Here is a 46152-nt window from a genome sequence, read left to right as displayed (position 1 = left end):
GGGACGATTGTGACGTAGTCGTCCTTGTGCACCGCACCGGTCCACGAGACGGCGAACCTCGACCCGGCGAGCGCGGTGTCGGGGCCGTCGATGGTGACCTCCGGCGCGGTGATCTCGATCGTCGCGGTGGCGAGCGTCCTGTCGCCCTCGTCGAGGACGTAGCGCAGCTCGTAGAGGCCGGTATCGGCGGGGGCCTGCAGCTTGACCTCCGAGCGGTCGCGGACGCGGGCGTAGTTGCCGCTCTCGCCCTCGGGCGTGCCGGCGGGGACGATTGTGACGTAGTCGTCCTTGTGCACCGCACCGGTCCACGAGACGGCGAACCTCGACCCGGCGAGCGCGGTGTCGGGGCCGTCGATGGTGACCCGTGGTTCGGTCACTTGCAGGGGTTGGCTTGCGACCGTGCTGTCGTTCACCTCCAGAACGTAGCGCAGTTCGTATTCGCCCGGCTCGGATGGCGCGGTCAGCGTGCCTTGGGTGTCGTCACGGACGGTCACGTAGGAGCCGTAACTGCCTTGCTCCGCACCGGCGGGCACGATCGTAACGTAGTCGTTCGCATTGATCGCCGGCTGCCATGTCACGTCTAGATCCGCACCGGTCAGGACGGTACCGGGCCCCGACAGGGTAACCTGTGGCGCGCCGATCTCCAGCCCGGCCGTGCCGAGCGTGGTGTCATCCGCGTTGTGGACGTAGCGAAACTCGTAAACCCCTGGATCGCCGGGTATCGTCAGCGTCACGGACTCCGAGTCACGCACCGTTTCATAGGGCCCGTATTCGCCCTCTTCGGCGCCGGCGGGGACGACCGTGATGTAATCGGCGGGCGCGACCGTGGGCTCCCACGTCACCGTCACCGCCGAGCCGCCCACCGCTTTTGCCGGGCCGTTCACGCTGACCTGAGGCAATTGCGGTTCCGGGTCGGGGGTGGGCTCCGGCGTGTTGGCGACGGCCGTGCTGACATTGCTGAGCGCCTGTTCCAGTTCCGCCGCGTTACCGGCCTGGATATAGGTGCCGCCGGTTTCCTCCGCGATGCAGGACAGCGAACTCACGTCCTGATCCGCCCCGAGGCCGAACCCGACCACATGCGCCGTGAACCCGACGCCCGAACGTTCCAGCGTGCGCGCCAGCGCGCAGGGGTCGCGGTCGCAGCTTTCCAGCCCGTCCGAGATCAGAACCACCGTCGCCGGACGGTCGGTATGGGCGAGCTCCTGCGCCGCCCGTTCCACCGCGTCGGTCAGGGGTGTCTTGCCGGTGGGGGTGATGCCCTCTATGCGCTGCAGAATACTGGCGCGCGTGTCCGTGCCGGGCTGAACGAGCGTTTCGATATCGCCGCAGTCGCCCCTCCGCCGGTGGCCATAGGCCATCAGGCCGACCTGCCGGTCCTGCGTCCACTCGCCGAGAAGGTTGTCCATCACGCCGCGGGCGATCTCGATCTTGGCGGTGCCGTCGATCTGGCCCCACATCGAGTTCGACCCGTCGAAGACCACCATCACGCTCTCTTCGGCCGCGGCGGACGTGCCGCCGAGCGCGAGCGTCGCGGAAATCAAGGCCGCATTTTTGAAGGACGACATCGTTAGCTCCCGTTACCGTACCGAATTGCTTCGGGCCGACACTAAACACAGATCGCGGCTCATTTCTATCGCGCTTGGCATCGGCGTGCATTTGGTGTCCCATGCCCGAAAAGGGCAGGGGGCGCGAATGGAGTGGCGCGATCAGGGCATCTTGTTGGCGGCGCGCCGTCATGGTGAGACGTCATCCATCATCGAAGTGTTCACCGCCGCGCACGGACGTCATGCAGGTGTTGTCAGGGGCGGCGCGTCACGCAGGATGGCGCCGGTGCTGCAACCCGGCGCGCAGCTTGATGTCGCCTGGCGCGCGAGGCTGGAGGATCACATCGGGACCTATACGGTCGAGCCGCTCCGGTCGCGGGCCGTGGAATCGATGAGCAGCCGCCTTTCGCTGGCGGGTCTCAACGCGGTGGTGGCGCTGCTTTTGTTCTGCCTGCCAGAGCGCGAGGCGCATGCGCGGCTTTACCGCAGGACGGAAACCCTGCTCGATCTGCTGGGGCAGCGGGAGGTCTGGCCTTTGGCCTACCTGCACTGGGAAATGGCGTTGCTGGAGGAAATGGGCTTTGGTCTCGACCTGTCCGCCTGCGCGGTAATGGGAACGGCGGCCAACGACCTGTCCTATGTCTCTCCGCGCACGGGGCGGGCCGTGTCGCGCGGCGGCGCGGGCGCGTGGGCCGACCGGCTGCTGCCGTTGCCCGCATGCCTGCTGGGGCAAGGGCCTGCGCCGGATTCGGAGATTGCGCAAGGCCTGCATGTAACGGGTCATTTCCTGAATGCACATCTGGCGCCGGAGCTTGGGAACAAGCCGCTGCCGGAGGCACGGGCGCGATTCGTCGCGCGGTTCGAGGGACGGTCCGGCACTGGCTGATCACGCAGGCGATGCCGGGGCCGCGGTGCACCGGCGGCCGCGCCCCGTTTCTATCTGAGCGCCAGAACCAGATCGACCAGCGACCCGATTGCCGCACGCCTGTCTGTTTCTGCGCCGGCGCCCTGCATGGCCATGCCGATTGCCGCGCCGTGCAGGATGCTTGCCATCTCGGGGTTGCCGATGCCGGTCTCGGAAAGCAGGGCCCGCAATTGTGCCAGCCGTGCCGCATCGACCCGTTCAACGGCCGCGCGCGCCGTGTCGTTGACCGTGCTCCAGGCGCGAATCGAGGCTTCTACCGAGGCCGCGCCGGGCTGCCACCGCGGCTCCGCGATCGCCTGCGCCAATTCCCGCAGCCGCGCGACCGGCGTATGCGTGGCCTCCAGCAGCCGCGCCATTTCGTCCGTCGCCGTTTCTTCCCACCGCGTCAGCAGTACCTCGTGAAAGGCGGGCACATCCGTGAAATGCCAGTAGAACGAGCCCTTGGTCGTCTGCAGGTGCCGGGCCAGCGGCTCGGCCTTCAGCGCGTCGGCGCCCCGGTCCGCCAGCACCTTGATGCCGGCGGCCAGCCAGTCGTCGCGGCTAAGTCTGGTCGAGCGGCGGGGCGTCATTGCGCCGGGATACGTTGCGGTATGCGCCCGCGCAAGTGCAATGGTTGGCGGGGCGCCACCGGGGCAAAGTGCCGCCGATCGGGCGTGGCGCCCCTGAAGCCGTCACAGAAGTTTTAACGAACCGTCGCAAATGGTTTGAACTCCGCCTCTACCCCGGCGGCCGACATGTCGGGGGAATGGACTTTGCTTGAAATCACGTCGCTGACCAAGTCTTTCGGCCGCAACACGGCGGTCGATGCGGTATCTTTCACGGTTGATCGTCCGGCCATGATCGGGATCATCGGCCGGTCCGGCGCGGGCAAGTCCACGCTGCTGCGCATGCTGAACCGGCTGACCGACGCCACCGACGGCACGATCACCTTCGAGGGTCGTGACGTGACCGCGCTCACCGGCACGCAGAAGCGCGCGTGGCAATCCGACTGCGCGATGATCTTCCAGCAGTTCAACCTCGTCCCGCGCATGGACGTGGTTTCGAACGTGCTGCACGGCACGCTGAACCGCCGCTCGACGCTGTCGACAATGTTCAACCTCTATCCGGAAGCGGACATCCACCGGGCCATCGACATACTGGACCGGCTTGGGATCGCCGAGCATGCACCCAAGCGCGCCGAGGCGCTGTCCGGCGGGCAGCAGCAGCGCGTCGCCATCGCCCGGGCGCTGATGCAGGAGCCCAGGATGGTGCTTGCCGACGAACCCATCGCGTCGCTCGACCCCATGAACGCCCAGCTGGTGATGGAGGACCTGCGCCGCATCCACGAAGAGGACGGCCGTACCGTCATCGCCAACCTGCACACGCTGGATACGGCGCGGCGCTACTGCGACCGCGTGATCGGGATGCTGCACGGCCGGATCGTGTTCGACGGCACGCCGGCCCAGCTGACAACTGGCGTGGCGCGCGACATCTACGGCGCCGATGCCTCGTTCACCGAAGAGAGCACCTCCACCAGCCTAGACACGCTCGACCGCGCAGCCCGCGCGGCCCTCTACGAGGCCGAGGCGACGGTCTGAGCCTTCCAGATCCCGTCGCGGCGGCGGCGGGTGCACCACCGCAACCGGAGAGAGACAGACATGAAGAAAATGATTGCTGCCATCGTGGCGACGACCGCCCTGACCGTGCCCGCCGCGGCCCAGGAGATCGAGGAATTCCGCATCGGGCTGCTCGGCGGCGAGAACGCCCAGGACCGCCTGAACTCCAACGAGTGCCTGCGGGCCAAGGCCGAGGACCTGCTCGGTGTCGAGACCAAGCTCTTCGCCCCGGCCGACTACAACGGCGTCATCCAGGGCCTGCTGGGCGGCACCATCGACATGGCCTGGCTGGGCGCATCGGGCTATGCCAAGACCTACCTCGAAGATCCCGACGCCGTCGAGCCGGTGCTGGTCAAGGTAAACGTTGACGGCAGCTATGGCTATCACTCGATCGGCTTTGCCCGTGCTGACAGCGGGATCACCTCGCTGGAAGACATGGAAGGCAAGGTGTTCGGCTTCGGCGATCCGAATTCGACCTCGGGCTATCTGATCCCCTCGATCGAGATCCCGCAGCAAGGCGAAGAGATCACCATGGAGGCGGGCGACTACTTCTCCGACGTGGTGTTCACCGGCGGTCACGAGCAGACCATCGTGGCGGTCAACAACGGCGACATCGACGCCGGCGTGACCTGGGCCGACGGCCTGGGCAACTGGGAAGACGGCTATAACTCGGGCGCTCTGCGCAAGGCCGTTGATGCGGGCCTGATCGACATGAACAACCTCGTTCAGATCTGGAAATCGAACCCGATCCCCGAAGGTCCGATCGTCCTGCGCAAGGATCTGCCCGAGCGCGTCAAGCTGGAGGTGACCGCGCTGATGGCCACCCTGCCGTCGCTGGACGAGGAATGCGCCTACGGCGTTCTGGCCGGCGAAGCGCTCGGCTTCCAGCCGATCGGCCACGACGCCTACACCTCGATCATCGAGGCACGCAAATCGAAGATGCAGTAACCGGCCGCACGGCCATGCGGGCCCTGCCATGCGCAGGGCCCGTTTCATTGGAATAACGACAGGGCAGGCCGATGTCAGAGTTGAGCGCCGAGGGCACACCGACGACCCGGGAGGTGCGCACCGCCTACATGGCGCTGACGCGCCGCAAGCGGGTCTATTCCGGGATCATGCTGGCGGTGTTCGCGGCGCTCATGGTCTCGGGCTTCCGGATCGCCGATGACCGCAATGCCGGCGGTTTCTGGGATGGATGGCACAACATGCTGGATTTCCCGGCGCAGGTCTGGGGCGAGGCGTCTGAAAAGGCGGTGCAGCTTCCCGGCCACTTGCTGACCTTCCTGCCCGCCATGATCGAGACGATCAACATCGCCGCCGCCTCGACGCTCGTCGGTGCGCTCGGCGCGGTGATCGTTTCATTGCTGGCCACGCGGGGCATGGCAAAATGGCCCCGCCTGATACCGGTTTTCCGCCGGATCATGGACATCATGCGGGCCGTCCCGGAGATCGTGATCGCATTGGTGTTGATATTCGTCCTCGGCGGCGGGCCGGTGCCGGCCATGATCGCCATCGCCTTTCACACCGTTGGAGCGCTGGGCAAGCTTTTCTCGGAAGTGAACGAGAACGCGTCCCTCAAACCGGTCGAGGGGCTTCACTCCGTAGGGGCTACCTGGTCGCAGCGGATGCTCTTGGGGGTGATGCCGCAAGTCGCGCCGAATTATCTCAGCTACGCGCTGCTGCGGTTTGAAGTCAACGTGCGCGCTTCGGCGATCCTGGGATTCGTGGGGGCCGGCGGCATCGGCTACGAGTTGCGTAACGCGATGTCCTGGGGCCAGGGAAAATTCGACGAGGCGGCCGCGATCTTCATCCTGCTGTTCCTGACGATCGTGCTCTTCGACCAGATATCGTCGCATTACCGTGACCGCCTGACCCGGGGGAGGCCAGCATGACCGTGACCGCAGACCTGCCGCAGGACCTCAAGCAGGGTGCCTCGCAGCTGTTCCGCCGCAAGCGGCTGTTCAATTTCGGCCTGCCGGCCGTGATCCTTGCCTATTTCGTCTACATCTTCTTCGCCTTCGACATCCCGGGCCTGAGCGAGCGCGCCAGCCTGGACAACGCGCGCACCCTGGTGGCCGACAGCTACAGCTACAAGACGCATGTCCTGTTCGACGACAGGTCGGACACGCTGGAAATCGCGATAGAGGGCGAGCGGAAGGGCGCGTACGAGCCCGGAACGGCGCCCGGCTGGGTCACGCTGACCGATACCGGCGCGGTCGCGGATCTGGGGCAGGGTCACGAAGTGACCTTCGACAAAGGCCGGGTCTTCTACGACATCCCCGGTTTCGGCACCATCGAGGCCGAGCCATCGCGGCGTGGCGTCGACATGGTCTTTCCGAGCGGCACGATGGAGGACCAACCCGACTGGATCAGCGCCTCGAAGAACCGGCTTGCCGTCACGACGGAACGGGGCCGCCTGACGGTGACCCGCACGCGGGCGGAACTCTTCAAGTACGAGTTCGGCTGGGAATTGTTCTGGTTTACTCTCGACAGCCCGTTTCACGGCAAGTCCTTTGGCGAGCTGGCCGCGCTGGCGTTGTCGCCCGATCGTGTGGTCGAGGGGCGCTCGAACGTCTCGGCCATGCTGCATGACTTCTGGAACAACAAGATGTGGCGGCACGGCGAAGTCGCCTGGGCGATCTTCGAGACCGTCTTGATGGCCTTCCTTGGCACGTTCGGCGCCGCGATCGTTGCGCTTCCGGTCGCCTTCGTGGCGGCGCGCAACTTCTCTCCTGTGCGGACCGTGCGTTTCGGAATCCGACGGATATTCGACTTCCTGCGCGGGGTGGACGCGCTCATCTGGACGATCGTGCTGGCCCGGGCCTTCGGGCCGGGACCGCTCACCGGCGCGCTCGCCATCCTGCTGACGGACACCGGCAGCTTTGGCAAGCTGTTCTCCGAGGCGCTGGAAAACGTCGACGACAAGCAGATCGAGGGGGTCCAGTCCACCGGCGCCAAGCCGCTGCAGCGTTACCGCTTCGGCGTAATCCCGCAGGTCACGCCCGTCCTCCTCAGCCAGCTTCTGTATTACCTTGAATCCAATACCCGCAGCGCGACGATCATCGGCGCCATCACCGGCGGGGGGATCGGCCTGTTGCTGACGCAGGCGATCATCACACAGAAGGACTGGGAAGAGGTGAGCTATTACATCGTGCTGATCGTGCTCATGGTCATGCTGATGGACTGGGTTTCCGGCTGGCTGCGCGCGCGGCTCATCACATCCGACGACAGCGGTCACTGACACGGGGCCACAGTTCCGGCGCGCCCGACCGGACCGGTCGGGATTGCCCGGGTCGATCCGCCCGGGCGATGACGCGCCGCAGGACCCAAGCCACAATGGAGAAGCCATGCCGAGATTGAAGCCCGAAGAGGCGGTGATACACCCCGATTGCGAAATTGCCGACACGAGCTTCGGCCGCTATTGCGAGATCGGGCGCGGCAGTCGCGTGGCGCATTCGGTGATCGGGGATTATTCCTATTGCGACCGTTACTGCGACATCGCCAACGCCGATGTGGGAAAGTTTTCCAACATCGCCAGTTTCGTGCGCATCGGGGCAACCGACCATCCCCTCGATCGCGCCAGCCTCCATCATTTCATGTACCGGTCCGCCAGTTACTGGGACGGTGCCGAGGACGATGCCGGGTGGTTCGAAAGACGCCGCTCGCGACGGGCCGCGATCGGTCACGACACGTGGCTGGGGCACAACGCGCAGATCAAGCCCGAGGTCACCGTGGGACATGGGGCCGTGGTGGCGTCGGGTGCGATCGTTACACGCGACGTGGCGCCCTACACCATCGTGGCCGGGGTGCCGGCGGCGCCGGTCCGCGCGCGCCTGCCGGAACGGCTGGCCGAACGGATGATGGCGCTTGCATGGTGGGATTGGAGCCATGACACGTTGCGCGCCGCGCTGGAGGATTTCCGGGCGCTGTCCGCCGAGGCATTCCTCGAAAGACATGGAGGATGACACGTTTTCATCATCGGTCGGGTCAATAGGCGGTGCGGCTCGCGGAACCGCCCCGCCCTGATGCTGAAATCGCGTGGATAAATGCAGTAGTTGTCTACATTCGTCCCGTAACGCCGGCATGACAGGATTGCGCAAATCACGCCGTTCCCGTCATTCCGCCGCCATGGCAAGCCCGGCCGGCGCCCCCAAAAAACGCCGGGCGGCCTCGCCGGTCAGGTGGCTAATGCGGCCCGCGACCAGCGTGGCCTCGATGTCGCGCGTGGATTCGTTCACGATGACAAGATCGGCGCGCTTGCCTTCGGCGATCACGCCGCGGTCGGTCATGCGCATGATTTCGGCCGGGCGCTGCGATATCATGTTCCATGCCCGCGGCAGGCCAAGAAGGCCGCGGTCGACAAGGGAAAACGCCGCCTTGGCCAGCGCCGGGTAGCAGTAATCTGACACGAGCACATCGCATTCGCCTGCCTCGATCAGCCTTTGTGCCGAGACGTGGCCGGAACAGGACCCGCCGCGCAGCACGTTGGGTGCGCCCATCACCACGGGATCGCCGACTGCGAGGGCCAGCTTTGCCGCGGCGCGCGTCTGTGGGAATTCACAGATCCGCGCCCCGATCATCGAATAGGTTTCACGCGTCTCGGCGTCGCGGTCGTCGTGCGAACCGTAGAGCACGCCCATCTCGTCGAATGCCGCGGCCAGCGTACAAAGGTGCCGGGGCACCGCCGCTGCCTGCTTGCGCGCCTCGCGAATGGCCGTGATGTGCTGGTCGGGCGTGCGTCCGGCAGATCTTGCGCAGGCGGCCAGTTCGTGATCCGGCCACAGCGACGGGCTCGGCGTGTCGTCCAGCCGGTTGCCGAAGATGACATACCGCACCTTGTGGCGCGCGATCGCTTCGAGCAGGCGATCCTGCGTATCGACGGTATGGGTCTCACACCGCAACTGCACGCGCAGGTCGGTTTGCACCCGGGGCCTGTACTCGTCGAGCACCGCCAGCACTTGCTCGGCAACGCCGGGGTCCCGGTGACCGCCCTCCCATGACCAGCCCTGAGAAAGCCACGCGGTGGTGACGCCATGCGCCGCGGCTTCGCGGTCGGTGGCGATGAGTCCCTGTTCCAGGGAAAACACGGCGCCGGGGCGCGGGCGGATGTGCCGCTCGAAGGCATCGCCGTGCAGGTCGATGATGCCCGGCAGCACGAGATAGCCGGTGAGATCCACCTCTGGCAGCGGGCCCTTGCTGATGCGGCCGCCTTCTATCACGACCGAGCGCGCCTGCATCTCGCCGCCACGCAGGACGGTTGCGCCCGTCAGGCGCATTGCCGGGGGTTTGGAGGTCATGCCGCTGCTCTCACGCACTGGTTTTCCACAGGTTAGGGCATGCAGGTATCGGTTTGGTGACAACCTATTTAAAACTCTTGTGAATCCGGTATCGTCAGCGTGACCCGGTCGCCGGAAAACCATGTCCGGCCATACTCGACGGGGTGGCCCTCGGGATCGATATTGAGTGAAACCGTCCGCAGCAGCGGCGCCCCCTCGGTCGTCCGCAGATGCAGTGCCTGGGTGGCAGTGGCCAGCTTGGCATTAAGGCGCGTCCATGCGCGGGTGTAGTCGGGCACACCCGCGTCGCGCAGTGCTTCCGTGACCGAGCGCACGCGGTCAAGTGCCGTCGGCAGGTCCGGAAATCGCGCGGCGGGAAAGACGCTGCGGAAAAGCGCAATGGGCTGGCCGTCCGCCAGCGACAACCCTTCGTAGACGTGCACCCGGTCCTGCGGCGCGAGTGCCAGCGCCTCGGCTTCGTCGGCGCCGGCGGCGCGGGTTTCCAGGGCAAGGATTTCCCGGCCGGGCAAGCGGCCGGCGGCGCGCAGGTTCTGGTGGAACCGTACCCTGCGGCCAAGGGGGTAGTCGGCCGTTTCCTGCGCCACGAACACGCCAGAGCCACGGCGCGCATGGACGAGGCCGGCCTGCGACAGTGCGGCAAGCGCCCTCCGGACGGTGTGGCGGTTGACGCCGAACCGGCGTGCCAGCTCCGCCTCGGTGGGCAGCTTGTCGCCGGGCCGGTAACGCTGCCCGGTGATATCCCGGTGCAGGCTGTCGTGAATGGATTTCCAGACCGGGGTGCGCTTGGTGTCTGTCATGTCACGAAACCTTCATTCGGCCGGGGCTTGCCGGGCGTCCCGGTTTCAACTATTGATTTGTCTAGTTGTATATATCTCTAGACAAATGCGCAAGGTGTCCAATGACCACAGACGATGAGCGCCGGACCCGCATGGGCCTGCTGGCCAAGGCGCCGCCGAAACAGCTTGCCCGCCTCTGGTCGGATTACGGATACGAACCGGCCTATGCGTGGTTGCGGGCCCCGGAATCGGGGGGCATCATGGTGCGCGGCCGGACCGGGGCCACCGGGGCGCCCTTCAACCTCGGCGAGATGACGGTGACGCGCTGTTCCCTCAGGCTCGATGGCGGCGAGGTCGGGCATGCCTACGTGCAGGGCCGGGACAAGGGGCACGCCACGCGCGCTGCGCTGATCGATGCGCTGATGCAGACCACCCGCGCCGAGACGCTGCGCGCCGCGATACTCGATCCGCTGGCAGAGGCGCTGGAGGCCGCGCGCGCGGCGCGCGCCGCCAAGGCGGCCGCGACACGGGTCGATTTCTTCACCATGGCGCGGGGAGAGGACTGATGCAGGCACATGCCCTCGAGGGCGGGTTCTCAGACGCGCCGGTGCAGGCCGCGCGCGCGTTTCGGTGTGCGATGCGGGCGATGGCGTGCCCGGGCACGATCGAAACGCTCGACACGGCCCGCCCGCCGGCGCCGCTGTCATCCGCTGCCGGTACCCTGTTGCTGACCCTGTGCGACCCGGAAACGGGCGTTCATCTTGCCGGTGGGCATGATCGTCCCGAGGTGCGCGATTGGGTGGCTTTCCATACCGGTGCGCCGGTCGTGTCCGCGGGGGCGGCGCGGTTCGCGATCGGCACATGGGGGCAGCTGCTGCCATTGTCGCAGTACGCCGCCGGCACGCCGGAATATCCCGACCGGTCCGCGACGTTGATCGTCGAGATGCAAGAGCTTTCGAAAGACGGCACGGTACTGACCGGCCCCGGTATCAACGGGCGGGCCACGCTATCACTGCCCGACGCGGGGGAGATGCGCGCCAATGCGCGGTGCTTTCCGCTCGGGCTCGACTTTTTCCTGACCTGCGGCGGGCGGGTTGCAGCGTTGCCGCGGTCGACCAAGCCGGGGGGTGCGCCATGTACGTAGCGGTCAAGGGCGGCGAAAAGGCCATAGACAATGCGCACGCATGGCTGGCGGAGGAGCGCCGGGGCGACCAGGACGTGGCCGAGCTTTCGGTCGACCAGATACGCGAGCAGATGGCGCTTGCGGTCAACCGCGTGATGGCCGAGGGATCGCTCTACGATCCCGACCTTGCCGCACTGGCGATCAAGCAGTCGCGTGGCGACCTGATCGAGGCGATATTCCTGGTGCGGGCCTATCGCACGACATTGCCGCGCCTTGGTGCATCGGCGCCTGTCGACACCGGTGCGATGGCGTGCGAAAGGCGTATCTCGGCCACGTTCAAGGATGCGCCGGGCGGGCAGGTTCTTGGCCCCACCTTCGACTACACGCACCGTTTGCTGGATTTCAAGCTGGCCGCCGATGGGGAGGTGCCCGAGGCGCCGGAGGCAGCCCCCGCGGAGGGGGATGTCCCGCACATCACGCAGTTTCTGGGAAAAGAGGGGCTGATACAGGGCGAGGACGCGCATGACGACCCGCCCCCCGACCTCACGCGGGAGCCCATGGAGTTGCCGGCTGAGCGCCCGTTGCGCCTGCAGGCGTTGACGCGGGGGGACGAGGGCTTCGTCCTGGGGCTGGCGTATTCCACCCAGCGTGGCTACGCGCGCAACCATGCGTTTGTCGGGGAGCTGCGCATCGGCACCGTAGCGGTGGAGATGGATGTTCCCGAGCTGGGCTTCGCCGTCGAGATCGGGGAAATCACGCTCACCGAGTGTGAAACGGTCAACCAGTTTACCGGGTCGAAAACGGAACCTGCACAGTTCACGCGGGGCTACGGCCTTGTTTTCGGGCAGACCGAAAGAAAGGCCATTTCAATGGCGCTGGTCGACCGGGCCCTGCGCTGGAAAGAACTGGGCGAGGACGACACGGGCGCGCCTGCGCAGGACGAGGAATTCGTCCTGATGCACGCCGACAATATCCAGGCGACGGGCTTCCTGGAGCATATCAAGCTGCCGCACTACGTCGATTTCCAGTCCGAACTGGAGCTGGTAAGGAAACTGCGGGCCGAGGCCGCGGCGCAAGGGGCTGCCGAATGACCCCGCCCGCAGCCTTATTCCGCCGGCGTACGGCTTTCCTCGGCGGTTTCCTGGTCGGTCCCGGTGCCGCTCTCGGGGAGCATCTCGGTCAGCATCTTGCCGATCAGCAGGGCACCGAAGAGCACCATCAGCGCGATAATCACCATCGTCGTTGTCATTGGTTCACGTCCCTTTTCCCGTGTGCATGGAAATCACGACGCTATCGCGGGAAGTCGGCGGAAAAATGTCGGAAAGGGCCGATTTGATGAAAGATACGAGCGAAAATGTGGCCGATTACAACTTTGCCTATCTGGATGAACAGACCAAGCGGATGATCCGCCGTGCCATCCTGAAGGGACTTGCGGTTCCCGGTTACCAGGTGCCGTTCGCCAGCCGCGAGATGCCGATGCCCTATGGCTGGGGTACGGGCGGCGTGCAGGTCAGTGCCGCCACACTCACCCCGCAGGACCGGCTCAAGGTGATCGACCAGGGCGCCGACGATACGACCAACGCCGTTTCGATCCGGAAGTTTTTCGAGCGCACGGCGGGTGTCGAGACCACGGAGAAAACGGCAGCGGCCACCGTGATCCAGACGCGCCACCGCATCCCCGAGGAGCCGCTGACGGGGGACCAGATCCTGGTCTATCAAGTGCCGATCCCGGAACCGCTGCGCTTTCTCGAACCGCGCGAGACCGAGACGCGCAAGATGCACAGCCTCGAGGAGTACGGGCTAATGCATGTCAAGCTCTACGAGGATATCGCCCGGCACGGCGCGATCGCGACATCCTACGCCTATCCCGTGAAGGTCGAGGACCGCTACGTCATGGACCCCTCGCCGATCCCGAAGTTCGACAACCCGAAACTGTCGGAGTGCCCGGCAATACAGCTTTTCGGGGCGGGGCGCGAACAGCGCATCTACGCCCTGCCGCCCTATACCCGCGTGGCCAGCCTCGACTTCGAGGATCATCCCTTCGACCCGTCGAAGGCCGATCACCCCTGCGGCCTGTGCGGAGCCGAGGACAGCTACCTCGACGAGGTCATCACCGATGACGCGGGCGGGCGCATGTTCGTGTGCTCGGACACCGATTACTGCCGGTCGCGCCGCGCGGCGGGCCATGTCGGGGCGCAGGGCGCCCCTTACGAGGAGGGCGCCGAATGACGACACCGCTTCTGCAGGTCAAGGACGTCTCGAAATTCTACGGCGCCCGGATCGGATGCGAGGATGTTTCCTTCGATCTTTATCCGGGCGAAGTGATGGGAATAGTCGGGGAGAGTGGCTCGGGCAAGTCCACCCTCCTCAACTGCCTCGCCGGCCAGCTAGCTCCTGATGCCGGCGAGGTCCTGTTCGACACGCGCGCCGAGGGGCCGCGCGACACGCTGAGGATGTCCGAGCCCGAGCGCCGGATGCTGGGGCGCACGGACTGGGCGTTCGTCCATCAGCACGCCCGTGACGGGCTGCGCATGGGGGTGAGCGCGGGCGGCAACGTGGGCGAGCGCCTGATGGCCGTGGGCGCCCGCAACTACGGCAGCATCCGAGCGCAGGCCTTGGACTGGCTCGACCGCGTGGAAATCCCCGATGACCGCGTTGACGACCGGCCCTCGGCGTTTTCAGGCGGCATGCAGCAGCGGTTGCAGATCGCCCGCAACCTCGTGACCGGCCCGCGGCTGGTGTTCATGGACGAACCGACAGGCGGGCTCGATGTCTCGGTGCAGGCCCGGCTGCTGGATCTGTTGCGCGGGCTCGTGCGGGAAATGGGCCTGTCGGCCATCATCGTGACCCATGACCTCGCGGTGGTGCGCCTGCTGGCGGACCGGCTGATGGTGATGAAAGATGGGCACGTGGTGGAAACCGGCCTCACGGACCAGGTGCTCGATGATCCCCAGCACGGGTATACTCAGCTCCTGGTTTCCAGCGTTTTGCAGGTCTAGGACATGATCGAGAGTTTCAAACCCGACGGTGCAGGCGGTCTTTCGCGCGGCGATGGCGTGCAGCCCGGCGCAGTCTGGATCGACCTCAGCGACCCCACCCCGCAGGAACTGGCAGAGGTGGGCGCGGCAGCGGGCACGGAGTTGCCCGCGCGCGAGGACATGGAGGAGATCGAGCTTTCCAGCCGCCTGTACCGCAAGGGCAGCGTGGATTTCATCACGCTGGTCCTGCCTGCCCTGTCTGATACCGAGGATCATCACGTCGCCCCCGTCACGCTGGCCGTCGGGGACCAGCAGATCGTCACGGTGCGCTATCACGCGCCGCGCCCGTTCAAGACCTATCCGGACCGCGCTGCGCAGAGCCCGTTCGACACCTCCGCGCCGCGCGAGGTTCTGTTCGGCCTGCTGGATGCCATCATCGACCGGCTCGCCGACATACTCGAGCTCACCGATACCCGCATCGAGCAGGTGTCGCGAGGGTTGTTCGAGGATCGCGCCGACAGCCATGTGCGCAACCGGCGCTCGGCGCTGGCGACGCTGGGGCAGGCCGGGGCGCTGGTGTCGGATGTGCGCAACAGCCTCGTGACCATCGAGCGCGCCCTCGCGTTCCTGAACCGGTCGGTGGAGTCCGGCGAGGACCGCAAGGCGGCGCGCGCTCTCAAGGTGCTGTCAAGTGACGTTTCCTCGTTGGCGGAACACGCCGGCTTTCTCACGCAGAAGCTCAGCCTTCTGCTCGACACGATCTTCGGGTTGACCACGATCGAGCAGAACGCCGTGACGAAGACCTTTTCGCTCGTTGCGGTGCTGTTCCTGCCGCCCACGCTGATCGGCACGGTGTTCGGCATGAATTTCTCGTGGATGCCGTGGCTGGACTCCCCGTGGGGCTTTGCCGTGGCCATCGCGGCGATGGTTGCATCGTCGCTGCTTTCCTATTTCATTTTCCGGTGGAAGGACCTGTTATGATGTCCAGCCCAGTGATCGCGCTGAGCGATGTTTCCAAATCCTTCACGCTGCACAACCAGGGCGGGGCGACCATACCCGTCATGCGCGGCGCGGGGCTGAGCGTGTCGCCGGGCGAATGCGTGGCACTCACGGGCGCATCCGGTGCCGGCAAATCGACGCTGATGCGGATGATATACGGCAACTACGTGGCGGCCGGCGGGCGGATCGAGGTGGCCGGCGTTGATGTCGCCGCCGCCGCCCCGCGCCAGATACTCGACCTGCGGCGCCACACGCTGGGCTATGTCAGCCAGTTTCTCAGGGTGGTGCCGCGCGTCCCCACGCGCGAGGTGGTGGCCGAGCCGCTGCTGATGACCGGTCATGAGCGGGCGGCTGCGCTGGCCCGGGCCGAGACGCTGCTCGGTCGGCTGAATATCCCGCCGCGCCTATGGGAACTGAGCCCGACGACCTTTTCCGGCGGGGAACAGCAGCGGGTCAACATCGCCCGGGGGTTTGCCCATGCATACCCCGCGCTCCTGCTCGACGAGCCGACCGCGAGCCTCGACGCCGAGAACCGTGACACGGTGCTGCGGCTGATCGAGGAAGCCAAGGCGCGCGGCGCCGCGATCCTCGGCATTTTCCATGACGGGGCCGCGCGTGACCGCGTGTGCGACCGCGAGGTGGATGTGTCGGAATTCACTCCCGAAGCGGCATGACCACGGGGCGGCTCATCGGCGTGGTCGGCCCCTCGGGGGTCGGCAAGGATAGCGTCATGGAAGAGCTGGTGCGCGCGCGCCCCGGTTTTCACCGGGTGCGGCGGGTCATCACCCGCCCGCAGGGAGAGGGGGGAGAGGACTTCGACCGTGTGAGCCCGGATGAATTCGCGCGCCGCCGTGAGGCCGGCGAGTTCGTGCTGTACTGGTCGGCACATGGTATGGACTACGGTGTGCCGGTGGGTGTCAGGGCGCGGCTGGATCGCGGCGAAACATGCCTGGTCAACCTCTCGCGTGGCGTGCTCATGCAGGCCGAGCGGCAATTCGCGGATTTCATCACGCTGCACCTGACCGCCCCACCCGATGCTCTGGCCCGCCGGCTGGCCGCACGGGGCCGGGAAAGCCGTGACAGCATCTCGGCGCGGCTGGCGCGGTCGAGCTTTGCTTTGCCCGGCGGTTTGGGGCGCGTCATCGAGGTGTCCAATGACGGGCCGCTGGAGGATACGGTGACAACGATATTGACCACGCTTCAGCAGGATGCCAACGCATGACGGTGAAGGAGGTGAAACCGCCCGTCTGTGGCCTCTCCGACAAGGCTGAGCGCATCGAGGACGAAAGGGGCGGGCAGCAGAGGGGCCAGGTCACGCTCCAGCACGGTGCGCACCTGCGCGCGGTGTGCCCGGGGCAGCCGGCCCGTCAATGTCATGTGGAAGCGGAATTCCTCCATCACGTAGGGATACCCCCACTGCGCCAGAAGTTCGTCCTGCCGGGGGGTGAGGCCGGCCGCGCGGCGGCGCGTGAGGTCCGCCTCGGTCGGCGCGGCGCGGAACCGGTCGAGCGTGCGCACCACATCGGCTGCAAGCCGGTCGAGCGGCGCCGTCTCGCCGCGCGGCCGCAACGCGAGGAAGGCCCCGAGCCGCGCGAGTTCCAGCCCGTCGAGCCTGACCGGCGCCAGCCCGTCGCAAAGAGCGCCGAACGCGGCGGCCAGTGCATCCCTCGTCTGTCCGTGCGCCAGCCGGAACGGTGGTTTGATCGTCGCGTGGAACCCGTACTTGGCCGGCGCCTGCGTGATTTCGTCGAGCGGCACCGGCAGCCCGCCCGGTTCGGACCGCAAAACAGCGCAACCTGCCGCGATGTCCCAGCCAAGCCAGTCGGCGCCGAACCGTGCGAGCGGGCCATCCGGCGCCGTGTAGTAGACAGCGTAGCGTTGGAAAGTCATCGGTCCCGCCCTTCCCATCCCGATAGCCAGACAAGAGTAGCGCCCACATGACACAGGAAACCGTTCTCGCCAATGCCACGCTGGTCCTGGCGGAGGAAACCGTAACGGGATCGGTCCGCATCCGCGACGGGCTGATCACGGATATGGAAACGGGTTCAGCCGTTCCACCGGGTGCTGCGGATTGCGGCGGGGATTTCCTGGCGCCTGGGCTGGTGGAGCTGCATACCGACAATCTCGAACGCCACATCCAGCCGCGCCCCAAGGTGGACTGGCCGCACAACGCCGCGATCCTCGCCCATGACGCCGAACTGGCCGGCACCGGCATCACGACCGTTTTCGATGCGCTGCGGGTGGGATCGATCCCGCGCGGCAAGGGCCGGTATCTGAAATACGCGCGCCAACTGGCCAGCGAGCTTCTGTCCCTGCGGTCCGAGGACGCGCTCAGGATCAGCCATTTCCTGCACCTTCGCGCCGAGGTGTGTTCCGAAACGCTGGTCGAGGAAATGGAGGAGTTCGGCGAGTCCGACCGTGTCGGGCTTGTCAGCCTGATGGACCACACCCCCGGCCAGCGCCAGTTCCGCGACATCGGCAAGCTCGAGGACTACATGAAAGGCAAGCAGGGCCTTTCGGATGCCGAATTCGCGGAACATGTCGCGGAATTGCAGGCGCTTCGGGCGCGCAACGGCGACCGGCACGAGGCCGAGGCCGTCCGCGCCGCCACACGGTACGGTGCCGTATTGGCCAGCCATGATGATACGACACCGCAGCAGGTCGCGGTGTCACACGGCTATGGAATCCGGCTTGCCGAGTTCCCCACCACGCGCGAGGCGGCGGCGGCGTGCCGCGAGCATCGCATCGCGGTGATGATGGGGGCGCCCAACCTCATCCGTGGAGGATCGCATTCCGGCAACGTGGCGGCAAGTGAGCTGGCCGAAGCAGGGCTGCTGGATATCCTGTCGTCCGACTATGTCCCGGCCGCCCTGCTGATGGGGGCGGTGGAGCTTGGGCGCATGTGGGATGACATGGCGCGCGGTATCGCCACGGTCAGCCGAAACCCCGCGCACGCCGTCGGTCTGCACGATCGGGGCGAGATCCTGCCCGGCAAACGCGCCGACATGGTCCGGTTCGCCATGCGCGGCGGCGTTCCCGCGGTTCGCGCCGTCTGGTCGCGCGGGCAGAGGGTGGCGTGAGCATGCTTTGACTCTTGCGCTCATCGCGGCCCATAAAGCGTGAACCACCGCGGTGAAGCCAATGCAGACAGATTTTCTTTTCGATCCGCCCGCGCCCCGGACAGTGCCCGTGACAGGCGACACGCGCGCCTTTCCCGTGCGCCGCATTTTTTGCGTCGGACGAAACTATGCCGCCCATGCTGTCGAGATGGGCAACGAGGTCGACCGCGAGAACCCGTTCTACTTCACCAAGTGCGCCACGGCGATCTGTCCGTCGGGGTCGACGATTGCCTATCCCGCGGGTACGACGGATTGCCATTTCGAAATGGAGTTCGTCGTGGCCCTGGGCCGTGGCGGGCAGGACGTCTCGCAGGCGCGGGCGAGCGAGCTCGTGCTTGGCTATGCGTGCGGAATCGACCTTACCCGCCGCGACTTGCAGTCGGCAGCCAAGGACAGGCGGCGCCCGTGGGATCTGGGCAAGGATTTCGACAACTCTGCCGTGATCGCGCCGATTTCACGCGTCTCGGCATTCGGCGTGATCGGCTCGCAGCGGCTGCATCTTTCCCATGACGGCACCATCGCGCAAGAGGCCTTTCTGTCCGACATGATCTGGACCGTGCCAGAGATCATTTCCGACCTGTCGCGCTTCTACAGTCTCGCGCCGGGGGATCTGATCTATACCGGCACGCCGGCGGGCGTCGGGCCGGTGCAAGCGGGCAGCGAGCTGAAAGGCGGGATCGAGGGGCTGGCGCCGGTGCATCTCAGGATTGCCGCGCCTGACTGAGCGGCGCCCCCGCCCGGGATGACAGTTGCAATGCGGCGCGTTTCAGTGCCAACATCAAGGTGGCCAAAGGCCCGTGACAAGGGCCGGTACGAACGAGATCTCAAGGGAGGAGACGCGATAATGATCTTTGGACGCATTGCCATGCGCGCGACGCTGGCCACGGTAATGGCGGCCGGCATGGCGACGGCCGTGCTCGCCCAGGAGGTGACGCTGAAGATGCACCAGTTCCTGCCGCCGCAGGCGAACGTGCCCAAGCTGATCCTCGAACCCTGGGCCGAGCGGGTGGAGGCGGCCTCGGACGGTCGCATCGAGATCGAGCATTACCCGGCCATGCAGCTTGGCGGCAAGCCGCCCGAGCTTGCCAGCCAGGTGATCGACGGTGTCGCCGACATCATCTGGGTGGTGGCCGGGTATACGCCGGGGCGCTTTCCCCAGGCCGAGGTTTTCGAGTTGCCCTTCATCATGACCAATGCCGAGGCCACGTCCCGCGCCTACTGGGAGTTCGCCGAGAAGAACATGATGGACAGCGACTTCGAGGATTTCAAGGTGCTGGCCGTCTGGGTGCATGGACCGGGAGTCATCCATTCGGATCGGCCGGTCACCGAGCCCTCTGACCTCAACGGCATGAAGGTGCGCGGCCCCACGCGGATCATCACCGGCATGCTGGGCGAACTGGGTGCGACACCGTTGGGCATGCCCGTGCCGGCGATTCCCGAGGCCCTGTCGAAAGGCGTGATCGACGGAACCGTGATCCCGTGGGAGGTGACGGCGGCGTTGAAGATCCCCGAACTGGTGGAGAACCATACAACCTTCGGGGACGAGGCGCTGTATACCACGGCTTTCATCTTTGCCATGAACAAGGAGAAGTACGAAAGCCTGCCTGATGACCTGAAAGCCGCGATCGACAGCCAGTCGGGCGCCGACATGTCGGCACTTGGCGGCAAGCTCATGGCAGAGGCTGACGGGCCCGCACGCGAGCAGGCGGCCGCGCGCGGCAACAACATCATCGACCTCACGCCCGAGCAGGTCGAGGAGTGGAAAGCTGCCGCCGCCCGGGTCGAGCGGAACTGGATCGAGGAAATGAACGAAAAGGGGTATGACGGCCAGGCATTGGTGGATGAGGCAAAGGCCCTGATCGCCAAGCACACCGATTGAGCATCGCCGCGCTGCGCCGGAGCGGCGCGGCGCGGTCCGCCGGGGCAGGAGTTTGCATGCAGAGACTGTTCTTGGCACTGGCCCGGTTGATGGCCGTGATCGGCGGGACGGTGTTGGCGCTGGTGATTGCGGTCACCTGCGTGTCCGTGGCGGGCCGGGTGTTGAACACCGCGCTGCACGGGGACCTGGCGCAATCCGTGATCCCGGATGCCGCTGGTTGGCTGCTCGAACTGGGCATCGGGCCGCTGACAGGTGATTTCGAGATCGTCGAGGCCGGCATCGCCTTTGCCATATTCGCCTTCCTGCCACTGTGCCAGATATCCGGGGGGCATGCCACGGTCGACGTGTTTTCCACCCGTCTGCCACGCGGGCTGAACCGTGGCATCCAGCTTGTCGTGGACTGGGTGTTTGCCGCTGTTCTGGTTCTGATCGCATGGCAACTCTACCAGGGGCTGCTGGACAAGCTGCGCTATAACGAGACGACGTTCATGCTGCAGTTTCCCGTCTGGTGGTCGTATGCCGCCAGCCTTTTCGCCGCCAGCGTCGCGGCGATCGTGGGTGCCTACGTGGCGGTCGCGCGCGCGGCGGAAATCGCGACCGGGCGCATCATCCTGCACGCGGCCGAAGGAGCGGACGGGTGAGCGATCTGGAGATCGGGCTTGCCTCCTTCCCGGTGTTGATGGGGCTGATCTTCCTGCGGGTGCCGATCGGCCTGGCCATGTTCGTGGTGGCGCTTGGCGGGCTTTACACCGTGACCGATGGCATGACGGTCGCGCTCTCGCGGCTCAAGCACGAGACGTACTCCACGTTTTCCAGCTATTCGCTGTCGATCGTGCCGATGTTCCTGCTGATGGGGCATTTCGCGACTCTCGGCGGCATGTCCACCGCTCTGTTCAAGGCGGCAGAGGCTTGGCTGGGCCACCGCAAGGGGGGTGTGGCCATGGCCTCGGTCGGGGCATGCGCGGGGTTCGGGGCGATCTGCGGGTCCTCGTTGGCCACCGCCGCCACGATGAGCCAGGTCGCCCTGCCGGAGTTGCGCAGGTACGGGTACTCGGGCGGCTTCTCGACGGCGACACTGGCGGCAGGCGGCACGCTCGGCATCCTGATCCCGCCCTCGGTGATCCTGGTGATCTACGCCATCCTGACCGAACAGAATATTGCCAAGCTGTTCCTGTCGGCGTTCATCCCCGGTGTCCTCGCGGCGGTCGGCTACATGGCGACCATCGCGGTTTTCGTCCGCGTGAGTCCCTCGGCGGCCGGTCTGCGGGATGCCATGCCGCTGCGCGAGCGGTTCCGCGCGCTTTTGGATGTCTGGCCGGTGCTGGTGGTTTTCCTGCTGGTCGTGGGCGGCATTTACCTGGGGTGGTTCACGCCGACCGAGGGCGCGGCGGTGGGGGCGGCCGGAACAGGTGTCATCGCCCTTCTGAACCGTGGCCTGACGCGTGCCACGCTCGTTCAAAGCTTCTACGCCACAGCGCGCAATACCGCGATGATCTTTTTCATCATACTCGGCGCCGCTTTCTACAACGGCTTTCTCGCGCTGACGCAGCTGCCGCAGGAGCTTTCGGAATGGGTCGTTGGGCAGGGGATGAGCCCCTGGGCCGTTCTGGCCTGCATCCTCGCCCTCTACCTCGTCTTCGGGTGCCTGATGGACAGCCTCTCGATGATCCTGCTGACGATCCCGATCTTCTTTCCCATCGTGTCGCAGCTCGACTTCGGGCTCACCCCCGAGGAGGTGGCGATCTGGTTCGGCATCCTCGTGCTGATCGTGGTGGAGGTCGGCCTGATTACCCCGCCGGTGGGGATGAACCTGTTCGTCATCAACTCCATGGATCCGCGCACGCCGATGCTGGACACCTACAAGGCGGTGCTGCCTTTCGTCGCCTCGGATATCCTGCGGGTGGTGATCCTCGTCGCATTTCCCGGCATCACGCTGTTCCTGCTGCGATGGCTGCACTGAACGGCATGGTCAGGGTTTGACCCATGTCATGTTTCCCGGCGCTGTACGTCCATACATATGCGTTTGCGGGAATATGACGGAGGGAGGCGCCGGATGACCAATATCGCAGCAGGGCCAGCGCAAGGCAGGCTCGAGAATTTTCCCGTGTCCTTCTTTGCCGTGGTGATGGGGCTGGGCGGGCTGACATTGGCCCTGCATGCCGCCGGCCCTGCCCTTGGGCTGGGCGCGCAGCCGGCGCTCATTGCCTATCTGGTGACAGCGGCAACGTTCGCCGCGGTCGTGGTCGTCTATCTTGCTAAGTCCGTGCGGCATCCCCGTTCCATCGCCGAGGAATGGCGCCATCCGGTCAAGCTGGCCTTCTTCCCGGCGATTTCCATCTCGCTACTGTTGCTGGCGACAGCGACGCTTCCGCGGAATGCCGCGCTGGCCGAGCCCGCATGGTTGGCCGGGGCCGGGCTGCAGGCCGTGCTGACCGTCGCTGTTGTGTCGGGGTGGATAAGCCGGCGGTCCTTTCAGCACGTGCAGTTGTCGCCGGCGTGGTTCATCCCGGCGGTGGGCAACGTCGTCGTGCCCGTTGCCGGAGTTCAACTGGGATATGCCGAGATCAGCTGGTACTTCATGTCGGTCGGGCTGATTTTCTGGGTGGTGCTGTTGACACTGGTCATCAACCGGCTGGTGTTCCATGACCCTCTGCCCGCGCGTTTGCAGCCCACGCTGGTGATCCTGATCGCACCGCCCGCGGTGGCCTATGTCGCATGGGTGCAGTTGACGGGCGAGGTCGGGGCGTTCGGGCGAATCCTGCTCAACGGCGCCTATTTCTTTGCCCTGATCGTGGCGGTGCAGTTGCCAAGGCTGGTGAAACTGTCGTTCGCCATGTCCTTCTGGGCGTTGAGCTTTCCCTTTGCCGCGGTAACCATCGCCAGCCTCGTCCATGCAGACGTGACAGGATCTGGCGCGCACCGTCTGATCGGGGCGGCCCTGCTGGCCGTGCTGGTCACGGTCGTCTTGGCGCTCCTGCTGCGCACCGGCAGGGCCATTGCCAACCGGGAGATCTGTCAGCCGGAATGACGAAGGCCGGGGATGTCCCCCGGCCCGCCACGTTTTTCACCCGGCTTCATCCCAACAGGCGCCGCGCGATGACCTGCGCCTGGATTTCTGCCGCCCCCTCGAAGATATTGAGGATCCGCGCGTCGCACAGCAAACGGCTGATGGGGTATTCCAGCGCGAAGCCATTACCGCCGTGGATTTGAAGACCGTTGTCGGCCGCGGCCCATGCGACCCGCGCGCCCAGGAGTTTCGCCATCCCGGCCTCAAGGTCGCAGCGGCGGGCGTTGTCCTTTTCCCATGCGCTGAAATAGGTCAATTGCCGTGCCACCATGATCTCGACAGCCATCATGGCAAGCTTGCCCGACACGCGGGGAAACGCGATGAGGGGCTTGCCGAACTGCTTGCGCTCCTGCGCGTACTTCATGGCGATGTCGAGTGCCGACTGTGCCACGCCCACGGCGCGGGCGGCTGTCTGGATACGCGCGCTTTCGAAGGTTTCCATGAGCTGCTTGAAGCCCTTGCCTTCCTCGCCACCCAGAAGGTTTCCGCCCTTGACGTGGAAACCGTCAAAGCCGAGCTCGTACTCCTTCATGCCGCGGTAGCCCAGAACCTCAATCTCGCCGCCCGTTATGCCGTCGTCTGGGAAGGGATGCTCGTCGGTGCCCGGTGTCTTTTCCGCGAGGAACATGCTCAGCCCCCGGTGGTCGGTCGATGCGGGATCGGTCCGTGCCAGCAGCGTCATGACATGGGTCCGGGCGGCGTGGGTGATCCACGTCTTGTTGCCGGTGATGCGATAGTCGCCGTTCTCGTCCTTGACAGCCCGGGTGCGCAGCGCGCCCAGGTCGGAACCCGTGTTGGGTTCGGTGAACACCGCTGTCGGCAGGGTCTCGGCGCTGGCCAGACGGGGAAGCCATTTCTCTTTCTGCTCGTCGGACCCGCCGGCGATGATCAGCTCGGCCGCGATCTCTGACCGCGTGCCGAGAGACCCCACACCGATGTAGCCGCGGCTCAACTCTTCGGATACGACGCACATCGACGCCTTGCTGAGGCCGAGCCCGCCATATTCCTCCGGTATGGTCAGGCCGAACACGCCCATTTCGGCCAGCTCTTGTATGATGTCCAGCGGGATCAGCTCGTCCCTGAGGTGCCATTCGTGGGCATGGGGGTCGATCCGGTCGACGGCGAACCGACGGAACTGTTCACGGATCATTTCCAGCTCTTCGTCGAGCCCGCTCGCCCCCACGGTGACATCGGCGTTGCGCTCCTGCATGAGCTCCACCAGCCGGGTTCGCGCGGCCTGGCTGTTGCCCTCGGCCCGCAGCAGTCGCACCGCGTCGGTCTGGAAACGTGAAAGATCGTCCCAGTCGAGCCCCATGGCATGCAGGCGCACCACCTCGCCCTGATTCATGGGTATACCGCCCGCGATCTGCTGCAGGTATTCGCCGAACGCGATCTGGTGGATCAGGCTCTCAACCTCGCCGAAACGCCCCTGCCCGGAGAGGTTCTCGGCCCAGTTCTGCATCTGGCGCAGCGCCTCCACGTAGGTCGCCAGCCATGCCAGCCCGTGCGCCGCGTCCTGATGTGCCTCTACGGCTCGGGACGAGACACGCCCGCCGACAACGACCAATTCCCGCAGGCGGGACTTGGCTGCCTCCAGCAGTGTTTCGGCCGGGGCCAGCGCCGCAGCGGTGAGCTTCAGCAGATCGTCCAGTATGACCGGCGCCGCTGCCACGGTGTCCTGTCCGTCGTGAGCCATGAATCAATTCCCCTTTTCAACGTGGTCTTGTCCTAGCCATTTCGCAGGTGCAGCGCAACTATTATGCCTGTTCGGCGGCGTATTCGACGTAATGTTGCGCCACCTTGTCGCGTCGCCGGACGTGACGGCAAAGCGATGCGGCCAGTACCAGCCTAACAGGGAAATAGCCCGTGCGTCCTGTCCGGAAAGTGCTAGGAGGGGCGCATGGATCTCCTAGCTTTGTCCGGTGCCGGACCGGGCCTTGTCATCTACGCTTTCGCGGTGGCGGTGCTTGCAGGTCTCGTCAAGGGGCTTGTCGGCTTTGCCATGCCCATGGTGCTGATCTCTGGCCTCGGCTCTGTCGTCTCGCCCGACCTCGCGCTGGCGTGGCTCATCCTGCCGACGCTGGTGAGCAATGGCTGGCAGGCGCTGCGGCAGGGCATCGGCGCCGCTTTCGAGTCGCTGCGGAAGTTCCGCGTGTTTCTGCTTGCGGGGCTGGCCTTTCTGGCACTGTCGTCGCAGCTCGTCATGGTTCTGCCCGGCCCCGTACTGCTGCTTGTCATCGGGGCGCCGATGACGCTCTTTGCCGCCGCAACGCTGGCGGGACGTCCGCTGCGGCTGCCGCCGCGTCCCGGCCCGGGGCTGGAGGCGGGCATCGGCGCGGTCGCGGGGTTCTTCGGCGGGCTCTCGGGTGTGTGGGGGCCTCCGACGGTCGCGCTGCTTACGGCCATGGATACCGAAAAGACAGAACAGATCCGCGTTCAAGGTGTCATATACGGTATGGGTGCCGTCGCGTTGACCATGGCGCATATCGCGTCGGGGGTGCTTGACGCCGCAACGGCCCCCGTCTCGGCGTTGCTGGTGCTGCCGGCGGCAATTGGTCTGCGGGTCGGTTTCGCGGTTCAGGACAGGATCGACCAGCGCACCTTTCGAAAGCTCACGCTCGTGGTCTTGCTGTGCGCCGGGCTCAACCTCGTCCGCCGCGGGCTGGTGGGCCTTTGAGCGTGTTTCGCCTGTCGGACGGGCGCGCGCGGGGCCACGGCGCGGCTGCGGTGGCGGCAGCGCCCCCTTCCAACGCCGGCTCATATCCGCTAAAGGCCCGGTGAATTGAGAAAACCTGCGGATCCGAGCTGATGAAATTCACCCTGTCCTGGCTGAAAGACCACCTTGAAACCGACGCGACGGTCGAGGAGATCGCCGAGACGCTGACCGATCTCGGGCTGGAGGTCGAGCAGATCACTGACCCGGCCGCGCGGCTGCGGGATTTCACCATCGGCAAGGTTCTCAAGGCGGAAAGGCATCCCGACGCCGACCGCTTGCGTGTCTGCCAGGTCGATACCGGCGAGGGTGCCACCCAGATCATCTGCGGCGCACCCAATGCGCGCGAGGGCATCACCGTCGTGGTGGCAAGCCCGGGCACCTACGTGCCCGGCATCGACACCACCATCGGCGTGGGCAAGATCCGCGGTGTCGAGAGCCACGGCATGATGTGCTCTGAACGCGAAATGGAGCTGTCGGACGAACACGAGGGTATCATCGAACTGCCCTCGGGCGATGTGGGCCAGAGGTTCACCGACTGGCTGGCCGTCAATGACCCCGCCAAGATCGATCCCGTGATCGAGATCGCGATCACGCCGAACCGTCCCGATGCGCTTGGCGTGCGGGGGATAGCGCTGGATCTCGCCGCCCGCGGGCTGGGAACGATGAAGACGGCGCCGCAGGCCCGTGTCGAGGGGCAATTCCCGTGCCCCATCGGCGTGACGATCGACGACGACACCCGCGAGGGCGGCTGTTTCGTCTTCGCCGGTCGCGTGATCCGCGGCGTCAAGAACGGCCCCTCGCCCCGATGGCTGCAGGACCGCTTGCGCGCGATCGGGCTGCGCCCCATCTCGGCGCTGGTCGATATCACCAATTTCTTTACTTTCGACCGCAATCGCCCCCTGCACGTGTTCGATGCCCGCAAGGTCAGCGGGGACCTGCGGGTTCATCGCGCGCAGGGCGGCGAGACACTGGTGGGTCTCGACGAGAAGGAATACACCTTTTCGGCCGGTCAGGTCGTGATTTCCGATGACAGCGGCGTAGAGAGCATCGCCGGGATCATGGGCGGGCTGGCCACGGGATGCACGGACGAAACGACCGATGTGTTTCTCGAGGCGGCGCTGTGGGACCATGTCCAGATCGCCCATACCGGGCGGGCGCTCAAGATCAACTCTGACGCGCGTTACCGGTTCGAACGCGGCGTGGACCCGGCGTTCAACATGGAGGGCCACGAGCTGGCCACGCAAATGATCCTCGATCTTTGTGGCGGCGAGGCGTCCGAGATGGTCGTCGCCGGCGAGGTGCCCGACGTGGACCGGGCCTATCGGCTCGACCCCGAACGCGTGCAGTCGCTGGTGGGCATGGCCATCCCGGAAAGCGAGCAGCGCCAGACGCTGACCCGCCTGGGATTCCGGCTGGAAGGCAACATGGCCCACGTGCCGAGCTGGCGACCGGACGTGATGGGAGAGGCCGATCTCGTCGAGGAGGTCGCACGGATCGCGTCGCTGACGAAGCTGGAGGGCAAGCCGATGCCCCGGGGGACGCCCGGCGTGCCCAAGCCCATCCTGAGCCCGCTGCAAAAGCGCGAGCAGACGGCGCGGCGCACCATCGCCGCGCTCGGCTACAACGAGTGCGTCACCTACAGCTTCATCGACCGTGACACCGCGGCGCTCTTTGGCGGGGGGGATGACGCGACGATGCTCGCCAACCCCATCAGCTCGGAGATGAGCCACATGCGCCCCGCCTTGCTGCCCGGCCTGCTGCAGGCCGGGGCGCGCAATCAGGCGCGCGGCATCGCCGATCTCGCGCTTTTCGAGGTTGGCCATGCGTTCCACGGGGGTGAACCCGGGGAGCAGCACCTCCTGGCGGCGGGTCTGCTCGTCGGCCGGACCGGGCCCAAGGATGTGCACGGAACGTCGCGGCCAGTGGACGTGTTCGATGCCAAGGCCGATGCCGAGGCGGTGCTGTCCGCCCTCGGTGCCCCGTCCAGGATGCAGATCCTGCGGGACGGTGAAAACTGGTGGCACCCTGGCCGGCACGGCCGCATGTGCCTGGGCCCCAAGAAGACGCTGGCCGTGTTCGGTGAACTGCACCCGAAAGTGCTGCACGAGATGGACGTCAGGGGGCCTGCTGTCGGGTTCACCATCCGGCTTGCCGAAATACCGCAACCGCGCCGCGCAGGGGCCGGGCGCGGTGCCTTGGACATCAGCGATCTGCAACCGGTGGAGCGCGACTTCGCCTTTGTCGTCGACAGCGATGTGGAGGCGCTCAGCCTCGTCAATGCCGCGGCCGGCGCGGACAAGTCCTTGATAGAGGACGTGCGCGTTTTCGACGAATTCATTGGCGGGGCTCTCGGTGAGGGCAAGAAGAGCCTGGCCATCACGGTTCGGCTGCAGCCGCGCGAGGCGACCCTGAAGGAGGCCGATATCGAGGCCGTCTCCAGCAGAATTGTGGAAAAGGTCGAGAAGGCCACGGGCGGCGTGCTGCGAAGCTGACCGCGGTCATGTAAACGATACTGGTAGGGAGAGCGCAATCATGACACTCAGTGTTTACCTTTCGGGCGAGATCCACACCGACTGGCGCGAAAGGATAACCGGCGCGGCGGAGGGTCTGGACGTGGCCTTCAGCGCGCCGGTGACCGATCACGCGGCATCGGATGATTGCGGTGTCGCCATCCTCGGGGACGAGGCCGACAAGTACTGGCACGACCACAAGGGCGCGATGGTCAACGCCATCCGAACCCGCAAGGGCATCGCCGAGGCCGACGTGGTCGTGGTGCGTTTCGGCGACAAGTACAAGCAGTGGAACGCCGCCTTCGATGCAGGCTATGCCAGCGCGCTCGGCAAGTCGCTCATCATCCTCCAGCCGCTCGAGCATGACCACGCTCTGAAAGAGGTCGACGCCGCCGCCCTTGCCGTTGCGCGCGAACCCGAGCAGGTCGTGGATATTCTGCGCTACGTCCTTAAGGGCACGCTGCCAGACTGAGGGCCGTCGCCAAGATTATTCGGCGAATAATCTTGGCCGGAAAACCCGCGGCCGGGGCCGGAAATTCTTCGACGAAGAATTTCGCGCGCCTCAGCCGATCGCGGCGGCCTTCACGTCGTCGTCGATATAGGGCAGGTACTGCGCGAAGTTGTCGGCGAACATCTTCACCAGCTTCTCGGCCTGCGCGTCGTACCCCTCGGGGTTGCCCCATGTGCGGCGCGGGTCGAGCAGAACTTCCGGTACGCCGGGCACCTTGACCGGCACCTCGAAGCCGAAATTCGGGTCCTTGCGGAATTCCACCTTGCTGAGCGAGCCGTCCAGCGCCGCGGTGAGCAGGGCGCGCGTGGCCTTGATCGGCATGCGCGAGCCGACACCGTAGGCCCCGCCGGTCCAGCCGGTGTTGACCAGCCAGCAGGTCGCGCCGTGCTTGGCGATCTTTTCCCGCAGGAGGTTGCCATAGGCTTCCGGGCGGCGGGGCATGAAGGGGGCGCCGAAACAGGTGGAGAAGGTCGGCTGCGGCTCGGTCACGCCGCGTTCCGTGCCGGCAACCTTGGCCGTGAAGCCCGAGAGGAAGTGGTACATCGCCTGCGCGGGGGTCAGCCGCGCAATCGGCGGCAGCACGCCAAAGGCGTCGCAGGTCAGCATGATGATGTTCTTGGGATGCCCGCCAAGTGCGTTCGCCGACGCGTTCGAGATATATTCCAGCGGGTAAGCGCAGCGCGTGTTGGCCGTGAGCGAGTCGTCGGTGAAATCGAGTTCCAGCGTCTCCTCGTCATAGACCATGTTCTCGATCACGGTGCCGAACTTTTCGGTCGTGGCATAGATTTCCGGCTCTGCCTCCGGGTCGAGGTTGATCGTCTTGGCGTAGCATCCCCCCTCGAAATTGAAGGTGCCGCGATCGGACCAGCCGTGCTCGTCATCGCCGATAAGGATGCGCTCGGGATCGGCGGAAAGGGTGGTCTTGCCAGTGCCCGACAGGCCGAAGAAGATCGCCGTGTCGACGGGGTTGCCGCGGGCGTGGTTGGCCGAGCAGTGCATCGGCATGATGCCCTTTTCCGGAAGCAGGTAGTTGAGCAGGGTGAAAACCGACTTCTTGTTCTCGCCCGCGTATTCCGTGCCGCCGATCAGGATCAACTTGCGATCGAAATTCAGCGCGATCACGGTTTCCGAGCGGCAATCGTGTTTCTTGGGGTCGGCCCGGAAGCTGGGGCAGTTTATCACCGTGAAATCGGCGACGAAGCGGTCGAGCGCCTCGCGTTCCGGGCGGCGCAGCATGTGGCGGATGAACAGGCCGTGCCACGCCAGTTCCGTCACCATGCGCACGTTGATCGCGTGCGCGGGGTCGGCGCCACCGACCAAGTCCTGCACGTAATAGGTGCCGCCCTGCATGTGCGTCAGCATGTCTGCGTAAAGCTGGTCGAAGCCCTCCGGGCTCATCGCGGCGTTGTTCTCCCACCAGATCGTTTCGGCCACCGCGTCGGTCTTGACAACGTGCTTGTCCTTTGGCGAACGGCCGGTGAACTTGCCCGTGGACACAAGGAACGTTCCCCCCTTGCCAAGACGTCCTTCCCCATTCTGCAGCGCCGCTTCGATCAGGGCGGGCTCGATGAGGTTGTAAAAGACATTGTCCAGCCCGGTGATGCCCTGATCCTCCAGCCGGAATTGCGGGTTGACCCGTCCGAATGTCATCTTTCGCAAGCTCCTTGGTCGCGGTGGCCGGCGGCACCCGGCCGGAAATTTTGCGCCTGCGGCCGGGCGCATCAACCCGCCGCTGCGCAGTGTCCAATGCCTCTGCATCTGGCTCTTAACATGACGCTTTCGTAAATGAACAGGACGCTTTTGCGCAGTTAGCGCCACCAGTCGCAAGTTAGCGCAACCACTGCCGCATGGCCCGGGATCGCCCGGTGCCGTGCAGGTGAAAGTGGGGCAATTTAGCCGATTATAAGAAATTTCGGCACGAAATACCCCTGTCAGGATGGCTGATTCGGAGTTTGGGATTGATTGCAAAGGGCAAAAAGGCGCATAATCGGCGAAAAAATGGCAGACAGAGCAGTTGAAGGAAATCTCACATGTCGAAGATCGCCCTTGTGGACGATGACAGGAATATCCTGACATCCGTCTCCATGACGCTCGAGGCCGAGGGCTTCGAGGTGGATACCTACACGGACGGCCAGCAGGCGTTTGACGCGTTTTCCAAGCGGATGCCGGACATGGCCGTGCTCGATATCAAGATGCCGCGCATGGACGGCATGGACCTGTTGCAGCGGTTGCGCCAGAAAACCTCGATGCCGGTCATCTTCCTGACCTCCAAGGATGACGAGATCGACGAGGTGCTCGGCCTGAGGATGGGGGCGGATGACTACGTCAAGAAACCGTTCTCGCAGCGCCTTCTGGTCGAGCGGATCCGTGCGCTCCTGCGCCGTAAGGAAGCCGATGCCGGCGGTATCGTCGCAGAAACCGAGGACAGCAAGGTGATCGAGCGCGGCGCGCTGCGGATGGATCCGCTGCGCCACGCGGTGACGTGGAAGGGCGAGGACGTGTCGCTCACCGTCACGGAGTTCCTCCTGCTTCAGGCGTTGGCACAGCGCCCCGGTTTCGTGAAGAGCCGGGACCAGTTGATGGACGTGGCCTATGACGACCAGGTCTATGTCGACGACCGGACCATCGACAGCCATATCAAGCGGCTGCGCAAGAAGATGCGGATGGTCGACCCGGAGTTCTCGGCCATTGAGACGCTCTACGGGATCGGCTACCGTTACAACGAGGAATGAGTGGGGCCCGCCGAAAGGATAGACGTGCGCGATCAGTCATTATCGGACGATGATGGCGTCGTTCTCGGAGATGACTTCGTAGCTCCGGAAAACGTGGTCGATGAAGAGGTTCGTATCCGCCGCAGGAAGCGGGGATACATCTCGCGAAGCGGGGCGTCGATCACGCGCAAGATCGTCACCTTCAACCTGATCGCGCTCAATGTTCTTGTCGCGGGCATATTGTATCTCAACTCCTCGCGCGACGGCCTGGTGGACCGCTACGCCGACAGCCTGCGCAGCGAGACCGCGCTCATCGCCGATGTCTTTTCCGCCAACCTGCCCACCACGGCGCCGGTCAACCTTGTCACCGGGGACGGGATCGACGTGGAAGCCACGCTCGAAAAGCTGAGCTTGCGCCCCGGGACCGAGGTCTACGTCTTCGACACGCAGGGGCGGCTTGCCGGCCAGGTCGCCCGGCCGGCCGGGCCGGAGACGCGGCACGAGAACACGTATATCACCGATGCGATTTCCTGGGCGTGGGAGCAGATCTCGGCCCCGTTCTCGGCAGGGTCGGAGGCCGCGGCACGCGAGCCGGTCGAGGCGCAGGTGCGTGCGCTGGCCGACGAGGCGCTCAACGAGGGCGTGACGGTCCGCCGGGGCCAGCAGGGTGACAGCCCCATATTTCTGGTTGCCGCGCCGGTGGAGCGCGGCGCGTCCCCCGTCGGGGTCGTCGCGCAGGCGAGCGTGAGCGGCGAGATCGATCAACTGGTCCGGCTGGAGCGGGAGCGGGTGTTGCGGATGTTCCTCATCGCCACGCTCGTTTCCGTCGGGCTCAGCCTGATCCTTGCGTCAACGATCTCCAACCCGCTGGCCGAACTGGCGGCGGCGGCCGAGGTCGGCAGCGCCCGGAACCGTCGCCAGGGCAACCAGGGCGGACGCATCCGCATCCCCGACCTCACGGCGCGGCCCGACGAGATCGGGCGTCTCAGCGGGGCCCTGCGCGGCATGGTCGGGGCGCTCTACCACCGTATAGAAAGCAACGAGCAGTTCGCCGCGGACGTCGCGCACGAGATCAAGAACCCGCTTGCCTCGCTCCGCTCGGCCGTGGGCACCATGCGCGTGGCCAAGCGCGAGGACCAGCGCAGCAAGTTGCTGGACGTGATCGAGCATGACGTGCGCCGCCTGGATCGCCTGGTCAGCGATATTTCCAACGCGTCCCGGCTGGACGGGGAGCTGGTGAAGGAAGAGCAGGACGCGTTCGACCTGATCGGCATGCTGAGCAACCTGTCGCAGTATCTTGGAGAGGAGGCGCAGAAGAAGGGTGTCGAGTTCATCACCGATTTCCCCAAGGAGCCGATCGTCATCACCGGCCTGGAGGGACGGTTGGCGCAAGTCTTTGTCAACCTCATCACCAATGCCATCAGTTTCTGCGAGGAAGGTGACGCGATCCGGCTTTGGGCGCGCAAGCGCGAGAACCGCGTCGTCGTGGTGGTGGAAGACACCGGCCCGGGTATCCCTGAACAAGCACTTACCAAGATCTTCCAGCGGTTCTACTCGCAGCGGTCCGAAAAGGAATTCGGCAACAACTCGGGCCTCGGCCTGTCGATCTCCAAACAGATCGTGGAGGCGCATGACGGTGTCATCTGGGCCGAGAACATCCGGCCCACGGACGCCGACGTGACATCCGACCCGCTTGGCGCGCGTTTCGTCGTGGGCCTGCCGGTCTGACCGATGGGGCATGGTCCAGAGCCTGCAGTGTCCGCCACGCCCGATGGCGCGCTGACCGTGCATGCCTCCTGTGTTTCGTTCGATGGGAGGGGCGTGCTCATTCGGGGTCGCTCCGGCAGCGGGAAATCCGCGATGGCGTTGCAGCTCCTGGGGCTTGGTGCGGCCCTTGTCGCCGATGACCGTACGTGCCTTTGGCGGGAGGGCGGCGCGCTTTTTGCCGGTGTGCCGGAGCGCATCCGCGGCCTGGTCGAGGCGCGCGGTGTCGGGCTTCTGAACATGCCGTGCGAGGCGCCGGCACGTGTCGAGCTGCTTGTCGATCTCGACACGCACGAAACCGAGAGATTGCCGCCCCGCCGCGAAGCGCGGTTGCTCGACGTCGTGTTGCCGCTTGTGGGAAATCCGGGCGGCCCCCATTTCCCGGCGGCGATCCGGACTTATGTGATGCATGGAAGGTATGCCTGAAGGGTGCCGTGGCGATGACCCAGACCACTGCGCAACATCCGCTGGTGCTTGTCACCGGGCCCTCCGGGGCCGGTCGGACGACGGCCATTCGCGCGCTCGAGGACCTTGGATACGAGGCCATCGACAACCTGCCGCTATCGCTCTTGCCGCGCCTGCTGGATGGTCCGGCGCCGGACAAGCCCCTTGCCCTCGGGATCGACACGCGCAACCGCGATTTTTCCACTTTCGGGCTGGTTGACGCGATCGACCGGCTGGGACGGGCGAGTCCAGTGCCGCTGCAGGTGCTGTACCTGGACAGCAATGACGAGGTCTTGCTGCGCCGGTTCTCCGAAACACGTCGCCGCCACCCGATGGCACCGGCGGAAACCCCGGCTGACGGCATCGCGCGGGAATTCGACCTGCTCGAGCCGGTCAAGGCGCGCGCCGACGTGCTGATCGACACCTCCGATATGTCTCCACACGACCTGCGGTCGGAGCTGGCCCGCTGGTTCGCGCCGGACGGACAGGCCCCTCTGGCCGTCACGGTGCAGTCGTTTTCCTACAAGCGCGGGCTTCCGCGCGGGCTGGACATCGTGCTCGATTGCCGTTTCCTGCGGAATCCGTACTGGGACGAAACGTTGCGCGACGGCGATGGGCGCGATTCGGCTGTGGCCGAGCATGTGCGCGCCGACGCGCGCTTTGCCGGCTTCCGGGACCGGGTGGCCGAGATGGTGCAACTGCTATTGCCGGCCTACGAGGAGTCCGGAAAGGCATATCTTGCCATCGGTTTCGGCTGCACCGGCGGCCAGCATCGCAGCGTCGTGATGGCCGAAACCCTCGCCGGGGCCCTTGCGGATTCCGGCTGGCAGGTGTCTATAAGACACCGTGAACTGGAGCGACGTGATCGTCATGCCGACACGCCGCGCCCGGATCGCGAAAACACAGTAACGCAAGGGGACGACACCCGGTGATCGGCATCGTGATCGTGGCGCATGGCGGTTTGGCCCGCGAATACGTGAAGGCGATCGAGCACGTGGTCGGCGCACAGTCGGGGCTGCGCGGCATCACCATTGAAAACGATTGCGACCGCGTTCTGAAACAGGCCGAGATATGCGCGGCGGCCGACGAGGTCGATACCGGCGGCGGGGTCGTGATCGTGACGGACATGTTCGGCGGCTCGCCTTCCAACCTGTCGCTGAAGGCGTGTCAACCTGATGACCGCCGCATTCTCTACGGCGCGAATCTGCCGATGCTGATCAAGCTGGCCAAGAGCCGCCATCTTGGCGTTGCGGAGGCGGCCAGAGCCGCTATGGATGCCGGTCGCAAATACATCGACAGCCACAACGTGTCGACCGACTGAGCAGGGACAGCGGGAAGGACGAGGAACGTCATGGGAGACACCATTTCACGACAATTTAGGATCGTGAACGAGAAGGGCCTGCACGCGCGCGCGGCGGCCAAGCTCGTCGAGGTCGTGGAAGGGTTCGACGCCACGGCGGAAATCAGCCACGAGGGTCAATCCAGCGGCGCGGACAGCATCATGGGGCTTTTGATGTTGGCAGCGTCGAAAGGAAAGACTATTGACGTGCGGGCGTGGGGGCCGGACGCTGAGGCCTTGGCGGACGCGGTCGAGGCGCTTGTCGCCGACCGTTTCGGCGAAGAGATGTGAGACCTCGGCGCGACTGCAACGCGGGACGGGAATGAACCAGGTGGCGGACGGCACGAAGGATCAGGCCCGGGAAATTCCCGGCGAGACGGTTAACTTTACCAAGTATGACCGCCGCAGTCTGACCTATGCCAATTCCTTCGACACGCCGGCGGCCGCGTTCACCATCCGGGCGATAGAATGGTTCACGGGAAAACTGACCATTCTCAAGATGATTCGGCAGTTCGAGAAACGCGGCGCACCGACCGGGCAGGCATTCTGGCGGGCGGCGCTCGACACGATGGGAATCCCGCTGGAGACGCCGCAGGAGCAGATCGACAACATTCCTGCCGACGGCCCGGTCGTGGTGGTCGCAAATCACCCGCACGGGCTTGTTGACGGGATGATCCTTGCCGACCTGATCGGGCGGCGCCGCACCGATTACAAGATACTCACCCGCGCCTTGCTGACCGGTATCGACGAGGTGGCGGCCTCCTACATGATCCCGGTTCCGTTCCCGCATGAGCCGGATGCGCAGCGCAAGTCGGTGGAGATGCGGGCCAAGGCGATGGCACACCTCAAGGAAGGGGGGGTCGTCAGCGTCTTTCCGTCCGGCGTGGTGGCCTCATCCGACAGCCTGTTCGGCCCCGTGATCGAGCGGGAATGGAACGTGTTCACCGCGCAGATGATACGCCGCTCCGGCGCCACCGTTGTCCCGATCTATTTCCCCGGTGCGAATTCGCGGATTTACCAGATGGCGAACTGCATTTCGCCGACCCTGCGCCAGAGCTTCCTGCTGCACGAGGTGGTGCGAAGCTGCAATCACCCGCAAAAGCCGGTCGTCGGCGCGCCCGTGGGCGAGGACAACATGGAACTGCTGCACAGCGATCCGCGCGGCTTCATGTCGTGGCTGCGCGACCATACGCTGGCACTGGGCGAGGGTTAAACGCCGCCCGGTCGTCATCGCGTGGGAACCGGCGTGTCACCGCGATAGTCGTAAAAGCCGCGCCCGGCCTTGCGCCCGAGCCATCCCGCCTCGACATACTTGGTCAGGAGCGGGCAGGGGCGATACTTGGTATCAGCCAAGCCGTCGTGCAGGACGTTCATGATCGCAAGGCAAGTATCCAGTCCGATGAAGTCTGCCAGTTCCAGCGGGCCCATCGGATGATTGGTTCCCAGCTTCATCGACGTGTCGATGGAGGTTACGTTGCCCACCCCCTCGTAGAGGGTGTAGACGGCTTCGTTTATCATCGGCATCAGGATACGGTTGACGATGAACGCCGGGAAATCCTCGGCGCTGGCCGCCGTCTTGCCGAGACGCGCCACCACGCCATGGCAGATTCTGAAAGTTTCCTCGTCGGTGGCGATGCCGCGAATCAACTCGACCAGCTGCATCACCGGGACCGGGTTCATGAAATGGAATCCCATGAACTTCTCGGGGCGATCGGTACGGCTGGCCAGCCGCGTGATCGAAATGGACGAGGTGTTGGACGTCAGGATCGTGTGCGGCAAGAGATGTGGCACGAGATCCTCGAAAATCGCCTGCTTGACGGTTTCGCGTTCGGTCGCGGATTCGATGACCAGATCGGTGGCGCCCAGATCGGTCAGCGTGAGGGTCGGGGCGATCCGGTTCAGCGCGCCGTCCATCGCCGCCTGTTCCATCTTGCCGCGGCTCACCTGCCGCTCCATGTTCTTGCGGATAGTCTGCAGCCCCGTTTCGATCGCTTCCTCGCTGACATCGTTGAGCAGGACATCGTAACCGGCCGCGGCCATTACATGCGCGATCCCGTTGCCCATCTGGCCCGCGCCGACAACACCCACCTTGCGGATTTCCATTCGCTCGCCCCGTTGCTGATTGCCCCGACACAATAGGCATCGCCGCCGACGGGCTGCAAGGGGCGCACGCGACGCGGCGGACGCTCAGCGCCCGGCAGGAGGGCGAAAAGTCGCGGAAAAATTTACGTTTAGCGGTTTCTCAACCCGACTGCCGGACAACCCCGACCGGGTGAGAAAAATGGGGGGTATCATGACCTCTGCGGAAACTGGACAGAGCGTTCCGGATTTCGACCAGTGCAGCTATGACGGCTCGCGGCTGATCTTCCGGGGCCCGCGCAAGCCGCTGGACGGGGATTTCATCGCTTGCCTTGGCGGTACGGACACGGTCGGGCGGTTCATCCCGGCGCCGTTTCCAGACCTTCTGGAACAGGCGACGGGCATCACCTGCGTCAACTTCGGCTGGCCGAATGCCGGGATCGACGTGTTCGCCAACGACACAGCGCTCATGGACTGCGCGGCGCGGGCGCGGTTGACCGTGCTCCAGGTTCCCTGCGCCGTGAACATGTCGAACATGTACTATCGCGTGCATCCGCGCCGCAACGACCGCTTCCTCAGGGCGACGGACGCCCTGCATGCCCTGTTTCCCGAGGTCGACTTTACCGAGTTCAGTTTCACGCGGCACCTGCTTGGGCATCTCAGGGACGTGTCGCCCGAGCGTTTCGCCTATGTCCGGCGCGAACTATCGGCGGTATGGACGCAGGGCATGCGCAGGCTGATCAAGGGTATGGGCAACCCGCTCGTACTGCTCTGGCTGTCGGCCCGGTCTCCGGACGCCGGCATCGACCGGCCCGGTATCCATGCCGACCCGGCGCTGGTGAGCCGCGACATGCTCGAATCGCTGCGCGCCGAGGTGCACGCGATCGTCGAACTGAACCTCGGCGAAGAAGCGCGCGGCGCGGATATCGGGCCGGCGCGCTCGCCGCAGGAGCGGCGCGCCGCGCGTAAGCTGCTTGGTCCCGGCGCGCATCGCGCCGCCGCCGAGGCCCTGTCGCCCGTCGCGACGGCCGCGCTCGCCCAATGAAAAAGGCCCGCCAATTGGCGGGCCCTTGCATGCGCCACTTGAATGGCGGGATCAGCCGAGTTTCTCGGTGAGCTCCGGCACGGCATCGAAGAGATCCGCCACGAGACCGTAATCCGCCACCTGGAAGATCGGCGCCTCCTCGTCCTTGTTGATGGCGACGATGATCTTGGAGTCCTTCATGCCCGCAAGATGCTGGATCGCGCCCGAGATCCCCACCGCGACGTAGAGATCCGGCGCCACGACCTTGCCGGTCTGGCCGACCTGCCAGTCATTGGGGGCGAACCCCGAATCGACCGCGGCGCGGGAGGCGCCGACGGCTGCGCCAAGCTTGTCCGCCAGTTTCTCGATGATCGCGAAGTCCTCCTCGGAGCCGACGCCGCGACCGCCCGAGACCACCACGCCGGCCGAGGTCAGCTCGGGCCGGTCGCTCTCGGCAACCTTGTCCTCGACCCACTCCGACAGGCCGGGATTGTCAGTGGCCGAGGCCGTCTCGACGGGGGCGGCGGCCTGCTCGCCCACGGCGTCGAAATTGGCCGTCCTGATCGAGACGACTTTCTTGGAGTCGTTGGACTTGACCGTCTGGATGGCGTTGCCGGCATAGATCGGACGTTCGAATGTGTCGGCATCCACCACGCCCGAGACATCCGAGATCACCATGACGTCGAGCAGCGCGGCAACCCGCGGCAGGACGTTCTTGGCATCGGTCGTGGCGGGCGCGACGATGTGGTCATAGTCAGCGGCGAGGCTGGCGATCAGCGCCGCCGTAGGTTCGGCGAGGCGGTGGCCAAGCGACGCGTCCTCGACGACCAGCACCTTGGCGACGCCCTCGATCTTGGCCGCGGCCTCGCCCGCGTCCGCGGCCTTGGCCCCGGCGCACAGCGCGGTGATGTCGCCAAGGTCCTTTACGGCGGCGACGGCCTTGGCGGTTGCGTCAAAGCTCAGTTCGCCATCGGTGACTTCTGCAAGAAGAAGAACAGACATTACACGGCTCCCGCTTCCTTGAGTTTCTCGACAAGCTCATCGACCGAGCCCACCATTTCACCCGCCTTGCGCGCGGGCGGCTCGCCCGTCTTGACGACCTCCAGCCGCGGCGTGACGTCCACGCCGTAGTCCTCGGCGGTCTTTTCCTCCAGCGGCTTCTTCTTGGCTTTCATGATGTTGGGAAGGGACGCGTAACGCGGTTCGTTCAGCCGCAGGTCCACGGTCACGATCGCGGGCATCTTGACCTTGATGGTCTGCAGGCCGCCATCAACCTCGCGAGTGACCAGGGCGTGGCCGTCCTGGATGTCCAGCTCGGAGGCGAAGGTGCCCTGCGACCAGCCCATCAGTGCCGACAGCATCTGCCCGGTGGCGTTCATGTCGTTGTCGATCGCCTGCTTGCCCGCGATCACGAGCCCCGGCTGTTCCTCGTCGATCACGGCCTTGAGGATCTTGGCCACTGCCAGCGGCTCGATATCCGTGTGCACGTCATCCGCCGCCACGACAAGGATCGCACGATCCGCCCCCATGGCCAGCGCGGTGCGCAGTGTTTCCTGCGCCTGCTTGACGCCGATGGATACGGCGACGACTTCCTCTGCCTTGCCCGCCTCCTTGAGCCGGATCGCCTCTTCCATCGCGATCTCGTCGAAGGGGTTCATCGACATCTTCACATTCGCAAGATCGACCCCCGATCCGTCCGATTTCACACGGACTTTCACGTTGTAGTCGATCACTCGCTTGACAGGTACGAGCACCTTCATACGTCCGATCTCCCTTAAAGTGGATGAGCCGCCCGGCGACTCCTCTCATCGTTCTCCAGCGCGTTGATATAGATTTGTGACATGGGGAAACAGAGCAAAATCGTCACGTCCTGCCCCGGGGGCGTCGTGTTTTTCACCCCCGCGGGCATTTAAGCGTCCCGTCCCGTCACCGGTTCGCGCCCGGCACCCACAGCACGTCGGCGCTTCCGTTATCGTTGGCGATGCGGGAGGCTACGAAAAACCAGTCGCTGAGACGGTTCAGATAGGTCACCGCCGCAGGGTTCACGTCCTCGACCGTGGCCAGCTCGACGGCGTGCCGTTCGGCCCGGCGCGACACGGTCCGGCAGAGGTGCAGATAGGCGGCAAGTTCCGATCCGCCGGGCAGGATGAAGCTGCGCAGCGGCTCCAGCTCGCCGTTCATCGCGTCGATCTCGGCCTCGAGCCGCTTGACCTGTCCCTCGCTGACGCGCAGCGGCGTGTATTCCGCCTCGGCGTCGCGGTCCATGTCCGGGCGGCACAGATCGGCGCCCAGATCGAAGAGGTCGTTCTGGATTCGCGCCAGCGCCTGATCGCTTTCTCCGCTGGATCTGAGGCGCGCAAGACCCACGGTGGCGTTGACCTCGTCGACCGTGCCGTAGGCGACCACGCGCATGGAATGTTTTGCCACGCGGGCGCCGTTCCCGAGCGCGGTTTCCCCCGCATCGCCGGTCTTGGTGTAAATCTTGTTCAGTACGACCATGTCATTGCCCCCCTTGGCGCCGGATGAAAACGAAAAGCAGGATTAGCAGCACCGCGATGAATTGCGCGATGATCCGCCAGCGCATGAACTTGTTCGCCCGCTTGCTGCTCTCGACCCCTTCCTTGCCGAAGGTGCTGATGCCCAGGGCGAGTATGACGGCCACAGCGCCGCAGGCCAGCGCGACTATGATGAATAACGGATCATCGAGCATCGGGAGCACCTCCGTTGAGACCACTGCGCCCATGTAGAGCGGTTGGCGGGAAAGGCGAAAGCGAAAAAAACCGCCTGCTCTTGCCGCGACGGTTTCAGCCTTTGGATATGAGCCAGTCGAGCGCCCGGGTCGGCAGCAGCCGGCGCAGCGCGCCCATGATATGGGTTGGCGTGGTCACGTAGTATCGCGGGCGGGGGCGTGGCGATTCGAGCGCATGAACCAGCTTTTGCGTGACCGCCGAGGCGGGCAGTTCGAAACGGTCGGGGCCGCGTTCCTCGTACAGCCGATGCAGCAGCGATTCGTACTGCGATGCCCGGGCCGAGTTGCGCCAGTCGATCCAGCGTTCGAAATGCGGGATGGAATTGGCCCGTATCTTCGATGTGACGGGACCGGGTTCTATGGTGACGACGTGGATGCCGCTGCCGCGCATTTCTATGCGCAGCGCGTCGGTCAGCCCCTCCAGCGCGAACTTGGTACAGGCATAGGCCCCGCGCCATTGCATGACCACCAGACCGAGCACCGACGAATTCTGCACGATCCGGCCATGGCCCTGCTCGCGCATGACGGGGATCACCTGCCGCGTGAGTTCATGCCAGCCGAAGAGGTTCGCCTCGAAGATGTTCCGGAGGGCATCTGTCGGCAGGTCCTCCACGGCGCCGGGGCAGGCGAAGGCGCCGTTGTTGAACAGCGCGTCCAGCCGTCCGCCCGTGGCGGCAAGCACCTCCTGCAGGCCCGCCGTGATCGTCGCGCTGTCCTCGTAGTCGATCCGCGGGCTTTCGAAGCCCTCGTCACGCAGCCGCGCACAATCCTCGGCCTTGCGGCAGGAGGCAAACACGCGCCACCCCCGTCGCCGCAGCCCGTGCGCCGCGTCATGGCCGATGCCCGAGGAGCACCCGGTTATCAGGATACTCTTGCCGCTCATGTTCCGGACATGCCCGCTGCCGCACTCATCGCGGCCGCGTGACCAGCCACTCGGCCAGCCATCCGCTCTGGTAACCGTCCAAGAGCTGCACCTTCAGCCAACCGTGGCCCGGATCCTCGACCACCGCCACCTCTGTTCCCTTGGTCAAGCGGGTTACCGTGTCAAAGCTGAGCCCCGGCCCCGTGCGCAGGTCCACCATGCCTTCCTTGACCCATCGAAGCTGTTCATCCTCGAAACGCGCCTCGCCTATCGCCGCGGCGATCGCGGACTCGATGGAGGCGTCGGTTTCCGGCTTCGGGCTGACGTCCTCCAGTTCAAGAAGTTCGGCCTTGGGGCGGCTTGCCTCGCCAGCCAATATGCCGATGCCATCGGTGCGTGCGGTGGCGAGGGTGACCGACACCTGCTCCGTCTGCGTCTCCGCCTCGTTCAGCTGGTCCATCAGGGCTTCCACCTCGGCAAGGGTTTGCGCCCCGGGGGCCGGTGGCCCGGTTTCCGGCCGCGCCTTGGGGCGGACGAGATCGGCCCGCGCCTGGATCGAGTTGGGCGCAGGTTCGTATCCGGCCCCGCCGCTGAGCTCGTAAAAGGTCAACGCGAGCACGGCAAACGAAATCACCAAGAAGCGCCACATCGCGTGTTTTCACCCCAAGCCTGGCCTCAGACCGCAGACAGTACACGATTCGCCCGGTGGCATCATGGGAAAAGCACGGGCCGCGGGGGCTCGGCGCTTTACGTGGCCAATCGGCACGGCTATCTCATGATCCATGAGTGATTTGGTCGACGACCCCGACATGGACCCGCAAGCCGTGTCCGAACCGCTGCGCCGGGCTATCGGGGAGCGGTATCTGACCTATGCGCTCTCGACCATCATGCACCGGGCCCTGCCCGATGCGCGGGACGGTCTGAAACCGGTGCACCGCCGGATTCTCTTTGCCATGCGCGAATTGCGGCTGAATTCGACCGGCGGTTTTCGCAAGTCGGCCAAGATCGCCGGTGACGTGATGGGCAACTACCACCCCCACGGCGATGCCGCGATCTACGACGCGATGGCGCGTCTCGCGCAGGATTTCGCGGTCCGCTACCCGCTCGTGGACGGGCAGGGGAATTTCGGTAACATCGACGGCGACAACCCCGCCGCCAGCCGCTACACCGAGGCGCGCATGACGCCCGTGGCCGAGGCCATGCTGGAGGGGCTGAACGAGAACGCCGTCGATTTCCGCGACAACTATGACGGAACGCTGACCGAGCCGGTCGTGCTGCCGGCGTCCTTTCCAAACCTGCTGGCCAACGGGGCCAGCGGTATCGCCGTTGGCATGGCCACGAACATCCCGCCGCACAACATCGGCGAACTGGTGGATGCCTGCCTGCACCTGATCAAGACGCCGGACGCCCGTGACGATACGCTGCTGAATTACGTGCGAGGCCCGGATTTTCCGACCGGCGGGGTCATCGTGGAGCCGCCCGAAAGCATGGCGCAGGCTTATCGCACGGGGCGGGGTGCGTTTCGCCTGCGCGCCTCTTGGGAGGTCGAGCAGCTGGCCCGCGGCCAGTGGCAGATCGTGGTTACCGAAATCCCCTACCAGGTGCAGAAATCCAAGCTGGTGGAGAAGATCGCCGAGCTGATCCAGACCAAGAAGGTGCCGATCCTCGCTGACATCCGAGACGAGAGCGCCGACGACGTGCGCATGATCCTCGAACCGCGTTCCAAGAACGTGGACCCCGAGGTGCTGATGGGAATGCTGTTCCGCAACTCCGATCTCGAGGTGCGCATCTCGCTGAACATGAACGTGTTGATCGACGGCGTCACACCCCGGGTCTGCTCGATGAAGGAGGTTCTGCGCGCCTTCCTCGATTTCCGGCGCGAGGTGCTGATCCGGCGCGCGCGGCACCGCATGGGCCGGATCGATTACCGGTTGGAGGTGCTGCAGGGGCTGATCACCGCCTTCGTCAACCTCGACCGGGTGATCGAGATCATCCGGTACGACGACGACCCGAAATCCGCGCTGATGTACGAGGACTGGAGCATGGCACACCAGTCCACCCTGACACGCGCCGCCGACGAATCCGGGTATCACTCGCCGCTGGCGGGTGTGGACGTGGCGGCACTCCGGCTGGTGACGGACACAGAGGCAGCGGCGGGCGGCGTCCTTGCCGAGAGCGCGCCGGACAGGGAAACGCCGCGCATGTTCGAGGGCCGCGAGAACGGCCTGTCGACGGTGCAGGCCGAGGCGATACTCAACATGCGCCTGCGCAGCCTGCGGCGGCTGGAGGAAGAGGCGTTGCTGAAGGAGCGCGACGCGCTGATGGCCGAGCGCGCCGAGCTGGAGGATCTGCTGGACGACGAATCCCTGCAATGGGGGGCCATCGCCGACCAGCTGCGCAAGGTGAAAAAGGATTTCGGCAAGGACTGCGAGGGCGGTGCGCGGCGCACCCGGATCGAAGAGGCCGGCGAGGTCGAGGACGTCCCGCTGGAGGCGATGATAGAACGCGAGCCGATCACCGTGGTCTGTTCGAAAATGGGATGGATCCGCGCAATGACCGGCCATATCGACCTTGGCCGCGAACTGAAGTTCAAGGACGGCGATGGCCCCCGGTTCACCTTCCACGCCGAGACGACAGACCGCCTGATCGTGTTTGCCAGCAACGGGCGCTTTTACACGATCAGCGCCGCCAACCTGCCCGGCGGGCGCGGCATGGGCGAACCCCTGCGCCTGATGGTCGATCTGCCCAACGAGGCCGACATCGTTTCGCTGTTCATTCACCGGCCGGGGCGCAAGCTGCTGGTGGCGTCCTCGGCCGGGGACGGCTTCATCGTCAACGAGGACGAAGTCGTTGCCCAGACCCGCGGGGGCAAGCAGGTGCTCAACGTGCGGGGCGCGGCGCGCGCGCGGCTTTGCAAGCCGGTTGCGGGGGACCACGTCGCCTGCGTGGGCGAGAACCGCAAGGTGCTGGTTTTCCCGGTTTCCGAGCTGCCGGAGATGGGACGCGGCAAGGGCGTGCGCCTGCAGCGTTACAAGGATGGCGGGCTGTCCGACGCGACCACCTTCAATCTCGTCGACGGGCTGAGCTGGAAGGACCCGGCCGGGCGCACGCGCACCGAGACCGACCTCGCCGAATGGATGGGCAAGCGCGCGACCGCCGGGCGCATGGCGCCCCGCGGGTTCCCCCGCGACAACCGTTTCACCTGAGCTGCCGGGGCGTGACGCGGCAAATCGTTGCGCGCCCGGCGGGCCTGCGCTATCGGGGTGCATGATCCTCGGGAAAGGTCGTGCGATGCCGCGCTTCGCAGCTCTGCTTTTCATCCTGTTCGGCCTTTCCGCCTGTGCCGTGCCCGGTGATGTCGACGGCCCGCCCGCCGAACTCGGGGATTTCCGGCTCGGTCACAACGTGGTCGTCGCACCCAATCTCGTGAAAGGCCCGGCCTCGCGCGAGGCCAGCCGCGAGGAATGGATTGCCGCGATGACGTCTGCAGTGGAGGCGCGTTTCGGCCGGTACGAGGGCGGCGGGCTCTACCATCTGGGGATCAGCGTGGAGGGCTACGTGCTGGCGGTGCCGGGGGTGCCCGTGCTGGCGGCGCCGAAATCGGTCCTGATCCTCAAGGTCACGGTGTGGGACGATGCGGCGGGCCGCAAGCTGACGCCGAAGCCACGGCAATTCACCATCCTCGAGCCCTTGACGGGCGACGCCGTCGTTGGGTCCGGACTGACCCAGACCAAGCAGGAGCAGATGCAGGTTCTCAGCCGCGCGGCCGTCCGCCGGATCGAGAGCTGGCTGCAGGAACGCCACGCGGAGGAAGGCTGGTTCACGGTCCGCGAACCGGCCGGCGGGAGCGGTGCGACCGGGGCGCAGGAGCCGATCGAAAGCGCCGAACAGGCCGCCCCGCCCGGGGCGTCCTGACACGTGCATTGCGACCGTCCCGCGGGCCGCATGAAGTGCTTGATTTCCCCTGCATGCCAAAGTAGATGCGCGCGGAGTATGCAGCAGGGCCGCGCGGCCCACCAACAACCTGAGGGCGCCCCGAGACATGGCAAAGGAAAAGTTTGACCGTTCGAAACCGCACGTGAACATTGGCACGGTTGGTCACGTTGACCACGGCAAGACGACGCTGACGGCGGCGATCACG

Annotated in this window: 49 protein-coding genes; 34 read left to right on the top strand and 15 right to left on the bottom strand. The window is 65.5% G+C overall.

Annotated elements, in window-relative coordinates; genetic code table 11:
• The coding region (locus ACH13J_RS12585) for a vWA domain-containing protein (RefSeq protein ID WP_397543686.1) at nt 1-1565 on the bottom strand (1565 nt) is incomplete at its 3' end.
• Nucleotides 1566-1692: 127 nt separating this feature from the next.
• Here ACH13J_RS12585 and recO point away from each other — a divergent pair.
• Nucleotides 1693-2430 (top strand): DNA repair protein RecO, encoded by a 738-nt coding sequence (gene recO / locus ACH13J_RS12580; protein ID WP_397543685.1) that lies wholly within the window; start codon nt 1693-1695, stop codon nt 2428-2430.
• 50 nt (nt 2431-2480) lie between these two features.
• Here recO and ACH13J_RS12575 read toward each other — a convergent pair whose 3' ends face one another.
• Nucleotides 2481-3038, bottom strand: coding sequence for a TetR family transcriptional regulator (locus tag ACH13J_RS12575; RefSeq protein WP_397543684.1), 558 nt, complete (start codon nt 3036-3038; stop codon nt 2481-2483).
• 183 nt (nt 3039-3221) lie between these two features.
• Between ACH13J_RS12575 and phnC the strand changes: the two genes are divergently transcribed.
• The 5 genes from phnC to ACH13J_RS12550 all read left to right on the top strand — a co-directional run bounded on the left by phnC (nt 3222) and on the right by ACH13J_RS12550 (nt 8029).
• Nucleotides 3222-4046, top strand: coding sequence for a phosphonate ABC transporter ATP-binding protein (gene phnC / locus ACH13J_RS12570; protein ID WP_397543688.1), 825 nt, complete (start codon nt 3222-3224; stop codon nt 4044-4046).
• A gap of 60 nt (nt 4047-4106) precedes the next feature.
• Entirely contained in the window at nt 4107-5012 is a 906-nt protein-coding gene (gene phnD / locus ACH13J_RS12565) for a phosphonate ABC transporter substrate-binding protein (protein WP_397543683.1), read from the top strand.
• Nucleotides 5013-5083: 71 nt separating this feature from the next.
• Nucleotides 5084-5956: a phosphonate ABC transporter, permease protein PhnE gene (phnE, locus tag ACH13J_RS12560; RefSeq protein ID WP_397543682.1), complete on the top strand. Its 873-nt coding sequence runs from the start codon at nt 5084-5086 to the stop codon at nt 5954-5956.
• Nucleotides 5953-7305, top strand: a complete 1353-nt coding sequence (phnE, locus tag ACH13J_RS12555) for a phosphonate ABC transporter, permease protein PhnE (RefSeq protein WP_397543681.1) — start codon at nt 5953-5955, stop codon at nt 7303-7305. The genes phnE (ACH13J_RS12560) and phnE (ACH13J_RS12555) overlap by 4 nt, the downstream gene beginning before the upstream one ends.
• Nucleotides 7306-7411: 106 nt before the next feature.
• A complete protein-coding gene (locus ACH13J_RS12550) occupies nt 7412-8029 on the top strand; it encodes a chloramphenicol acetyltransferase (RefSeq protein ID WP_397543680.1) in 618 nt (205 codons plus the stop codon).
• A gap of 150 nt (nt 8030-8179) precedes the next feature.
• Here the strand turns inward: ACH13J_RS12550 and ACH13J_RS12545 are convergent, their stop codons facing one another.
• Nucleotides 8180-9361 (bottom strand): alpha-D-ribose 1-methylphosphonate 5-triphosphate diphosphatase, encoded by a 1182-nt coding sequence (locus ACH13J_RS12545; protein ID WP_397543679.1) that lies wholly within the window; start codon nt 9359-9361, stop codon nt 8180-8182.
• 68 nt (nt 9362-9429) lie between these two features.
• Complete coding sequence (gene phnF / locus ACH13J_RS12540) at nt 9430-10158, bottom strand: phosphonate metabolism transcriptional regulator PhnF (protein WP_397543678.1); 729 nt, start codon at nt 10156-10158, stop codon at nt 9430-9432.
• A 101-nt stretch (nt 10159-10259) separates the two neighbouring features.
• Here phnF and phnG point away from each other — a divergent pair, with 101 nt between their 5' ends.
• The 3 genes from phnG to ACH13J_RS12525 are packed head-to-tail and all read left to right on the top strand — an operon-like array spanning nt 10260 to nt 12351.
• Nucleotides 10260-10703 (top strand): phosphonate C-P lyase system protein PhnG, encoded by a 444-nt coding sequence (phnG, locus tag ACH13J_RS12535; RefSeq protein ID WP_397543677.1) that lies wholly within the window; start codon nt 10260-10262, stop codon nt 10701-10703.
• Nucleotides 10703-11281, top strand: a complete 579-nt coding sequence (gene phnH / locus ACH13J_RS12530; protein WP_397543676.1) for a phosphonate C-P lyase system protein PhnH — start codon at nt 10703-10705, stop codon at nt 11279-11281. Before phnG ends, phnH begins: the two co-directional genes overlap by 1 nt.
• Complete coding sequence (locus ACH13J_RS12525; protein WP_397543675.1) at nt 11272-12351, top strand: carbon-phosphorus lyase complex subunit PhnI; 1080 nt, start codon at nt 11272-11274, stop codon at nt 12349-12351. Before phnH ends, ACH13J_RS12525 begins: the two co-directional genes overlap by 10 nt.
• Before the next feature lie 14 nt (nt 12352-12365).
• On the opposite strand, the gene ACH13J_RS12520 is transcribed toward ACH13J_RS12525, so the two are convergent.
• On the bottom strand, nt 12366-12509 hold the full coding sequence (locus ACH13J_RS12520) for a hypothetical protein (protein WP_397543674.1): 144 nt from the start codon (nt 12507-12509) through the stop codon (nt 12366-12368).
• A gap of 107 nt (nt 12510-12616) precedes the next feature.
• Between ACH13J_RS12520 and ACH13J_RS12515 the strand changes: the two genes are divergently transcribed.
• The 5 genes from ACH13J_RS12515 to phnN are packed head-to-tail and all read left to right on the top strand — an operon-like array spanning nt 12617 to nt 16459.
• A complete protein-coding gene (locus tag ACH13J_RS12515) occupies nt 12617-13489 on the top strand; it encodes an alpha-D-ribose 1-methylphosphonate 5-phosphate C-P-lyase PhnJ (RefSeq protein WP_397543687.1) in 873 nt (290 codons plus the stop codon).
• Nucleotides 13486-14259, top strand: coding sequence for a phosphonate C-P lyase system protein PhnK (gene phnK / locus ACH13J_RS12510; RefSeq protein WP_397543673.1), 774 nt, complete (start codon nt 13486-13488; stop codon nt 14257-14259). The genes ACH13J_RS12515 and phnK overlap by 4 nt, the downstream gene beginning before the upstream one ends.
• A gap of 3 nt (nt 14260-14262) precedes the next feature.
• The gene (locus tag ACH13J_RS12505; protein ID WP_397543672.1) at nt 14263-15219 is read left to right on the top strand and encodes a CorA family divalent cation transporter; all 957 of its coding nucleotides are present in this window, start codon (nt 14263-14265) and stop codon (nt 15217-15219) included.
• Nucleotides 15216-15911, top strand: a complete 696-nt coding sequence (gene phnL / locus ACH13J_RS12500; RefSeq protein WP_397543671.1) for a phosphonate C-P lyase system protein PhnL — start codon at nt 15216-15218, stop codon at nt 15909-15911. Before ACH13J_RS12505 ends, phnL begins: the two co-directional genes overlap by 4 nt.
• A complete protein-coding gene (gene phnN / locus ACH13J_RS12495; RefSeq protein ID WP_397543670.1) occupies nt 15908-16459 on the top strand; it encodes a phosphonate metabolism protein/1,5-bisphosphokinase (PRPP-forming) PhnN in 552 nt (183 codons plus the stop codon). Before phnL ends, phnN begins: the two co-directional genes overlap by 4 nt.
• Here the strand turns inward: phnN and ACH13J_RS12490 are convergent.
• Complete coding sequence (locus ACH13J_RS12490) at nt 16438-17127, bottom strand: DUF1045 domain-containing protein (protein ID WP_397543669.1); 690 nt, start codon at nt 17125-17127, stop codon at nt 16438-16440. The two genes, phnN and ACH13J_RS12490, sit on opposite strands and share 22 nt — an antisense overlap.
• 47 nt (nt 17128-17174) lie before the next feature.
• Between ACH13J_RS12490 and ACH13J_RS12485 the strand changes: the two genes are divergently transcribed.
• The 6 genes from ACH13J_RS12485 to ACH13J_RS12460 all read left to right on the top strand — a co-directional run bounded on the left by ACH13J_RS12485 (nt 17175) and on the right by ACH13J_RS12460 (nt 23263).
• Nucleotides 17175-18317, top strand: a complete 1143-nt coding sequence (locus tag ACH13J_RS12485) for an alpha-D-ribose 1-methylphosphonate 5-triphosphate diphosphatase (RefSeq protein WP_397543668.1) — start codon at nt 17175-17177, stop codon at nt 18315-18317.
• A 61-nt stretch (nt 18318-18378) separates the two neighbouring features.
• Nucleotides 18379-19080, top strand: coding sequence for a fumarylacetoacetate hydrolase family protein (locus ACH13J_RS12480; protein ID WP_397543667.1), 702 nt, complete (start codon nt 18379-18381; stop codon nt 19078-19080).
• A 120-nt stretch (nt 19081-19200) separates the two neighbouring features.
• Nucleotides 19201-20235 (top strand): TRAP transporter substrate-binding protein, encoded by a 1035-nt coding sequence (locus ACH13J_RS12475; protein ID WP_397543666.1) that lies wholly within the window; start codon nt 19201-19203, stop codon nt 20233-20235.
• Between the two features lie 56 nt (nt 20236-20291).
• Nucleotides 20292-20876, top strand: coding sequence for a TRAP transporter small permease subunit (locus tag ACH13J_RS12470; protein ID WP_397543665.1), 585 nt, complete (start codon nt 20292-20294; stop codon nt 20874-20876).
• Nucleotides 20873-22195: a TRAP transporter large permease subunit gene (locus ACH13J_RS12465; protein WP_397543664.1), complete on the top strand. Its 1323-nt coding sequence runs from the start codon at nt 20873-20875 to the stop codon at nt 22193-22195. The genes ACH13J_RS12470 and ACH13J_RS12465 overlap by 4 nt, the downstream gene beginning before the upstream one ends.
• Nucleotides 22196-22288: 93 nt before the next feature.
• Nucleotides 22289-23263: an SLAC1 anion channel family protein gene (locus tag ACH13J_RS12460; RefSeq protein WP_397543663.1), complete on the top strand. Its 975-nt coding sequence runs from the start codon at nt 22289-22291 to the stop codon at nt 23261-23263.
• A gap of 46 nt (nt 23264-23309) precedes the next feature.
• Here ACH13J_RS12460 and ACH13J_RS12455 read toward each other — a convergent pair whose 3' ends face one another.
• Nucleotides 23310-24998: an acyl-CoA dehydrogenase family protein gene (locus ACH13J_RS12455; RefSeq protein WP_397543662.1), complete on the bottom strand. Its 1689-nt coding sequence runs from the start codon at nt 24996-24998 to the stop codon at nt 23310-23312.
• A 204-nt stretch (nt 24999-25202) separates the two neighbouring features.
• Between ACH13J_RS12455 and ACH13J_RS12450 the strand changes: the two genes are divergently transcribed.
• From ACH13J_RS12450 to ACH13J_RS12440, 3 genes are all read left to right on the top strand, one after another.
• Nucleotides 25203-25979 (top strand): TSUP family transporter, encoded by a 777-nt coding sequence (locus ACH13J_RS12450; RefSeq protein WP_397543661.1) that lies wholly within the window; start codon nt 25203-25205, stop codon nt 25977-25979.
• 131 nt (nt 25980-26110) lie between these two features.
• Nucleotides 26111-28510, top strand: a complete 2400-nt coding sequence (gene pheT, locus ACH13J_RS12445) for a phenylalanine--tRNA ligase subunit beta (RefSeq protein WP_397543660.1) — start codon at nt 26111-26113, stop codon at nt 28508-28510.
• Between the two features lie 40 nt (nt 28511-28550).
• Nucleotides 28551-29000 (top strand): YtoQ family protein, encoded by a 450-nt coding sequence (locus tag ACH13J_RS12440; RefSeq protein WP_397543659.1) that lies wholly within the window; start codon nt 28551-28553, stop codon nt 28998-29000.
• Between the two features lie 90 nt (nt 29001-29090).
• Here ACH13J_RS12440 and ACH13J_RS12435 read toward each other — a convergent pair whose 3' ends face one another.
• Nucleotides 29091-30689 (bottom strand): phosphoenolpyruvate carboxykinase, encoded by a 1599-nt coding sequence (locus ACH13J_RS12435; protein WP_397543658.1) that lies wholly within the window; start codon nt 30687-30689, stop codon nt 29091-29093.
• A gap of 380 nt (nt 30690-31069) precedes the next feature.
• Here ACH13J_RS12435 and ACH13J_RS12430 point away from each other — a divergent pair, with 380 nt between their 5' ends.
• From ACH13J_RS12430 to ACH13J_RS12400, 7 genes are read left to right on the top strand one after another with little or no spacing between them, the layout of a single operon-like run.
• Nucleotides 31070-31771, top strand: coding sequence for a response regulator (locus ACH13J_RS12430; RefSeq protein ID WP_397543657.1), 702 nt, complete (start codon nt 31070-31072; stop codon nt 31769-31771).
• 24 nt (nt 31772-31795) lie between these two features.
• Nucleotides 31796-33478 (top strand): ATP-binding protein, encoded by a 1683-nt coding sequence (locus ACH13J_RS12425; RefSeq protein ID WP_397543656.1) that lies wholly within the window; start codon nt 31796-31798, stop codon nt 33476-33478.
• Between the two features lie 3 nt (nt 33479-33481).
• Nucleotides 33482-33940, top strand: a complete 459-nt coding sequence (locus ACH13J_RS12420) for an HPr kinase/phosphorylase (RefSeq protein ID WP_397543655.1) — start codon at nt 33482-33484, stop codon at nt 33938-33940.
• Between the two features lie 14 nt (nt 33941-33954).
• Nucleotides 33955-34890, top strand: a complete 936-nt coding sequence (gene rapZ / locus ACH13J_RS12415) for an RNase adapter RapZ (RefSeq protein WP_397543654.1) — start codon at nt 33955-33957, stop codon at nt 34888-34890.
• A complete protein-coding gene (locus tag ACH13J_RS12410) occupies nt 34887-35279 on the top strand; it encodes a PTS sugar transporter subunit IIA domain-containing protein (RefSeq protein WP_397543653.1) in 393 nt (130 codons plus the stop codon). Before rapZ ends, ACH13J_RS12410 begins: the two co-directional genes overlap by 4 nt.
• A 30-nt stretch (nt 35280-35309) precedes the next feature.
• On the top strand, nt 35310-35588 hold the full coding sequence (locus tag ACH13J_RS12405) for an HPr family phosphocarrier protein (RefSeq protein WP_397543652.1): 279 nt from the start codon (nt 35310-35312) through the stop codon (nt 35586-35588).
• Between the two features lie 31 nt (nt 35589-35619).
• Nucleotides 35620-36510: a 1-acyl-sn-glycerol-3-phosphate acyltransferase gene (locus tag ACH13J_RS12400; RefSeq protein WP_397543651.1), complete on the top strand. Its 891-nt coding sequence runs from the start codon at nt 35620-35622 to the stop codon at nt 36508-36510.
• Nucleotides 36511-36524: 14 nt separating this feature from the next.
• On the opposite strand, the gene ACH13J_RS12395 is transcribed toward ACH13J_RS12400, so the two are convergent.
• Nucleotides 36525-37400, bottom strand: a complete 876-nt coding sequence (locus ACH13J_RS12395) for a 3-hydroxybutyryl-CoA dehydrogenase (RefSeq protein ID WP_397543650.1) — start codon at nt 37398-37400, stop codon at nt 36525-36527.
• A gap of 190 nt (nt 37401-37590) precedes the next feature.
• Here ACH13J_RS12395 and ACH13J_RS12390 point away from each other — a divergent pair, with 190 nt between their 5' ends.
• Nucleotides 37591-38421 carry a DUF6473 family protein gene (locus tag ACH13J_RS12390; RefSeq protein ID WP_397543649.1) on the top strand — a complete coding sequence of 277 codons (831 nt, stop codon included), beginning with the start codon at nt 37591-37593 and terminating at the stop codon, nt 38419-38421.
• 51 nt (nt 38422-38472) lie between these two features.
• Here ACH13J_RS12390 and ACH13J_RS12385 read toward each other — a convergent pair whose 3' ends face one another.
• The 6 genes from ACH13J_RS12385 to ACH13J_RS12360 form a co-directional block, all read right to left on the bottom strand.
• Nucleotides 38473-39402: an FAD-binding protein gene (locus tag ACH13J_RS12385; protein ID WP_397543648.1), complete on the bottom strand. Its 930-nt coding sequence runs from the start codon at nt 39400-39402 to the stop codon at nt 38473-38475.
• The gene (locus ACH13J_RS12380; protein ID WP_397543647.1) at nt 39402-40160 is read right to left on the bottom strand and encodes an electron transfer flavoprotein subunit beta/FixA family protein; all 759 of its coding nucleotides are present in this window, start codon (nt 40158-40160) and stop codon (nt 39402-39404) included. Before ACH13J_RS12380 ends, ACH13J_RS12385 begins: the two co-directional genes overlap by 1 nt.
• Nucleotides 40161-40326: 166 nt before the next feature.
• Nucleotides 40327-40899, bottom strand: coding sequence for a cob(I)yrinic acid a,c-diamide adenosyltransferase (locus tag ACH13J_RS12375; protein ID WP_397543646.1), 573 nt, complete (start codon nt 40897-40899; stop codon nt 40327-40329).
• A gap of 1 nt (nt 40900) precedes the next feature.
• Nucleotides 40901-41110, bottom strand: coding sequence for a twin transmembrane helix small protein (locus ACH13J_RS12370; protein ID WP_397543645.1), 210 nt, complete (start codon nt 41108-41110; stop codon nt 40901-40903).
• Between the two features lie 94 nt (nt 41111-41204).
• Complete coding sequence (locus ACH13J_RS12365) at nt 41205-42032, bottom strand: SDR family oxidoreductase (RefSeq protein ID WP_397543644.1); 828 nt, start codon at nt 42030-42032, stop codon at nt 41205-41207.
• A gap of 25 nt (nt 42033-42057) precedes the next feature.
• Nucleotides 42058-42660, bottom strand: coding sequence for an SH3 domain-containing protein (locus ACH13J_RS12360; RefSeq protein WP_397543643.1), 603 nt, complete (start codon nt 42658-42660; stop codon nt 42058-42060).
• A 133-nt stretch (nt 42661-42793) separates the two neighbouring features.
• Here ACH13J_RS12360 and ACH13J_RS12355 point away from each other — a divergent pair, with 133 nt between their 5' ends.
• The 3 genes from ACH13J_RS12355 to ACH13J_RS12345 form a co-directional block, all read left to right on the top strand.
• A complete protein-coding gene (locus ACH13J_RS12355; RefSeq protein ID WP_397543642.1) occupies nt 42794-45217 on the top strand; it encodes a DNA topoisomerase (ATP-hydrolyzing) in 2424 nt (807 codons plus the stop codon).
• A gap of 85 nt (nt 45218-45302) precedes the next feature.
• Nucleotides 45303-45926: a hypothetical protein gene (locus ACH13J_RS12350; RefSeq protein ID WP_397543641.1), complete on the top strand. Its 624-nt coding sequence runs from the start codon at nt 45303-45305 to the stop codon at nt 45924-45926.
• A 127-nt stretch (nt 45927-46053) separates the two neighbouring features.
• On the top strand, nt 46054-46152 hold a 99-nt coding region (locus tag ACH13J_RS12345; protein WP_397542489.1), incomplete at its 3' end, for a GTP-binding protein.

Source organism: Roseovarius salis, from assembly GCF_044472985.1.
Lineage (GTDB): Bacteria > Pseudomonadota > Alphaproteobacteria > Rhodobacterales > Rhodobacteraceae > Roseovarius > Roseovarius salis.
Note: the sequence above shows the minus strand (reverse complement) of the source record. Positions and strands in the feature narration are given on the sequence as shown.

Excerpts from the sequence above, each read along its gene's own strand:
- ACH13J_RS12440 (WP_397543659.1), top strand. The coding sequence starts at position 28,551 with ATGACACTCAGTGTTTACCTTTCGGGCGAGATCCACACCGACTGGCGC.
- ACH13J_RS12460 (WP_397543663.1), top strand. The coding sequence starts at position 22,289 with ATGACCAATATCGCAGCAGGGCCAGCGCAAGGCAGGCTCGAGAATTTT.
- ACH13J_RS12470 (WP_397543665.1), top strand. The coding sequence starts at position 20,292 with ATGCAGAGACTGTTCTTGGCACTGGCCCGGTTGATGGCCGTGATCGGC.
- phnE (WP_397543681.1), top strand. The coding sequence starts at position 5,953 with ATGACCGTGACCGCAGACCTGCCGCAGGACCTCAAGCAGGGTGCCTCG.
- ACH13J_RS12385 (WP_397543648.1), bottom strand. The coding sequence starts at position 39,402 with ATGTCTGTTCTTCTTCTTGCAGAAGTCACCGATGGCGAACTGAGCTTT.
- ACH13J_RS12400 (WP_397543651.1), top strand. The coding sequence starts at position 35,620 with ATGAACCAGGTGGCGGACGGCACGAAGGATCAGGCCCGGGAAATTCCC.
- phnD (WP_397543683.1), top strand. The coding sequence starts at position 4,107 with ATGAAGAAAATGATTGCTGCCATCGTGGCGACGACCGCCCTGACCGTG.
- phnG (WP_397543677.1), top strand. The coding sequence starts at position 10,260 with ATGACCACAGACGATGAGCGCCGGACCCGCATGGGCCTGCTGGCCAAG.
- ACH13J_RS12485 (WP_397543668.1), top strand. The coding sequence starts at position 17,175 with ATGACACAGGAAACCGTTCTCGCCAATGCCACGCTGGTCCTGGCGGAG.
- ACH13J_RS12420 (WP_397543655.1), top strand. The coding sequence starts at position 33,482 with ATGGGGCATGGTCCAGAGCCTGCAGTGTCCGCCACGCCCGATGGCGCG.
- recO (WP_397543685.1), top strand. The coding sequence starts at position 1,693 with ATGGAGTGGCGCGATCAGGGCATCTTGTTGGCGGCGCGCCGTCATGGT.
- rapZ (WP_397543654.1), top strand. The coding sequence starts at position 33,955 with ATGACCCAGACCACTGCGCAACATCCGCTGGTGCTTGTCACCGGGCCC.
- ACH13J_RS12390 (WP_397543649.1), top strand. The coding sequence starts at position 37,591 with ATGACCTCTGCGGAAACTGGACAGAGCGTTCCGGATTTCGACCAGTGC.
- phnF (WP_397543678.1), bottom strand. The coding sequence starts at position 10,158 with ATGACAGACACCAAGCGCACCCCGGTCTGGAAATCCATTCACGACAGC.
- ACH13J_RS12360 (WP_397543643.1), bottom strand. The coding sequence starts at position 42,660 with ATGTGGCGCTTCTTGGTGATTTCGTTTGCCGTGCTCGCGTTGACCTTT.
- ACH13J_RS12405 (WP_397543652.1), top strand. The coding sequence starts at position 35,310 with ATGGGAGACACCATTTCACGACAATTTAGGATCGTGAACGAGAAGGGC.
- pheT (WP_397543660.1), top strand. The coding sequence starts at position 26,111 with ATGAAATTCACCCTGTCCTGGCTGAAAGACCACCTTGAAACCGACGCG.
- ACH13J_RS12520 (WP_397543674.1), bottom strand. The coding sequence starts at position 12,509 with ATGACAACGACGATGGTGATTATCGCGCTGATGGTGCTCTTCGGTGCC.
- ACH13J_RS12355 (WP_397543642.1), top strand. The coding sequence starts at position 42,794 with ATGAGTGATTTGGTCGACGACCCCGACATGGACCCGCAAGCCGTGTCC.
- ACH13J_RS12450 (WP_397543661.1), top strand. The coding sequence starts at position 25,203 with ATGGATCTCCTAGCTTTGTCCGGTGCCGGACCGGGCCTTGTCATCTAC.
- ACH13J_RS12365 (WP_397543644.1), bottom strand. The coding sequence starts at position 42,032 with ATGAGCGGCAAGAGTATCCTGATAACCGGGTGCTCCTCGGGCATCGGC.
- ACH13J_RS12375 (WP_397543646.1), bottom strand. The coding sequence starts at position 40,899 with ATGGTCGTACTGAACAAGATTTACACCAAGACCGGCGATGCGGGGGAA.
- ACH13J_RS12525 (WP_397543675.1), top strand. The coding sequence starts at position 11,272 with ATGTACGTAGCGGTCAAGGGCGGCGAAAAGGCCATAGACAATGCGCAC.
- phnN (WP_397543670.1), top strand. The coding sequence starts at position 15,908 with ATGACCACGGGGCGGCTCATCGGCGTGGTCGGCCCCTCGGGGGTCGGC.
- ACH13J_RS12480 (WP_397543667.1), top strand. The coding sequence starts at position 18,379 with ATGCAGACAGATTTTCTTTTCGATCCGCCCGCGCCCCGGACAGTGCCC.
- ACH13J_RS12380 (WP_397543647.1), bottom strand. The coding sequence starts at position 40,160 with ATGAAGGTGCTCGTACCTGTCAAGCGAGTGATCGACTACAACGTGAAA.
- ACH13J_RS12430 (WP_397543657.1), top strand. The coding sequence starts at position 31,070 with ATGTCGAAGATCGCCCTTGTGGACGATGACAGGAATATCCTGACATCC.
- phnH (WP_397543676.1), top strand. The coding sequence starts at position 10,703 with ATGCAGGCACATGCCCTCGAGGGCGGGTTCTCAGACGCGCCGGTGCAG.
- phnK (WP_397543673.1), top strand. The coding sequence starts at position 13,486 with ATGACGACACCGCTTCTGCAGGTCAAGGACGTCTCGAAATTCTACGGC.
- ACH13J_RS12350 (WP_397543641.1), top strand. The coding sequence starts at position 45,303 with ATGCCGCGCTTCGCAGCTCTGCTTTTCATCCTGTTCGGCCTTTCCGCC.
- ACH13J_RS12550 (WP_397543680.1), top strand. The coding sequence starts at position 7,412 with ATGCCGAGATTGAAGCCCGAAGAGGCGGTGATACACCCCGATTGCGAA.
- ACH13J_RS12435 (WP_397543658.1), bottom strand. The coding sequence starts at position 30,689 with ATGACATTCGGACGGGTCAACCCGCAATTCCGGCTGGAGGATCAGGGC.
- ACH13J_RS12455 (WP_397543662.1), bottom strand. The coding sequence starts at position 24,998 with ATGGCTCACGACGGACAGGACACCGTGGCAGCGGCGCCGGTCATACTG.
- phnL (WP_397543671.1), top strand. The coding sequence starts at position 15,216 with ATGATGTCCAGCCCAGTGATCGCGCTGAGCGATGTTTCCAAATCCTTC.
- phnE (WP_397543682.1), top strand. The coding sequence starts at position 5,084 with ATGTCAGAGTTGAGCGCCGAGGGCACACCGACGACCCGGGAGGTGCGC.
- ACH13J_RS12545 (WP_397543679.1), bottom strand. The coding sequence starts at position 9,361 with ATGACCTCCAAACCCCCGGCAATGCGCCTGACGGGCGCAACCGTCCTG.
- ACH13J_RS12475 (WP_397543666.1), top strand. The coding sequence starts at position 19,201 with ATGATCTTTGGACGCATTGCCATGCGCGCGACGCTGGCCACGGTAATG.
- ACH13J_RS12490 (WP_397543669.1), bottom strand. The coding sequence starts at position 17,127 with ATGACTTTCCAACGCTACGCTGTCTACTACACGGCGCCGGATGGCCCG.
- ACH13J_RS12395 (WP_397543650.1), bottom strand. The coding sequence starts at position 37,400 with ATGGAAATCCGCAAGGTGGGTGTTGTCGGCGCGGGCCAGATGGGCAAC.
- ACH13J_RS12370 (WP_397543645.1), bottom strand. The coding sequence starts at position 41,110 with ATGCTCGATGATCCGTTATTCATCATAGTCGCGCTGGCCTGCGGCGCT.
- ACH13J_RS12505 (WP_397543672.1), top strand. The coding sequence starts at position 14,263 with ATGATCGAGAGTTTCAAACCCGACGGTGCAGGCGGTCTTTCGCGCGGC.
- ACH13J_RS12575 (WP_397543684.1), bottom strand. The coding sequence starts at position 3,038 with ATGACGCCCCGCCGCTCGACCAGACTTAGCCGCGACGACTGGCTGGCC.